The organism is Streptomyces sp. TN58 (assembly GCF_001941845.1).
Taxonomy (GTDB): Bacteria; Actinomycetota; Actinomycetes; order Streptomycetales; family Streptomycetaceae; genus Streptomyces.
Genome location: NZ_CP018870.1, coordinates 5,599,839 through 5,657,509 on the forward strand (window position 1 = coordinate 5,599,839; position 57,671 = coordinate 5,657,509).

General features: G+C 73.2%; 40 protein-coding genes and 5 pseudogenes (2 of these 45 cut by a window edge). 32 read left to right on the forward strand and 13 right to left on the reverse strand.

Annotation, left to right across the window (positions count from 1 at the left end; translation table 11 throughout):
• The 4 genes from BSL84_RS25550 to rfaE2 form a co-directional block, all read left to right on the forward strand.
• Nucleotides 1-610 carry the 3' portion of a glycosyltransferase gene (locus BSL84_RS25550; protein WP_075971192.1) on the forward strand. It extends 353 nt beyond the left edge of the window, so 610 of the gene's 963 nt are visible here — the last part of the coding sequence; its start codon lies beyond the left edge, outside the window; its stop codon occupies nucleotides 608-610.
• Complete coding sequence (locus BSL84_RS25555) at nucleotides 607-1,875, forward strand: glycosyltransferase (protein WP_075971193.1); 1,269 nt, start codon at nucleotides 607-609, stop codon at nucleotides 1,873-1,875. Before BSL84_RS25550 ends, BSL84_RS25555 begins: the two co-directional genes overlap by 4 nt.
• A 173-nt stretch (nucleotides 1,876-2,048) precedes the next feature.
• Entirely contained in the window at nucleotides 2,049-2,690 is a 642-nt protein-coding gene (locus BSL84_RS25560; protein WP_030030692.1) for a D-sedoheptulose-7-phosphate isomerase, read from the forward strand.
• A complete protein-coding gene (gene rfaE2, locus BSL84_RS25565; RefSeq protein WP_075971194.1) occupies nucleotides 2,687-4,102 on the forward strand; it encodes a D-glycero-beta-D-manno-heptose 1-phosphate adenylyltransferase in 1,416 nt (471 codons plus the stop codon). Before BSL84_RS25560 ends, rfaE2 begins: the two co-directional genes overlap by 4 nt.
• Before the next feature lie 102 nt (nucleotides 4,103-4,204).
• On the opposite strand, the gene BSL84_RS25570 is transcribed toward rfaE2, so the two are convergent.
• Nucleotides 4,205-5,617, reverse strand: a complete 1,413-nt coding sequence (locus BSL84_RS25570) for an MFS transporter (protein WP_234363511.1) — start codon at nucleotides 5,615-5,617, stop codon at nucleotides 4,205-4,207.
• A 440-nt stretch (nucleotides 5,618-6,057) separates the two neighbouring features.
• Here BSL84_RS25570 and BSL84_RS25575 point away from each other — a divergent pair, with 440 nt between their 5' ends.
• Nucleotides 6,058-7,086 (forward strand): glycosyltransferase family 9 protein, encoded by a 1,029-nt coding sequence (locus BSL84_RS25575; RefSeq protein WP_045323716.1) that lies wholly within the window; start codon nucleotides 6,058-6,060, stop codon nucleotides 7,084-7,086.
• A gap of 53 nt (nucleotides 7,087-7,139) precedes the next feature.
• Here BSL84_RS25575 and BSL84_RS25580 read toward each other — a convergent pair whose 3' ends face one another.
• The 3 genes and pseudogenes from BSL84_RS25580 to BSL84_RS25590 all read right to left on the reverse strand — a co-directional run.
• The gene (locus BSL84_RS25580; RefSeq protein WP_030036006.1) at nucleotides 7,140-7,631 is read right to left on the reverse strand and encodes a hypothetical protein; all 492 of its coding nucleotides are present in this window, start codon (nucleotides 7,629-7,631) and stop codon (nucleotides 7,140-7,142) included.
• Entirely contained in the window at nucleotides 7,628-10,129 is a 2,502-nt protein-coding gene (locus tag BSL84_RS25585) for a molybdopterin oxidoreductase family protein (RefSeq protein ID WP_045323715.1), read from the reverse strand. The genes BSL84_RS25580 and BSL84_RS25585 overlap by 4 nt, the downstream gene beginning before the upstream one ends.
• Nucleotides 10,130-10,321: 192 nt before the next feature.
• A pseudogene (locus tag BSL84_RS25590) lies at nucleotides 10,322-12,144 on the reverse strand (helicase-related protein); the annotation flags it as partial.
• A gap of 106 nt (nucleotides 12,145-12,250) precedes the next feature.
• Between BSL84_RS25590 and BSL84_RS25595 the strand changes: the two are divergent.
• The 8 genes and pseudogenes from BSL84_RS25595 (at nucleotide 12,251) to BSL84_RS25620 (ending at nucleotide 27,469) form a co-directional block, all read left to right on the forward strand.
• The gene (locus BSL84_RS25595) at nucleotides 12,251-14,845 is read left to right on the forward strand and encodes a GmrSD restriction endonuclease domain-containing protein (RefSeq protein ID WP_075971195.1); all 2,595 of its coding nucleotides are present in this window, start codon (nucleotides 12,251-12,253) and stop codon (nucleotides 14,843-14,845) included.
• Nucleotides 14,846-14,942: 97 nt separating this feature from the next.
• Nucleotides 14,943-16,499, forward strand: a complete 1,557-nt coding sequence (locus tag BSL84_RS25600; RefSeq protein ID WP_075972229.1) for a TIGR02677 family protein — start codon at nucleotides 14,943-14,945, stop codon at nucleotides 16,497-16,499.
• Nucleotides 16,496-16,834: pseudogene (locus BSL84_RS37510) on the forward strand (DUF2398 family protein); the annotation flags it as partial. The gene BSL84_RS25600 and the pseudogene BSL84_RS37510, both read left to right, overlap by 4 nt.
• Nucleotides 16,833-17,402 (forward strand): annotated as a pseudogene (locus tag BSL84_RS37515) (TIGR02678 family protein); the annotation flags it as partial. The pseudogenes BSL84_RS37510 and BSL84_RS37515, both read left to right, overlap by 2 nt.
• Nucleotides 17,403-17,404: 2 nt before the next feature.
• Nucleotides 17,405-17,746 carry a DUF2398 family protein gene (locus tag BSL84_RS37520; protein WP_267894066.1) on the forward strand — a complete coding sequence of 114 codons (342 nt, stop codon included), beginning with the start codon at nucleotides 17,405-17,407 and terminating at the stop codon, nucleotides 17,744-17,746.
• A complete protein-coding gene (locus BSL84_RS25610; protein WP_075971196.1) occupies nucleotides 17,743-20,442 on the forward strand; it encodes a TIGR02680 family protein in 2,700 nt (899 codons plus the stop codon). The genes BSL84_RS37520 and BSL84_RS25610 overlap by 4 nt, the downstream gene beginning before the upstream one ends.
• A complete protein-coding gene (locus BSL84_RS35660) occupies nucleotides 20,439-21,713 on the forward strand; it encodes a TIGR02679 family protein (protein ID WP_075972230.1) in 1,275 nt (424 codons plus the stop codon). The genes BSL84_RS25610 and BSL84_RS35660 overlap by 4 nt, the downstream gene beginning before the upstream one ends.
• Before the next feature lie 68 nt (nucleotides 21,714-21,781).
• A complete protein-coding gene (locus BSL84_RS25620) occupies nucleotides 21,782-27,469 on the forward strand; it encodes a DUF4011 domain-containing protein (RefSeq protein WP_159393553.1) in 5,688 nt (1,895 codons plus the stop codon).
• 63 nt (nucleotides 27,470-27,532) lie between these two features.
• Here BSL84_RS25620 and BSL84_RS25625 read toward each other — a convergent pair whose 3' ends face one another.
• Entirely contained in the window at nucleotides 27,533-27,796 is a 264-nt protein-coding gene (locus BSL84_RS25625) for a hypothetical protein (protein ID WP_075971198.1), read from the reverse strand.
• A 212-nt stretch (nucleotides 27,797-28,008) separates the two neighbouring features.
• On the opposite strand from BSL84_RS25625, the gene BSL84_RS25630 reads away from it, so the two are divergent.
• Both BSL84_RS25630 and BSL84_RS25635 read left to right on the forward strand, forming a co-directional pair.
• Nucleotides 28,009-28,518: a hypothetical protein gene (locus BSL84_RS25630; protein WP_030030394.1), complete on the forward strand. Its 510-nt coding sequence runs from the start codon at nucleotides 28,009-28,011 to the stop codon at nucleotides 28,516-28,518.
• A 116-nt stretch (nucleotides 28,519-28,634) separates the two neighbouring features.
• On the forward strand, nucleotides 28,635-30,209 hold the full coding sequence (locus tag BSL84_RS25635) for an SPFH domain-containing protein (RefSeq protein ID WP_075971199.1): 1,575 nt from the start codon (nucleotides 28,635-28,637) through the stop codon (nucleotides 30,207-30,209).
• A gap of 47 nt (nucleotides 30,210-30,256) precedes the next feature.
• Here BSL84_RS25635 and BSL84_RS25640 read toward each other — a convergent pair whose 3' ends face one another.
• Nucleotides 30,257-30,682 carry a hypothetical protein gene (locus tag BSL84_RS25640; protein WP_075971200.1) on the reverse strand — a complete coding sequence of 142 codons (426 nt, stop codon included), beginning with the start codon at nucleotides 30,680-30,682 and terminating at the stop codon, nucleotides 30,257-30,259.
• 14 nt (nucleotides 30,683-30,696) lie between these two features.
• Here BSL84_RS25640 and BSL84_RS36610 point away from each other — a divergent pair.
• The 3 genes and pseudogenes from BSL84_RS36610 to BSL84_RS25655 form a co-directional block, all read left to right on the forward strand.
• A pseudogene (locus BSL84_RS36610) lies at nucleotides 30,697-30,966 on the forward strand (oxidoreductase); the annotation flags it as partial.
• Nucleotides 30,963-31,388, forward strand: a complete 426-nt coding sequence (locus tag BSL84_RS36215) for a nuclear transport factor 2 family protein (protein ID WP_075971201.1) — start codon at nucleotides 30,963-30,965, stop codon at nucleotides 31,386-31,388. The pseudogene BSL84_RS36610 and the gene BSL84_RS36215, both read left to right, overlap by 4 nt.
• A 74-nt stretch (nucleotides 31,389-31,462) precedes the next feature.
• Nucleotides 31,463-31,966 carry a hypothetical protein gene (locus BSL84_RS25655; protein ID WP_045323770.1) on the forward strand — a complete coding sequence of 168 codons (504 nt, stop codon included), beginning with the start codon at nucleotides 31,463-31,465 and terminating at the stop codon, nucleotides 31,964-31,966.
• A gap of 115 nt (nucleotides 31,967-32,081) precedes the next feature.
• Here BSL84_RS25655 and BSL84_RS25660 read toward each other — a convergent pair whose 3' ends face one another.
• Complete coding sequence (locus BSL84_RS25660) at nucleotides 32,082-32,537, reverse strand: Lrp/AsnC family transcriptional regulator (RefSeq protein WP_075971202.1); 456 nt, start codon at nucleotides 32,535-32,537, stop codon at nucleotides 32,082-32,084.
• 140 nt (nucleotides 32,538-32,677) lie between these two features.
• Between BSL84_RS25660 and BSL84_RS25665 the strand changes: the two genes are divergently transcribed.
• Entirely contained in the window at nucleotides 32,678-33,679 is a 1,002-nt protein-coding gene (locus BSL84_RS25665) for an asparaginase (RefSeq protein ID WP_030028233.1), read from the forward strand.
• Nucleotides 33,680-33,749: 70 nt separating this feature from the next.
• Here BSL84_RS25665 and meaB read toward each other — a convergent pair whose 3' ends face one another.
• From meaB to BSL84_RS25690, 5 genes are all read right to left on the reverse strand, one after another.
• Nucleotides 33,750-34,757 (reverse strand): methylmalonyl Co-A mutase-associated GTPase MeaB, encoded by a 1,008-nt coding sequence (meaB, locus tag BSL84_RS25670; RefSeq protein ID WP_030028231.1) that lies wholly within the window; start codon nucleotides 34,755-34,757, stop codon nucleotides 33,750-33,752.
• A 10-nt stretch (nucleotides 34,758-34,767) separates the two neighbouring features.
• The gene (scpA, locus tag BSL84_RS25675) at nucleotides 34,768-36,954 is read right to left on the reverse strand and encodes a methylmalonyl-CoA mutase (protein ID WP_075971203.1); all 2,187 of its coding nucleotides are present in this window, start codon (nucleotides 36,952-36,954) and stop codon (nucleotides 34,768-34,770) included.
• The gene (locus BSL84_RS25680) at nucleotides 36,951-38,816 is read right to left on the reverse strand and encodes a methylmalonyl-CoA mutase family protein (RefSeq protein WP_075971204.1); all 1,866 of its coding nucleotides are present in this window, start codon (nucleotides 38,814-38,816) and stop codon (nucleotides 36,951-36,953) included. The genes scpA and BSL84_RS25680 overlap by 4 nt, the downstream gene beginning before the upstream one ends.
• Nucleotides 38,817-39,461: 645 nt before the next feature.
• Complete coding sequence (locus BSL84_RS25685) at nucleotides 39,462-40,274, reverse strand: MerR family transcriptional regulator (RefSeq protein WP_075971205.1); 813 nt, start codon at nucleotides 40,272-40,274, stop codon at nucleotides 39,462-39,464.
• A 187-nt stretch (nucleotides 40,275-40,461) separates the two neighbouring features.
• On the reverse strand, nucleotides 40,462-41,181 hold the full coding sequence (locus tag BSL84_RS25690; RefSeq protein WP_075971206.1) for a DUF2470 domain-containing protein: 720 nt from the start codon (nucleotides 41,179-41,181) through the stop codon (nucleotides 40,462-40,464).
• Nucleotides 41,182-41,338: 157 nt separating this feature from the next.
• On the opposite strand from BSL84_RS25690, the gene BSL84_RS25695 reads away from it, so the two are divergent.
• The 4 genes from BSL84_RS25695 to BSL84_RS25715 all read left to right on the forward strand — a co-directional run bounded on the left by BSL84_RS25695 (nucleotide 41,339) and on the right by BSL84_RS25715 (nucleotide 44,515).
• Nucleotides 41,339-41,734, forward strand: coding sequence for a cell division protein SepF (locus BSL84_RS25695; RefSeq protein ID WP_030031705.1), 396 nt, complete (start codon nucleotides 41,339-41,341; stop codon nucleotides 41,732-41,734).
• 67 nt (nucleotides 41,735-41,801) lie between these two features.
• On the forward strand, nucleotides 41,802-43,181 hold the full coding sequence (locus BSL84_RS25700) for an ATP-binding protein (RefSeq protein ID WP_234363513.1): 1,380 nt from the start codon (nucleotides 41,802-41,804) through the stop codon (nucleotides 43,179-43,181).
• Between the two features lie 320 nt (nucleotides 43,182-43,501).
• Nucleotides 43,502-43,906, forward strand: a complete 405-nt coding sequence (locus BSL84_RS25710) for a nucleotide pyrophosphohydrolase (RefSeq protein WP_107069724.1) — start codon at nucleotides 43,502-43,504, stop codon at nucleotides 43,904-43,906.
• Between the two features lie 123 nt (nucleotides 43,907-44,029).
• Complete coding sequence (locus BSL84_RS25715; protein ID WP_030031265.1) at nucleotides 44,030-44,515, forward strand: DUF6099 family protein; 486 nt, start codon at nucleotides 44,030-44,032, stop codon at nucleotides 44,513-44,515.
• A 126-nt stretch (nucleotides 44,516-44,641) separates the two neighbouring features.
• Here the strand turns inward: BSL84_RS25715 and BSL84_RS25720 are convergent, their stop codons facing one another.
• The gene (locus BSL84_RS25720) at nucleotides 44,642-44,902 is read right to left on the reverse strand and encodes a hypothetical protein (RefSeq protein ID WP_075971207.1); all 261 of its coding nucleotides are present in this window, start codon (nucleotides 44,900-44,902) and stop codon (nucleotides 44,642-44,644) included.
• Between the two features lie 204 nt (nucleotides 44,903-45,106).
• Between BSL84_RS25720 and BSL84_RS25725 the strand changes: the two genes are divergently transcribed.
• The 9 genes and pseudogenes from BSL84_RS25725 to BSL84_RS25765 all read left to right on the forward strand — a co-directional run.
• The gene (locus tag BSL84_RS25725) at nucleotides 45,107-46,030 is read left to right on the forward strand and encodes an LLM class F420-dependent oxidoreductase (RefSeq protein ID WP_045323777.1); all 924 of its coding nucleotides are present in this window, start codon (nucleotides 45,107-45,109) and stop codon (nucleotides 46,028-46,030) included.
• Between the two features lie 359 nt (nucleotides 46,031-46,389).
• Nucleotides 46,390-47,301 (forward strand): homocysteine S-methyltransferase, encoded by a 912-nt coding sequence (mmuM, locus tag BSL84_RS25730; RefSeq protein ID WP_075971208.1) that lies wholly within the window; start codon nucleotides 46,390-46,392, stop codon nucleotides 47,299-47,301.
• Between the two features lie 77 nt (nucleotides 47,302-47,378).
• On the forward strand, nucleotides 47,379-48,926 hold the full coding sequence (locus tag BSL84_RS25735; protein ID WP_030026975.1) for a 3' terminal RNA ribose 2'-O-methyltransferase Hen1: 1,548 nt from the start codon (nucleotides 47,379-47,381) through the stop codon (nucleotides 48,924-48,926).
• Nucleotides 48,923-51,480 (forward strand): annotated as a pseudogene (locus BSL84_RS25740) (polynucleotide kinase-phosphatase). Before BSL84_RS25735 ends, BSL84_RS25740 begins: the two are co-directional and overlap by 4 nt.
• A gap of 164 nt (nucleotides 51,481-51,644) precedes the next feature.
• The gene (locus BSL84_RS25745) at nucleotides 51,645-52,157 is read left to right on the forward strand and encodes a hypothetical protein (protein WP_030026977.1); all 513 of its coding nucleotides are present in this window, start codon (nucleotides 51,645-51,647) and stop codon (nucleotides 52,155-52,157) included.
• A 46-nt stretch (nucleotides 52,158-52,203) separates the two neighbouring features.
• Nucleotides 52,204-53,430: an arginine deiminase gene (locus BSL84_RS25750; protein WP_030026978.1), complete on the forward strand. Its 1,227-nt coding sequence runs from the start codon at nucleotides 52,204-52,206 to the stop codon at nucleotides 53,428-53,430.
• Between the two features lie 138 nt (nucleotides 53,431-53,568).
• Nucleotides 53,569-54,588 carry an ornithine carbamoyltransferase gene (gene argF / locus BSL84_RS25755; RefSeq protein ID WP_045323968.1) on the forward strand — a complete coding sequence of 340 codons (1,020 nt, stop codon included), beginning with the start codon at nucleotides 53,569-53,571 and terminating at the stop codon, nucleotides 54,586-54,588.
• Nucleotides 54,589-54,696: 108 nt separating this feature from the next.
• Nucleotides 54,697-55,524 carry an enoyl-CoA hydratase family protein gene (locus tag BSL84_RS25760; protein WP_030026980.1) on the forward strand — a complete coding sequence of 276 codons (828 nt, stop codon included), beginning with the start codon at nucleotides 54,697-54,699 and terminating at the stop codon, nucleotides 55,522-55,524.
• 4 nt (nucleotides 55,525-55,528) lie between these two features.
• A protein-coding gene (locus tag BSL84_RS25765; RefSeq protein ID WP_075971209.1) for a bifunctional salicylyl-CoA 5-hydroxylase/oxidoreductase crosses the window boundary here: on the forward strand, nucleotides 55,529-57,671 show its 5' portion. 113 nt of this gene lie beyond the right edge of the window; only the first 2,143 of its 2,256 coding nucleotides appear in the window; its start codon is at nucleotides 55,529-55,531; its stop codon lies off the right edge, out of view.

Here is a 57,671-nt window from a genome sequence, read left to right on the forward strand (position 1 = left end):
CGTCACCCACTTCAACCGGCTCTTCTGGGACAACGGTGCCACCCGCACCGAGGTCATCGAACACGGCATCGTCGACCCCGGGCACCTCTACACCGGAGTGCTCCCCCGCGCGGCCGTGGTGACGAACGAACCGGTCAGGCGGGGCCGGCACACCGGAACGGACCTCCTGCCCGAGCTGGCCCGGGCGGCGCCGCTGGACGTCTTCGGCATGCGCACCCAGGGCATCGCCCGGCACCTGGGACTGCCCGAGGAGCGGTGCCGCGCCTTCGAGCTGCCCCAGCGCCGGCTGCACCCGGCCATGGCCGAGCGCCGCGTGTACCTGCACCCCGTGCGCTGGACCTCGCTGGGACTGTCGCTGCTGGAAGCCATGCACCTGGGCATGCCCGTCGTGGCGCTGGCCGCCACGGAGGCCGCGGAGGCCGTCCTGCCCGGCACCGGGGTGCTGTCCACCCGGCCCGAGGTGCTGGCCCGGGCCGTCGCCCACTACCTCGCCGAACCCCAGGCGGCTGCCGAGGACGGAGCGCGCGCCCGGCAGGCCGCGCTCGAACGGTACGGCCTCAAACGCTTCCTGGCCGACTGGGAGCGCCTGATGACGGAGGTACGGTCATGACCCCCACCACCGCCCGTCCGATACGGTCGCGCCACCGGATCCGGCCCATGTCCCTGGCCCTCGTCTCCGAGCACGCGAGCCCCCTCGCGACGCTCGGCGGTGTCGACGCCGGCGGCCAGAACGTGCACGTGGCCTGCCTCGCCGGGGCCCTGGCCGACCGCGGTCACCGCGTCACGGTGTACACGAGGCGCGACTCCCGGGACCTGCCGGCCGTCGGCCGACTGCGCCCGGGGGTGGTGGTCCACCATGTGCCCGCCGGACCGCCCGAACAGCTGCCGAAGGACGAACTGCTGCCGCACATGCGGGAGTTCTCGTACCACCTGATGTACCACTGGCAGGCGACCGGCCCGCCCGACCTGGTCCACTCCCACTTCTGGATGTCCGGGCTCGCCTCGCTGGCGGCCGCGCGGGAGTGCGGCCTGCCGATGCTGCACACCTACCACGCGCTGGGAACCGTCAAGCGGCGCCACCAGGGCGCCGCCGACACCAGTCCGCCCGCCCGCATCGGCTGCGAGCGGGAGGTCGGATTCGGCTGCGACCGGATCGTGGCCACCTGCCGCGACGAGGTCACCGAACTCGCCCGGATGGGCCTGCCCGAGAACAAGGCCGACGTCGTTCCGTGCGGGGTGGACACCGAACGGTTCCGGCCGGACGGACCGCTCGCCGAGCGCGGCACCGCCCACCGCCACCGGCTGCTGCAGCTGGGCCGGCTCGTGCCCCGCAAGGGGGCGGCCGTGTCCATCGCGGCCCTCGCCCACCTGCCCGAAGCCGAGCTCCTGATCGCGGGCGGACCCCCGTCCGACGTCCTCGACGGCGACCCCGAGGTGCGGCGGTTGCGCGCCATCGCCCGCGAGGCCGGGGTCCTCGACCGCGTGCGCTTCGTCGGCGCGGTGCCCTGCGACCAGGTGCCCGCCCTGCTGCGCAGCGCCGACGTCGTGCTGTGCCCGGCGGACTACGAGCCGTTCGGCATCGTGCCGCTGGAGGCCATGGCCTGCGGCCGGCCGGTCGTGGCGAGCGCGGTCGGCGGTCAGCAGGACACGGTCGCCGACCGCGAGACCGGACGACTCGTGCCCCCGGGCGACGTCCTCGCGCTCGCGTCGGCCACCGCCGAACTGCTGGCCGACGACACGGTGTGCCAGGCGTACGGGACTGCCGGACGGCGGCGCGTCCTGACCCGGTACGCGTGGTCCCAGGTCGCCGCCGCGACGGAACGGTCCTACCGCTCGGTGCTCGCCGGGCGGCTGGTGGCCGCCGGGACGACGTGAGCCCCCGGCCGTCCATCCGCCCCCGTCCACCGTCCTCCGTCCCCGCCTGCCACCGTGCGCGTGCCCGCCGAACGTCTCCGGCCGGACACGACCGGACCGGTTTCCGCGCAGTACCGATTGCCTGAAGGAGGTGGGATGCGGACCGCTCTCGCGAGCGGCCCGCATCCGACGCCATGAGCCGGACTTCCGAAACCACAGCCCAACAGCACTGCCAGGAACTGGAGGCAGCACTGCGACGTCTGCGCGGCCACGGTCTGGACCAGCTCGCGCACTGGGGTCGCCGACTCGCCGCGGTGCTCCCCGCCGGAGGCCGCCTCCTCGCGGCGGGCAACGGCGGCAGCGCTGCCCAGGCACAGCACCTGACGGCGGAGCTGGTCGGCCGCTACCGCGACGAGCGGCCGGCCTACTCCGCCATCGCCCTGCACGCGGAGACGTCCACCGTGACCGCCATCGGCAACGACTACGGATTCGAGCAGGTCTTCGCCCGGCAGGTCGCCGCGCACGGCCGGGACGGCGACGTGCTGGTCCTGCTGTCGACATCGGGGCGCAGCGGCAACCTGCTGTCGGCCGCGATGACGGCCCGCGCCGCGGGCGTGGAGGTCTGGGCCCTGACCGGAGCCGCCCCCAACCCGCTGGCGGAAGCCGTCGACCAGGCCCTGTGCATCGACGCCGCCTCGACGGCGACGGTGCAGGAGGCACACCTGGTGGCCGTGCACCTGCTGTGCGAGTCCTTCGACGCGGCCCTCGCCTCGTCCGGCGCCGCCGTCAGGAGAGCGCCCCGGCGCGTCGCCACCACCCTCCGGATGCCCCGGTGACCGGCCGCGCGCCGCTGGTCGTGGTCGGTGACGTCCTTCTGGACCGCGACATCCGGGGGAGCGCGTCCCGTCTCGCCCCGGACGCGCCGGCGCCCGTCGTCGACGTCACGGACGACCTCGCACGACCCGGCGGCGCGGGACTGGCCGCCGTGCTGGCAGCCCGTTCCGGCCGGGAAGTCGTCCTGGTCACGGCCCTGGGCGAGGACCGTGCCAGCCATCGCGTGCGGGAGGCACTGGACGACCGTGTCCGGCTGGTCGAGCTGCCGCTGGACGGCTCCCTGCCGGTCAAGACGCGGGTACTGGCCGACGGCCGCCCCCTGGTCCGGATCGACCGGGGCGGCGGCGAGGTCGGCGCCCCCGGCCCTGCCGCGGCCCGGGCGCTGGCCGACGCGCACGCCGTCCTCGTGGCGGACTACGGCCGGGGCACGGCGCAGGCGCTGCGGCCCCTGCTGACCGACTGCGCGCGCCGCGTACCCCTGGTGTGGGACCCGCACCCGCGGGGTGGACCCCCGGCGGCGGGAGCCCGCCTGGTGACACCGAACGCGGCGGAGGCGAACGCGCTGTGCCCCGACGAGGGGGACTCCCCGCATCCCCTGGACTCCCTGGCGGCGCACGCCCGCCGCGGCGCGGAACTGGCGGAGCGCTGGGGCGCCGCCGCGGTGGCCGTCACCCTCGGCGAGCGGGGGGTCCTGCTGACCCGGCCCCTGTCCGCGGCGCCCATGCTCGTCCCGTCCCCGTACCGGGCCGTGGGTGATCCGTGCGGGGCGGGCGACTGCTTCGCCGCCGTGGCGGCCTGCGCACTCGCGGACGGGAGCCTGCCGGAGGAGGCGGTCCAGCTGGCGGTGGCCGCGGCCGCGGCCTTCGTGGGGTCGGGCGGCGCCTGCGACCCCGCCCTGTGGCGGCCGTCCTTCGCCGCCGGCCCCGCCCGGCCTGCAGGTGGCGACGCGTTCGCCACGGCCGCGGACGTACGGGCCCGCGGCGGAACGGTGGTCGCCACGGGCGGCTGCTTCGACCTGCTCCACGCAGGGCACGTCGGCCTGCTGGACAGTGCGCGGCGGATCGGTGACTGCCTGATCGTCTGCGTGAACTCGGATGCCTCGCTGCGGCGGCTGAAGGGGCCGGGACGCCCACTGAACCCGTTGGAGGACCGTGTCCGGGTCCTGGCGGCGCTCGGCAGTGTCGACGCCGTCGTGGCCTTCGAGGAGGACACGCCCGAGACCCTGCTGGGCCGGCTGCGGCCGGACGTGTGGGTCAAGGGCGGCGACTACTCGGCCGACGATCTCCCGGAGGCGGGGGTGCTGCGCGCCTGGGGCGGCCAGGCCGTCGTCCTGCCCTACCTCGACGGCCGTTCCACGACCGGCATCGCCGACCGCGCCGCGCGCACCGCCTCGAATGCCCGGCCCGGGCCCTGAGCGGACCGGACCGGTACGCGAGGAGCCGCACGGCAGTGCCGTGACCGGGCCGGGTGCGCGCCGTACCCGCCCCGGTCAGGCGGCGGTGCCCAGGGGGTGTCGTCAAAGTCCCGTCTGGGTGGCGGGGCCGGCCGCGCACGCTCGCCGCGTTGTCGTCGGTCGCCGACGCCCGCGTCGACTTCCTCCTCCGCCTTGCGAGCGCACGCACCGGACCCCGCCACCCCCGCCCTCACGGGCGGCCGACGCCACTTCGACGACACCCCCCAGCCCGGCCCGCGCCGGCAGGGCCGCCTCGGGCACCGGGACGAGAGCCCCGGCGCGGGGCCCGCGGCCCTTCAGCAGGTACCCCGTGGCCACGAACGCCGCGATGGCCAGCCCGCCCACGATCAGCGTCACCCGTACCCCGGCCAGCTCCATGAACAGGCCCAGTGTCAGCGGTGCCGCCAGGCCCCACACGGTGCGGATGCTGGACCAGGCACCGAGCACCCGGCCCCTCATGTGGGCGGGAGGGTCGGTCTGGAGCACCGTGGACTGCGCGGTGTCCCCGACGGACTCCGCCACGGCCATCGGCAGGACGAGGACCAGGAGCACCAGGAGGGAGGGGGCCAGGCCGGCGAGGACCTGCAAGAGGGCCCCGGCCAGGGTCAGGACGGCCACCGTGCGCACGCTCGGCCTGCGCAGCCGGGCGCCCAGGACCGCGCCGGCGATCCCGCCGGCGGCCAGGACGGTGGAGACCTTGCTGAAGGAACCGGCGTCACCGGCGAGGGGCCCGGTGACCAGGACCACCAGGGTGAGGGAGTAGTTGCGGCCGAACATCGCGCTGATCCCGTTCAGGGCGGCCAGCGCGACCAGCCGGGGGCGCCGCATGAAGAACGCGAGTCCCTCCCGGGCGGTCATGCTCTTCGCCGCGGCCGGTTCGGGCGCCGACGGCGCAGCGGCAGCGGATGCCGGACGGGCTTCCCGGGAGGGCTGCGCCGCCTTCAGGAACGGGATCACACCCGCCACGAAGAGGAACGACAGCCCGTTGGCCGCGTAGGCCGCCGCCGTACCCAGGAAGCCGACGGCCACGCCGGCGAGTGCGGCGCCCGTGAGCCGCCCGGCGCTGTGGACGAGCGAGCCCACCCCGATGGCGGAGGGCACGTCCGGGGCCCGGACGAGATCGTTGCCGAGCAGCGCGCACGCGGGCCCGTCGACGGTGGCGATCAGGCCGGTCACCGCGGCCAGTGCCAGCAGCACCGGCAGGTTGAGGCCGTCCAGCGCGACGAGCAGGGCCGTCACCAGCGCCACGGCACCCAGCAGGCCCTGCGCGGCGGCGGCGGTCAGCTTGCGGGGCAGGCGGTCGACGGCCGCACCGCCCGCGAGACCGAGGAGCAGGCCGGGCGCCATCTGGATGGACACGGACAGGCCGGTGGCGGCGGCCGATCCGGTGATCTGCAGGACCATGAGGTTCTGCACCGTCAGCTGCATCCACGTACCCGCGTTGGACACGAAGTTCGCGAAGGCCCACCAGCGCATGCTGCGGTAGCGGAGGCACCGCCACGGAGAGCGGTCGGCGGAGCGGTCGGGAGTCGGGGCGGGGGCGGGCGCGGAAGGCAGCGCCGAAGAGGGCGCGGAGACAGTGGCAGACACAGGAAGGACCCAGGACGGAGCGCGGAGCGAGCAGGGGGGCGGGGCGGCGGGCGGGGGCGGGAGCGGGCGCTCCGCACCGCCGGCGCGCACGGGGCACCCGGCGGCGGAGAAGGGGGGGGAACGACCCCGACCATGGTGGCAGAACCCTCCACCCGGATCGGTGCCCCGAGGCGCCCGGCGGCCCGCCCGCAGGGCCCTCGGGCCCGGCCTGCCTGGGCCGACGGGGCAGCCGGTGTGTTTGCTCACAGCGGCCGGCGGGGACAGGCCGCAACCGTGCGGCCCAACCCGGCGTGCCCACCGGGACCGTCCTCGGGACAGTGGGGTGCATGAGTGTCCACGAGCGGCCCGGCCACGCTCCGGCCGACCGGGTACGGGCGGCCGGCCGCCCCCGGGTCCTGGTCCTGCGGGCCCTGGGCCTCGGCGACCTGCTGACGGTGGTGCCCTGCCTGCGGGCGCTGCGCCGCAGCATGCCGGAGTGCGACGTCGTCCTGGCCGCACCCGGCCGGCTGGCCACCGTCGCCGCCGCCACCGGCCTCGTCGACCGGGTCCTGCCCACGACCGCCCGAGGGCGTGCAGTGCCCTGCGAACTGGGCTGGCGGGGACCGCCGCCGGAGCTGGCCGTGGACCTGCACGGGAACGGGCCACCCAGCCACCTGCTCCTCCAGCGGCTACGGCCGCGCCGGCTCCTGGCCTACCGGCACGTGGAGACCCCGGACATCCCCGGACCCGAGTGGTGCGAGGACGAGCACGAGCGGGAGCGCTGGTGCCGCCTGCTGCGCTGGTACGGCATGCGGGCCGACCCCGCGGACCTCTCGATCGCCGCCCCTGCCTGCGCCTCGCCCGCCCCGGGCGCCGTCGTCGTCCACCCCGGCGCCGACGCCGGCTCGCGCCGCTGGCCGCCGGAACGGTTCGCGGCCGTCGTACGCGCCCTGCGCCGGGCGGGCGAGGACGTGGTCGTCACAGCGGGCGCGGGCGAGGGTGCGCTGGCACGGCGGGTGGCGGAGGACGCCGGACTGCCGCAGGGGGCGGTGATCGGCGGTTCCGGTGACGTGCCCTTCCAGAAGCTCTGCGCGCTGGTGGCCGGCGCGCGCTGTGTCGTGGTGGGCGACACAGGCCTCGCGCACCTCGCGACGGCTCTCGGCACCCCGTCCGTCGTCCTCTTCGGCCCCGTGGCCCCCCGCCTGTGGGGCCCGCCCCCGTACGGGAAACACCGCGTGCTGTGGTGTCCCCGCCCCGGTGAGGACCCTTTGCGGCCGGGCGACGCACACGCGTCGCTGCCGGACGCCCGGCTCCTGCGCATCACCGTCGGCCAGGTCGTCGAGGCGGCGACCGCCGTCCTCGCCCGCCGCCCCTGACCGACGGCCTGCAACGGCGGTTCCGGCGGCGGGGGGTGGGGCCCGGGCTGTGGTCACACGCTCGTCAGGATCTGCGGTGACAGGGTTTTGATCAAGGTGTTGGTCCAGCGCATCTGCCGCAGCGTACGCGGGTGGCAGAAGGAGGCCAGTTCGACCAGGCGGTCGTCCTTCGCCGCCTGTCCGGCCTGAGCCAGCATCTCCCAGTACAGGGAGTTCCCGGTTGCGGCCAGGTGCAGCTCGCGTAGGTCGTGCAGCAGGAGCAGACCCGGTTCCGGGCGGCGGCCGACGGCCTCGGCGGACTTCTCGCGGAGGACCGACACCAGGCCGGGGGCGGACTTCTCGGGCGGACCGCCGAGGTCCAGGCCGTAGTGGCGGCCCGTCTCGGCGACGCGCCGGCAGTGGTCGTTCGACCACACGGCGAGGTCCCGCGCGACGTGGTGGACCTCGTGGTCCGTGTGGTGGCGTTCCGCCGCGGCGGACAGGTGCTTCGCCAGGCTGCGCTCGCCGTGGTGGAGGGCGCGGAGCGTGAGGTTGACGCCGTTCACCGGGCGCCTCCCGAGGAGTTGTGGGAGTCCGGTTCCGGGACTTCGTGGACATGGGCGGCGGGGCCGCCCTCCGTGGCAGGGATCGCGGGCGAGGAGGCGGGCGAGGAAGCGGGCGCGGACGCGGTGGTGGTGGGTGCCGCAGAAGGCCGGCCGTCGGCCTTCTCCACGAGGGTGACGGCTGCGGTGGCGGTCTTGAACAGGGGTTGTTTCGACACCGGGTCCCAGTCGGTGACGGTGGTCTCGTTGGCCGCCCGGCCCGGTGTGGCGGCGTCCGGGCCGGAGCCGGCGGGGGTGTCCCAGTAGCCGTAGTGGAAGGGGACGAACAGCAGCCCGGGCCGGATCCCGGTGACGCGCAGGCGTCCTCGCAGGGAGCCGCGCGGACTGGTGACGTCGACCAGGTCGCCTTCGCCGAGCCCCTGGGCGGCCGCGTCGGCGGCGGAGATCTCCACCCACACGTCGGGTGCCGCGGCGTCGAGCTGCGGTGCGCGGCCGGTCTTGGTGCGGGTGTGGAAGTGGTAGAGGGTGCGGCCGGTCGTGAGCTGGAACGGGTGGTCGCCGCCGGGCTCCTCGTGCGGCGGCAGGTACTCGGCGGCCTTGATCACGGCCTTGCCGTCCGGGTTGAGCGACCGGTACTCGACCACGGAGACGGAGGCGCCGGTGACGAGGTCCTTGCCGTACGTCTCGCAGGCGTCGGGGTGCGCCCAGGTGACGCCGTCGCCGTACAGCCGGTCGGTGCCCTCCGGGGCCTGCGCGTTGCACGGCCACTGGATTCCGCTCGCCCCGCGCAGCTTTCCGTAGGACAGGCCGGTGTAGTCGCAGGGCCGGCCGGCGCTGCAGCGTTTCCACGCCTCGAAGGCCGACTCCGGGTCGTGCCAGGTGACCAGCGGGCCGCCGTCCTTGTCGCGGAAGTCCATGCGCCGGGTGTAGTCGAGGAAGATGTCGAGGTCCGGTTTCGCCTCGCCGGGCGGCTCCACGGCCTTGTCGGACAGATGGACGGTGCGGTCGGCGTTGGTGAAGGTGCCGGTCTTCTCTCCCCAGGTCGCCGCCGGCAGGACGACGTCGGCGAGCTGCGCGGTCTCCGTCAGGAACAGGTCCTGGACGACGGTGAAGAGACGTTCCCGGGTCAGGACGGAGCGGATGCGGGACAGCTCGGGGAGGGATACGGCGGGGTTGGTGCCGCTGATCCACAGCATCCGCAGGGAGCCCTGTTCGGCGTAGCGGAACATCTGCATGGCGTGGGTGGGCGGCGCGTAGTGCGGGATCGTCGCCGGGTCGACGTTCCAGACCTTCGCGAGGTCGGCGACATGGGCGTCGTTCTCCCAGTTGCGGAAGCCGGGCAGGTCGCCGTCGGCGCCGCATTCACGGGTGTTCTGGGCGGTGGGCTGCCCGTTCATCTGGAGCACGCCGGCTCCCGGCCGGCCCAGCATGCCCCGGAGGAGGTGCAGGTTGTTGATCTGTACGGCGGCGGCGGTGGCCTGGTGGGACTGGTAGACGCCCTGGAGGACCGTGGACAGGAGCCTGTCGGCCGTGCCGAGCAGTTCGGCCGCCTCCCTGATCTTCGCCGCGGGCACGTCGCAGATGCCGGCCGCCCACTCGGGAGTGCAGGGCGCGACCGTCTTCGCCAGCTCGTCGAAACCCACGGTGTGGGCCTCGACGTAGTCGCGGTCCACGCGGCCGGTGCGGACGATCTCGTGCAGGAGCGCGTTGAACAGGGCCACGTTCGTGCCGCCGCGCGGGGCGAGGTGGACCGCGGCCCGGCGGGCCACCCGGGTCGGGCGGGGGTCCACGCAGATCAGGCGGGGCGGATCGGCGCCGTCGAGCCGGTCGAGGATGCGCATCCACTGCACGGGCTGGGTCTCGGCGATGTTGTGGCCGAACAGGGCGATGACGTCGGCGTGGTCGATGTCGTCGTAGCTGCCGGGCTGTCCGTCGCAGCCGAAGGACTCCTTGAGGGCTTCCGCCGCCGTGGAGGTGCACAGCCGCGTGTTGCCGTCCAGGTGGTTGGTGCCGATGCCGGCCCGGGCCAGAACGGCCAGCGTGTAGTACTCCTCCAGGAACAGCTGGCCGCTGGTGTAGAAGCCGATCGAGCCGGGACCGCGTTCCCGCAGCAGTGCGCGGGAGCGGGAGGCGACCAGGTCCATCGCGGTGTCCCAGTCCGTCTCGACCAGCCGCCCGCCCTCGCGGACCAGCGGCCTGGTGAGCCGGTCGGGGGAGGCGTTGGCCTGCCAGCCGAACGCGTCCTTCGGGCCGAGCCGGCCGCGGTTGACCCGGTCCACGACCCGGCCGCGTACGCCGACCATGGCACCGCCCCGCACCGCGATGTCGATGGCGTCACCGTCCGAGTGCAGGATCGACGCGGTCTGCACCCATCGTTCGACGTCGTCCGGACGCACACCCTCGGCCAGGTGCATGTCCTGGCGTGCCGGCCACGGCTGGTGCCGCCCGTACGGCGTACGGGTGCCCCAGGGCTCCGCGATCCGGTCCACCCACTCGCCCATGCTGCCTCCCGCGACCACCGGGGCGGCGCCCGTCGCGCCGGCCGCTCGTCCGCGCCTGTAGACCTTCTTCTCGCGGGCTCCGCTTTCATTCGGGTCCTGGCCGTTGTCACCCGTGGGGCGAACCGAAGTCCCCCGAACGCCGCGCGCCCGGCCGGGGGACACGGCCGACCGCCACCCCGGCCGGCCGGACCATCACCGCTGGTCCGATACGAACCGTACGGGCTCGCCCAGGGTCCGGCTCGCGCCGTCGAAGTCGGCGAGCCTGGCGGCCAGTGTTGCCGTGGCCAGCCGGGTGGCAACGCCGCGGAAAACTTGAGTCCGTGTACGGCGCGCCGGTCGACATCCGGCAGGACCAGGGCGGTGGCGCCGGGCAGGCTCTCCCTGGCGGCGCGCCATGCGTCCGGCGTCAGGTCCCCCCGTAGGCGTACGTAGTAGTCGGTCGGTTGCTGGACCGGGTCGGTCGCGGTGGACAAGGTGGCGGCGAGCGTCGCGTTGGCCCGGTAGCCGGCCCAGGTCCACCAGCGGACGTCCCCTCCGCGCCGGTTGATCTGAGTCCCGCCGGGGTGGACCGTACGGGGCGCTTCCTCCTCACGCCACTCCTGCAGAACCACGGCAGCCCTGCGGGTCACGGAGACGGGTGGGTCGGCTCCGAGCAGCACGTCCCGCATGGCACGGGTGAGCGGGTACGAGAGGCCGGTGGGCGTGCCGCTCGACCACTTGGCGATGCCTCCGCTTTCCACGGGTTCGACGAACACCCGCTTGCGTCCCCAGTCGATGTACGTCACCTGCCAGCTGCGGCCCGCCAGGAGGAGTCGGCGGGGCCCCGGCCGTTCCTCGGTGAGTACGGCCGGATCTACCTGCCCGATCTCGGTGCGCCCGGACAGCACGGTGAACTGCGGGGGTGCCGTGAACGAGGCGGTGAGCTCGATGAAATGGCGTCGTCCGAAGCGGTGTTCCGCTTCCGGACCGATGAACAGCAGGCCCCCGTCGGAGTCGAGGAATCCCTCACCCACCAGATGGCGCAGGATCGGCGCCGCGGATGCGTCGAAGGGTGCCAGGCCGTTCCATTCGTCCGCCCAGAGCCGGTCCCCCAACTTGTGCTTCTGGAGGGTGACGGCAAGCAGCTGCTGCGCGACCAGGTGCCGGGGTTCTGGTGGGGGGACGACCGGTTCGACCCATCCCCGGCCCCACAGCGACAGCAGGCCGGCGGCCTGGAGCAGGGAGTCCTTGCGGGTGGTGAGGAAGAGGCAGTTGCGGCTCGATCCGGCCCGGCGCCCGGTGCGTCCGATGCGTTGCAGGAACGAGGCGACGGTGGCCGGGGAGTCGATCTGGATGCCCCGGTCCAGATCGCCCACGTCGATGCCCAGTTCGAGGGTGGAGGTGGCCACGATCACGCAGTCACGGGCTTCGGCGAACGCCTGTTCCGATCGGGCCCGTTCTTCGACGGACAGGGAGGCGTGCGAAAGGAACACGGAGACCTCGCGCGCGCGGAGTGCGGCGCCCAGCTCTTCCACCTGGCGTCTCGAATCGCAGAACACCAGCCGTTTCTCACCCCGGTGGAGCGAGGCGATGATCTTGGCGGCGTTGTCGAGGGAGCCGACGTAGTCCAGTTCGACGTCCCCGGGCGGCGGGGGCGGGGTCACTCCCTTCGCGACAGGGGCGATGCTCGGGGCAACCACGCTTCCCGACCGGCCCTCGGCGCCCGAGCCCTGGAGCCAGGTGAGCAGCTGCTCCGGGTTGCCGACGGTCGCCGACAGTCCGATCCGCTGAATCGGGCGGCCCACCACCCGCTCCAGGCGTTCCAGTACGGCCAGCAGGTGCCAGCCGCGGTCGTCCCCGGCGAAGGCGTGCACCTCGTCCACGACGACCGCCCGTACTCCGCCGAGCAGGTGGTCATGGTCGGTCTTCACACCGATGAGCATGGCCTCCAGCGACTCGGGCGTGGTCAGGAGGATGTCCGGACGGCCGGTGCGGATGCGGTTGCGTTGCGACTCCTTGGTGTCCCCGTGCCAGATCAGCCAGAGGCCCGGGTCCTGTGCGTGTGTCGGCGGCCCGACTGATCACCGTACGGTATGGATCGACAACGCCGGGTCGACGTACAGGGATGGGGAGAGGACGGGCGTGCACGCTCAGGAGACCACGTTCAGCAAGCTGGTCCAGGGGGAGCAGCAGTTCCAGGTACCGCTCTACCAGCGCACCTACAGCTGGCAGCGCGACGAGCTGCGGCAGCTGTGGGACGACGTCCAGGAACTGGTCGAGGACCGGCAGGACGGGCGGTCCGGGTCGGGGCACTTCCTCGGCTCGGTCGTGCTGGCGCCCGAGCGGGTCGCCGCGGGCGGGATGCAGAGCTGGCTCGTCGTCGACGGCCAGCAGCGCATGACCACCCTGATGCTCGCCTTCACGGCCTTACGGGACCACCACCGGGCCCGGGGCTCGGTGAAGAAGGCCGCCCGCATCAACGACCTCATCCTGGTCAACACCTATCAGGACGGGCACGACAGCTATCGGCTGCTGCCCACGCAGGCGGACCGGGAGGCGTACACGGCATGCCTGGACAGCCTCCCCAAGGCCGGCGGGGCCGGCAACGTGGGAGCCGCCTACCGCTTCTTCGTGGCTGCGCTGGCCGACGGGACGGAGAACGGCGGCGAAGCCTGGGTGGACGCGGTCGAGACCGTGCTCGGCGACTGCCTCTCGATCGTCGCGATCACCGCAGCCGAGGGCGACAACGTCTACCGCATCTTCGAATCCATCAACAACACCGGCGTGGGGCTCAGCCAGAGCGACCTGCTGCGCAACTACCTCTTCATGTGCCTGCCCACGAGGGGCGAGGACGTCTACCGCAAGCGGTGGCTCCCCATGCAGGAACTGCTGGGCCCCGCCCACCTGGAACTGCTGGTCTGGCTCGACCTCGTCGTCGGAGGCAACAGCCGGGCCCGCCAGAGCGAGATCTACCGCGACCAGAAGAAGCGCCTGGAGCCGCTGACCGGGGACGAGGCGGCGCTGGAAGCCGAGATCGCCCGGTTCTCCCTGCGCGCCGACCGGCTCATGCGGATCCTGGAGCCCGACAGGGAAGGCGATCCCGTACTGCGGGCGGTACTGGAGCGCCTGTCGCGTTGGGGCGGCCAGACCCACTACCCCCTGGCCTTGCACCTCCTGGACCTGGTCGACGAGGGCCGAACCACGGCCTCCGAGGCGGCCGAAGCGCTCGGGTTCGCGGAGAGCTACATGGTGCGCCGCCTCTTCGCGGGCCTGTCCACGACGGGCAGCAACCGGGTGTTCATGGAACTCCCCAAGGAGCTGGACAAGGACGGCTCCCCGGCCGAGGCGGTACGCCGCTTCCTCTCGCGCCCCCGTACGGGCGCCCGCGTGTGGCCGGGCGACGACGCGGTCCGTGAAGCGGCCCGCACCCGACCGTTCTACAAGACCGGCCGCAGCAACCAGCGCTTCCAGATCCTGCGCCGACTGGAGGAGAGCTACGGATCGAGCGAGCCCGTCGACTACGACAAGGCGCCGCTCACCGTCGAACACGTCCTGCCCCAGACCCCGGCCCAGCAGTGGCTCGACCTGCTGGCCGAGGAGGCCGCGGACGGCGAGAGCCCGCAGGAGATCCACGATCTGCTGGTGCACACCCTCGGAAACCTCACCCTTTCAGGTGAGAACGCGCGGCTCTCCAACCACCCCTTCCGCCGAAAGCAGGAACTGCTCGACTCGAGCGCACTGCGGATGAACCAGGCAATCGCCGCACAGGAGCGCTGGGGCCGCAGGGAGATCCTTGCCAGGGCCGACGACCTGGCCGACCGGGCCGTGAACCTGTGGCCGGGCCCTCTGGACGAGGCCGTGCAGTCGGACGACGAGTGGGCGGGATGGAGGGAGCTGCGGGAGATCCTGCTCGCCGTCCCGGCCGGGACGTGGACGTCGTACGGGGAGCTCGCCGCCCTCATCGGCACCAGCGCCATCGCCGTCGGCAACCACATGGGAGCCCGGACGGGTCCGGGCCTGCACTGCGCGTACCGCGTGCTGACCGCAGACGGCCGGATCGCCGACGGCTTCCGGTGGACCGACGGCCGGCAGTCGGGGGACCCCAGGGCCGTCCTGGAGGCCGAGGGCGTGCCCTTCGACGCCAACGGCCGGGCCTCCAAGGCCCACCGGCTGAGCAGCACCGACCTGGCCGTCCTGGTCGGCAGGGAGCTGCCGGAGGAGACCCCGGCGGCGTCGGCCGCGTCAGGGGCCGGCGGCGACGAGGCCGGCGTCCGCTTCGAGACGCTGCTGCGCGCGAACCAGGCCCCGGAGGTCGCCGACGGCGTACTGGCGGTACTCCGCTCCTGGGAGGAACAGGGCGGCCGCCGGGTCTACGGGAAGGCGAACGAGACCAGCTGCTTCCCGACCGTGGACGCGGGCGGGCCGGGCGCGCCGCGCGCCCTCTGGCCGATCGGCATCTACCCGGTGTCGGGGACGGTGGAGGTCGTCTTCCAGTACCTCAAGCGGCGCCCGCCCTTCGACGACGAGCCGATGCGCCGCGCCCTGATGCAGCGGCTCAACGCCGTCGACGGGATCGACCTCGCCGAGGCCAAGCTGGATCTGCGCCCGTCCTTCCCACTGGAGGTCTTCGCCGCGCACACCGAGGAGATCCGTTCCGTACTGGAGTGGTTCGTCCACGAGGTCGCCTCCGCGCGAGTCCGCCACCCGGTCGGCCACGGCGATCCGGCGGTCTGCTGACTCGGACCGCGTCGAGCCGGGACCGATGCGAATCAGCCAAGTACCGGAGTCCCTGCCGATCATGGACGGGGCTCCAGGAGGATGGCGGGCAATGGACATGACTTCTCCGCCGGCGGACGGGACGCCCGACGGGTACGGGCCCTTCGCGCATCTCACCGCTCCGAACGTGCTGCTCTACCGGGCGGTGATGCGGGCCTTCCTCGTCGCCAAGGAGCGGTTCGCCGTACATCTGCGGCCCGAGGACGTGTACGCGGCGCTCGACCCGGCGGTGCGGCCGGCGGAACCCGACGCCGTGGCCAAGGCGCTCGACAGCCTCGTGGGCTGGGGGAACCTGCGGGCCGACCCGGACACCGGGCGGGTCACCGCCGTCGAGGACTTCTACCGCAAGCGGTTCATCTACCAGCTCACCCGTGAGGGCGAGGCCGCGGAGGAGGCCCTTTCCGCGTACGACGAGACCCTCGGGCGGCGCGGCGCGCTGCAGGCCGTCGCCCTGCACGACATCGTGACGCAGCTGCGGGCGCTGCTCGTGCTGGCCGCAGAGGAGGAGCCGGATCCGGCCAAGACGCATCTGGCGCTGGACGGGCTCGCGAGCCGCTTCGGCGCACTCGCCGACAACGCCCGCGCCTTCATGGGATCCCTCCAGCGGACCATCGACCTCCACGACGTGGGGGAGGAGGTCTTCCTCGCCTACAAGGACCAGCTCATCCAGTACCTGGAGCGCTTCATCCAGGACCTGATCACCCTGGGCGGACGCATCGCCCGGCTGATTCTGGAGCTGGAGGAGGACGGGCGCATCGAGCTCCTGCTGCGGGCCGCGGCCGCCCGTGAGGCGGCGGACGCCACCCCGCAGGAGGCGGCGTACGCGGCGCAGGTGGCGTACGAGCGGTGGGCCGGCCGGTGGGCGGGACTCGCGGCCTGGTTCCTCAGCCGGGACGGCCGGGAGTCACAGGCGAGGCTGCTGCGCGGTCGGGCGCTCGGCGCGATCCCGCAGCTGCTGGCCGTCGTACGGTCGCTGAACGAGCGGCGGGCCGGGCGTTCCGACCGCTCCGCCGACTTCCGCACCCTCGCCCGCTGGTTCGCCGAGGCACCCGACGACGACGCCCGGCACCGACTGTGGCGTACCGCCTTCGGCCTGTACCCGGCCCGGCACCTCGCCGTGGACGCCGAGACACTGGCCGCCCGCCACGCCCGGCCCGAGCCCGCCGGCACCGCGTGGGCCGACGCCGCGCCGCTGCGGATCAGCCCGCAGCTGCGCCGCACGGGCAGCTACGAGCGGCGCGGCAAACCCCGCAAGGTCGAGGACCGGCAGGCAGCCCGCCGCCTGCTCGCCGACACGGCCGCCAAACAGGCCGCCGAGACGGCCGCCGCCCGGGCCCGGCTCGTCACCCACGGCATCACGAGGCTGTCCGGGCTCGGGGAGCTCGACCCCCACAGCTTCCGCCTCTTCCTACAACTCCTCGGCGACGCACTGGCCACGTGGCGGCCCGGGACGACACACACCGTCGCCACCAGCGGCGACGGTTCCATGGAGATCCGGCTCACGGCGCCTGCCGACGGGGCCACGGCCGAGGTCCGCACACCCCACGGCACCTTCCACGGCCCCGACCACACCATCGAGATCGTCGACCTCACCGAAGGGAGGGGCGGAGCGTGAACACGGCACCGCTCGCCGAAGTACTCGACGGGCAGCACGCCGCCGAGCGGCGCAAGGCCGCCCGCGCCCTCCTGAAGCAGCCCCTGCTGCTCGCCCGCGGCCCGCACGCCGACGAGTTCCGCCTGGTCCGGCGCCACGCGCCCGAGCTGCGCGAATGGTTCGACCGCAACACCGGCTGGTCCCTCCAGGTCGACGCCGAGAGCGCCCGCCTGGGCAAGATCCCCGGCACGCCGGCCGACGCCACCCACCCCGCCCGCGAAGTCACCCGCAGCGCCGCCCCCTTCTGCCGCCGCCGGTACGTCCTGCTCTGCCTCGCCCTCGCCGCCCTCGAACGTGGCGAGGCGCAGATCGCGGCTGGGCCGCCTCGCCGACCAGATCGTCCTCGACGCCAACGACCCCCAACTCATCGCAGCAGGGATCAAGTTCACCCTGGACCGGCGCGACGAGCGGCTCGACCTGGCCGCCGTCGTACGGCTCCTGCTCCACCTCGGAGTCATGCGACGCGTCGCCGGGGACGAGGACGCGTACGTCAGCGGTGCGGGCGACGTCCTGTACGACGTCGAACGCCGGGTGCTCGCGGGGCTGCTCGCCACCCGGCGCGGCCCCTCCACCGCACGGGCCGACACGCTGGAATCCCGGCTCGCCGAACTCGCCGCGGAGACCGCCCTCGACAGCGACGAACTGCGCTTCCGCGCCATGCGCCGCTCGCTGACCCGGCGACTCCTCGACGACCTCGTCCTCTACTACGACGAACTGACCGATGCCGAACTCGGCTACCTCACACGCCAGCGCGGCTTCCTCACCGCCCGCATCAACGAACTGACCGGACTGGTCGCCGAGGTCCGGGCCGAAGGCATCGCGATGGTCGATCCCGAGGACGACCTCACCGACGTACGCATGCCGGAATCAGGGACCCGCGGCCACATCACCCTCCTGCTCGCCGAGTACCTCACGGCCGTCCCGGGCGTGGCAGTCCCCCCGCCGACCTCGAACGCCGCGTGGTCGAACTGGCAGCCGAACACGGCGGATTCTGGTCCAAATCGGCCCGAGAGCCCGGAGCCGAGAGCGAACTGGCCGAGCAGGCCGTCGCCCGGCTCGCAGCCCTCGGCCTCGTCTCACGCACCGCCGACGGCGTCGTACCGCGCCCGGCTCTCGCCCGGTACGCGGTCGGCGAGACCGTCGTACTCGAACCCCGTACAGCCGCCGCCACGCAGGTGCCGGCGCAGCGAAAGGCGTCCGCGTCGTGACCCCCCGACCCGCACTCCCCGCCCCCGAGCGACCCCGCTGGCAACCCCTGCGCATCGGCCTCGTCGACCTCTTCCACTACGACGTGGAGGAATTCCACTTCCGCGACGGCAGACTGCTGCTCCGGGGGAACAACGGCACCGGCAAGTCCAAGGTGCTGGCGCTGACCCTGCCCTTCCTCCTCGACGGAGACCTCAGCGCCCGCCGAGTGGAGCCGGACGGCGACGCCGGCAAGCGGATGGAGTGGAACCTCCTGCTCGGCGGCGAACACCCGCACCCCGAACGCCTCGGCTACACCTGGGTGGAGTTCGGCCGCCGAGACGAGGTGAGCGGCGAGGAGCAGTTCCGCACGCTCCTGTGCGGACTCAAGGCGGTCAGCGGGCGCGGCATCGCCCGCCACTGGTGGGCGGTGACCGCGCAGCGGATCGACCACCGGCCGCCCGGCGCACGCACGGAAACGTCGCTGAGCCTGCTCGACGCCACCGGCACCGTCCTGTCCCGGGACCGGCTCGTCGAGGCGGTCGCCGGACACGGGATGGTCCACGACCAGGCCAAGGCCTACCGCCGGGCCGTCGACGAGGCGCTGTTCGGCCTCGGGGAGCAGCGCTACGCCGCCCTCGTGGACCTGCTCATCCAGCTGCGCCAGCCCCAGCTGTCCAAGCGCCCCAACGAAGCCGCACTCTCCCGCGCCCTCACCGAGGCCCTTCCCCCCATGGACCAGGCCGTCATCGCGGACGTGGCCGAGGCCTTCCGGTCCCTGGACGAGGAGAAGGAGGAGCTGCGGGCGGCCGCGGCAGCCGAACGGGCGGCCTCCACGTTCCTCGACCACTACCGTCGCTACGCCCGCACGGCCGCCCGCCGCCGCGCCCGCCTCCCGCGCAGCGAACACTCCAAGTACGAGCAGCTGCAGCGCGACCTCGCCGAGGCACAGGCCGGGAAGGCCGCTGCGGAGCGGGACCGGGCGGCCGCGGAGGAGGACGTCGCCGCGCTCACCGAGACCCGGGCGAGGCTGGAGGCGGCCGACGCGGCCCTGCGCGAGGGCCCCGAGATGCGCAGCGCCCACGAACTGGAGCGGGCGGCGCAGACGTCGGAGCGGGCGACGGGCGACAGTGCCCGCGCACGCGACGACCGGGAGAGGGCGTCGCTGCAGCACACCAGGGCTCTGGGCCGGCTCGGCGCCGCCGAGAACCGGCTCAGGGCCGCCACGCAGCTGGTGCAGGACACCCGCCTACGGGCTCGGGAGGCGGCCGCCGCAGCTCGGCTGGCCCTCCCGGAGGACGACGGAGAGGGACTGGCGGTCGCCGGCCTGCGGACCGCGGTGGCCGAGGCGACCGACCGCAGGCACCGCACCCTCGCCCACGTGGAGGCGCTCGCCGACCAGGCGGAGGCGGCGGCGGCCGCGCGCCGGGACGCCGTACTGCGCCTCGACGAGTCGGAGACCGAGCTGACGCAGGCCGCCGGGGCACTGGACAGGGCACAGGACACCGCGCGGGCCGCCGGACGGGCACTGGTCGACGCCGTACGCGAGCACGCGGCCCGGTGCGGGGAACTGGAGTACGCCGACCCGTCCGGACTGCTGGACGAGCTCCAGGAGTGGACCCGGCACCAGGACGGCCCGTACCCGGCGCGCCGCCGCGCCGCGGAGGCCCACAGCGCCACCGCGGCCGTCCTCGCCGACCTGGCGGCGCAGTCGGCACAGCACCGGGCCGGGCTGGCCGCCCGGTCCGGCGGCCGGTGCGGGCCGCAGGCCCCGCACACGCGGACCCCCGGCCTGCGGGACCGGGCGCCCGGTGCCCCCCTGTGGCGGCTGGTCGACTTCCGCGACGAGGTACCGGACCACGACCGCGCCGGGCTGGAGGCGGCCCTGGAGGCGTCCGGGCTGCTGGACGCGTGGGTGCGGCCCGACGGAGCGGCCTTCGCCGCGGACGGCCATGACGTACTCATCGCCCCCGACACCGGACCGGTCGAAGGGGCGTCGCTCGCCGGCGTACTGCGCCCGGCCGTGGACCACGGCGACGCGCAGGCCGCACAGGTCGGTGTGGAGACGGTGGCCCGGGTGCTGGAGGCGATCGGTCTCGGCGGACCCTCCGGCGGCTCGGCCACGCCGACCGGCGACGCACCGGACGCAGCGCCGGCCGGCACCGGGCTTACGGGCTGTCGGCCGGCCGGCGCCTGGGCCGCGCCGGACGGACGCCTCGCCCGCCAGCAGACCGAGGACGCGGCGGGCAGCTGGCTGGAGCACCTGTCCGCCGCCCTCGACTACCGGTCCTGGCACGAGTTCGCCGTGGAGCGCCGACAACACGGGCGGTGGGTGCCCGCCACCGGGCCCGCGTCCGGAGGGGAACGCGTCCTGGCGGTGTCGGTCCCCCTGTTCGCCGCCGCCTCCTCGCACTACGCGAGCGCGGGCAGCCCCTACGCGCCACGCCTGGTCACCCTGGACGAGGCCTTCGCGGGCGTCGACGACGACTCGCGCGCCAAGTGCCTCGGACTCCTGCACGCATTCGACCTGGACGTGGTCATGACCAGCGAGCGGGAGTGGGCCTGCTACCCGCAGGTGCCGGGCATCGCCATCGCCCAACTCGCCCGTGTCGACGAGGTGGCCGCCGTCCTGGTCACCCGCTGGGAGTGGGACGGCTCCGCCCGCGAGCGCCGTGAGGACCCGGTCCGCCCGCCCCAGCCGGAGCCGCTGTGGGCGTGAGCGGTCCGCCGGTGGACGAGGCGCGCCTGCGCCGCCTGCTCGGCGGCGCCGACCTGGCCTGGCTGCTGGAGCGGATACGCCGACGGCTGGAACGCGGGCAGCCGCTCACCGGCGCCGTCTCGCTGGCAGCGCCGACCCCGGCCGAGGGGGCAGCGGCCGAGCGGCTGCTGGGGCGGACACCGGGGGCCGGCAGGGCGCTGACGGTCCGGCTCGACACCGTGGACGCCGTGGTGGTCAGATCGGGCATCAGCCCCGGCGGCCTGGCGGCGGCCGTCACCGCGCTCACCGGGCCGGTCGTTCCCCTCGACGAGGTCCGCCGCAGCGAGGACCAGGCCTGGGAGGAGGCGTACGCGCCCCTCACCCTGCTGGCCGCGGAGCACCCGGAGTACGCCGCCTGGGCCGGTCGCGTCCGCGGCGACGGCCTCGTGCGCCGCCTCGCCCGTACCCCCGCCGCCGCCTGCGCACTGGTGGAGCAGACCGCCCGCGTCCTGCGGGCGCTGCCGGCCGAACCCTCCCGGTCGGTCGCGGTGTTCGCCGCGGACGTACTGGGAAGCGCCCACGCGCTCGACGACGGCACCCAGGTCGCCACCCTCGCCCTCTCAGGCGCCCGCACCCTCACCGGTCACCCCGACGGAGCGGGAGCGGCCTGGCGGCGGGCCGCCTGGGCCTCCGTCGGCCTGCTCCGGGACGACGTCTCCTCGACGGTGCTCACCCTGAACCTCCGCGGGACGCCGGCCCAGGACTGGATGGCCGACGCGGGCGAGCCGTGCGTACTCACCCTCCGGCAGCTCGCGCACCGCCCGCCGCGGTCGGCACCGCCCGTGGTCCACGTCTGCGAGAACCCCGCGGTCCTGTCGGCCGCGGCCGACACCCACGGCCCCCGGGCCCGGCCGCTGGTCTGCATCCAGGGCCAGCCGTCGGCGGCCGCGCTGACCCTCCTGGCCCGTCTGCACGGACTCGGTGCCGCCCTGCGCTACCACGGCGACTTCGACTGGGGTGGTCTGCGCATCGCCACGACGCTGTCGGCGCACGTGCCGTGGCAGCCCTGGCGCTACACCGCCGGCGACTACCGCGCGGCGGTCGCGGCCGCGGGCCCCGGCCCGCGCCCGCTGGACGGGAAACCGGCGCCGTCGCCCTGGGACCCGGACCTGGCAGCCGCCCTCGCCGAGCACGCCCTGCGCGTCGAGGAGGAGGCAGTCCTGGATGCGCTGCTGGCGGACCTCCACCGGGAAGCGGAGCCCAAGCTTCGACACCCCGGTACGACGCTATAAGGGGTCTGTATGCTCCAGCTATTTCTCAGCGTTCCATGCCTTGTCATGAGCGAACGGAGTTGCACTGCATGACCCTCCACAGTCCCATGGCGCGGGCCGACCGGGCGCGACTCGAGAAGCTGCTGGGGTCCTGGCGCGACTCCCTCATCGACCTGAGTTTCCGCAACCGCCTCCTCAACTATCAGCGTCGGTCCACGTCCGTCGGGATGGACCTGTTGGAGCCGGGTCTGCTCAGCATCCTGGAGGGACTCACCCGCGGCTGTGGCTTCGCCCGTGTCGAGGAGCCCGGCACCAAGGGCGTGCCCGGTACGCGCGGCGCGGCCGGCGTGTCGATGGCCAAGCCCGCCGACGCAGCGACTGCCACGGGCGCCCGGCCCATCGACACTCCTGCGTCCCGGGCGGGCATCGGCACCGGCCGTCCACTCGTCAGCCTCACAACCTCCAAGCTCACCCAGGCTGACCAGGACCGGCACCTGCGCCGCCTGGCGACGGTCGCACGTGAGAAGTACAACGACTACGGCCTGTGGGTCCTCCATCTGGGTGTCGGGTTCCTCGACTGGAAGCCGGCCCCTTCCGCGGAGAAGGCATTCAGTTCACCCCTGGTCATGGTGCCCGTGACACTCGAACGGCGTCGTGGCGACTCCTACGTGCTCAAGAGCAACGCGGACGAGGACCCTGTTCTCAATCCCGCACTCGGCATCAAACTCGGTGAACTGGGGGTGGACTGGCCCCGGCCGGACCAGCTGGAGCAGGGTGACATTCCCGAGCTGATAGCTGCTGTTCGACGTGCGGTGAAAGGCATTCAAGGCTGGCAGGTGACCAACCGGATCGTGCTGGACACCTTCAACTCCAGCAAGGAGGTCATGTACCGCGACCTTCTGGACAATGCGGACCGGGTTCTTGGTAGCCCCTTGGTGCGGGCCGTCGGCCTCGGCGCCGACTCCGGGATTCCCCCGCAGAGCTTTGCGTTCGAGCCTGCGGACATCGACCGAATCGACGCGATACAACCGCCCGAGCAAGCCCCCTTGGTACTCGACGCCGACTCCTCCCAGAGACAGTGCGTCGCCGCAGCGGTCGAAGGCCGCAGCTTCGTGATGGACGGGCCGCCCGGAACGGGCAAGAGCCAGACCATCACCAACATGATCGCGGGCCTCTTGGAGAAGGGCCGCACGGTGCTGTTCGTCAGCGAGAAGGCGGCGGCCCTGGACGTGGTCCGCAACCGCCTCGGCGATGTCGGCCTCGACGACTACGTGCTCGCGCTGCACAGCAACAGCGCGGGACGAAAGCAGGTGGCCCAAGAACTCGGCAGGGCCCTCGGAGCCCCGCGCCGCACCCTGCCGGACGGCAGCCGGGGAGACCTCGCGCAGGCCCGTGAGCTGCGTGAGGAACTCTCCGGATACGCCGCGGCGATGAACGACCCCCGGTCAGGGCTCGGCATGTCCCTTCACGACGCCCTGGGGCGGATCACCCTGCTGGACGGGGCTCACCCGCTGCCCGCGGACGGATCCTTCGATGCGGCCGCCCTCACCGCGGAGGACCTGGAGCGGGCGATCGCCGGAGCACGACGCGTCAGCCGGTCCTGGCGTCCGGCACTGGAGGGCCCCGGCTTCTCCTGGTACGGCCTGAAGGGCGGCGGCAATCCGCTGAGCGCGCTGGACCTCGCATCCGAAGCCCTCACCAGGCTCGGTACGACCTTGCGCCCGCACGCCGAGCTTCTCGCGGAACTGGGGTGGGAGGGGGTCGGCGACGCCGCCCGCCTGACCCCGCTGCTGCGCACGGCCGGAACCAGGCCTGGGATGCCGCAGCACTGGCTCACAGCGGATCAGGTGCGTCTCGGCGTGGCGGTCAGGAACTTCCTGGACCGCCTCGCAGCGGCCGATGCGGCCGAGTTGCCGGCACGGCAGGCTTTTGGCCATGCCTGGAATCGGCTCCCCGCGAACCTGGATGCAGAACCAGGCAGCGCGGAGACAGCGCTCGGCTCTCTGGTCCCGCCAGCCGTGGACATCGAAGCACTCACCGCCGAGGACGCCGCTGCCCTCGCCGCCCGGCTCGACACGGATGCTGCTGTACTGGACCGCGCGGCGCTGTCGCTGGCTGCTGTGGCCCAGGTGTACGGCCTGCCCGCTCCCACGTCCTGTGAGGACGGCCTTCGCCTGGGGAGGATCGCCGCCCTTTCCGGACTGCCGACGGAGTCCAAGCCGCTGCCCGGGTGGCTCACTGCTGACGGCGTGGCTCGGGCCCGCTCAGCCGCCCAGGCACTGCATGAGGCGGTGCAGGGGGTGCGAGCCGCCCGAGGGAAGGCCGAAAACGTCTTCACCGACCGGGTGTTGGCCGAGGCCGACCTGGAGGAGATGGCCCTGCGGTTCGCGACGGTACACCGCTCCTTCACCGGACGGCTGTCCGCGGCCTGCCGAGCGGACCGCCGTGTCGTTCGGACACTCCTTCCCGCAGGCGCCAAGTGCACCCGATCGGTCATCACCGCGCTCCCCGCCGCCGTGGCGTGGCAGAAGGCCGAACGGAAGCTTGCCGACGAAGCCCGCGTCCATGCGGGCGTGCTCGGCCGGCACTGGCAGGGCGAAACCACGGACTTCACGGTCGTGGACTCCCTCGTCGGCCGGGCCGGGGAGATCACCGGGCTGGCTCCCCGGGTGCTCAATCCCGAGGCTTTGGCTCGCGCCGTGGCATCGGGAGACGACCTGCTCGCCACGGACCGCCTCAACGCCACCAGGCGCACTGCGGAGGAAGCAGCCGGGAGGCTGGCCGAATGGAGGGACTCACTGATCCTCCCGCCGGCTGCCGGACCCTCCTACGAGCTGGAAGCAGGAAGTATCCGGGAGGCGGCCCTGTGGAGCCGCGCACACGTGGCTCCGCTGCGGGATGCCGAGAGGCTGATCCGTGCTGTGGAGGAAACTGCTGCCGCAGACGCCGGAGCGAGCGCGGCACGGGGGACGTGGACCCTTGCCGCCGCGCGTGCGGCGGTGCACGCCGTTCGTGCGGCGCTCGCGACCGCGGCAGAATTCGAGTCCGCAGAGCAGGATGACCGGACGCTTTTGGGCGACCTCTACCGAGGTCGGGACACCAGTGACTCTGCTCTGGCCGCCGCACTCGCCTGGAACGGCGAGCTGCGCGAAGCATGCGGTCTCGACATGGAGGCGGCACTCGGGACGTCCGCCGCCGGCATCCTCTACGCCGCAGGGCCCGATGCCGAGCTGGAAGCTGCCCAGGAGATGTGGACCCGGGCTGCCGAGGGACTCGCGGCTCTGTTCCGCCCCGAGCGGGCGACCGCACTGCGTGCGGCTTTCGGTGGCACCGAGGACTCAGCCGGTGCGGCACTCGGTGCCCTCGCTGCCGACCGGGGAGGCCCGGACGAGTGGTACGCGTACGACAAGGGGCGCCGCGTACTCGACGAGATGCACCTGGGCGACCTGGTCGACCGGGCAGTCCGCCAGGGGATTGCCCCTGACGACTTCCCGCCGCTCGTCGAACGAGCTGCGCTGCGCGCCTGGGCCGACCTGGAACTGGCCACGGACCCGCGGCTGGGAACCACACGGTCCGCCGACCGGGATGATCTGGTCACGCGCTTCCGGGAACTGGATTCGGCACTGTCCGACCACGCTCGGGCGACCGTCGTACGAGCCTGTGACGGACGCCGCCCGCGGACCACAGCCGATTCGGGAGCCGCTCTGCTGAAGAGGGAGGGCGAGAAGAAGAGTCGGCACAAGCCTGTACGGGAACTTCTGGACACTGCACGGGACACCGTCCGGCTGATCAAGCCGTGCTTCATGATGAGCCCGCTGACGGTGAGCCGGTTCCTGCCGCCGGACCTCGCCTTCGACGTGGTGATCTTCGATGAAGCGTCCCAGGTCCTGCCCCAGGACGCCATGAACTGCATCTACCGCGGCCGGGCGCTGATCGTCGCCGGAGACCAGAAGCAGTTGCCTCCCACCGCCTTCTTCTCGTCCAGCGGTGACGAGGACGAGGACGCGTCGGGAGAAGAGGAGCAACCCGACCGCTTCGAATCGGTACTGGACCTTTGCAAGGCGAGCGGACTGCTGCCCAGCCTGTCGCTGCGCTGGCACTACCGAAGCCGCCACGAGGACCTGATCGCTTTCAGCAACCGGGAGTTCTACGACGAGTCGATGACCACCTTCCCGGGCGCGCATGCCGAGGGGGACGATGTCGGTGTCGCCTTCTTCCGGGCACAGGAGGGTTCCTATCGGCCGGGAGCGGCAGCCCGCAACAATCCGGGCGAGGCCGCAGAGGTGGCGCGCCGGGTGATCCACCATTTCACCACGCGCAAGGGCCGGTCGCTGGGCGTCGTCGCGCTCTCGCAGTCGCAGGCCGTGGCCATTCAGGATGCCGTGGACGCAGCACGGCGCAGCCGCCCCGACCTCGACGACTGCTTTTCCGAGGACCGGCTGGACGGCTTCTTCGTCAAGAACCTGGAGACCGTGCAGGGCGACGAGCGCGACGTGATGATCATGTCGGTCGGCTACGGGCCTGATGCCAACCAGAAGTTCTCCAAGAACTTCGGGCCGATGAACAAGGCGGACGGCTGGCGTCGCCTGAACGTCGCCGTCACCCGGGCTCGCTACCGCGTCGAGGTCGTCGCCTCGTTCGAGCCCGACCAGCTCGGGGAGACCGGCAGTAAGAGCTTCCGGCACTTCCACCGCTACCTGCAGTACGCCAAGAGCGGGCCGGCTGTCCTGTCCCATGGGCCGTTGGACGTAGACGCCCAGCCGGAGAGCCCGTTCGAGGAATCGGTTCTCGCGGTCCTGCGCGGTTGGGGATACGACGTCCAGCCGCAGGTGGGTGTCGCCGGCTACCGCATCGACCTGGGGGTCCGCCACCCCGACTTCCCGGGACGCTACGCGCTGGGAGTGGAGTGCGACGGCGCCATGTACCACTCCTCCAAAGCGGCCAGGGACCGGGACCGGCTGCGTGAAGGAGTGCTGCGCGGCCTTCGCTGGGAGCTGCACCGGATCTGGGGCACGGACTGGTACCGGGACCGGGCCGGGGCCGAGGCGCGACTGCGCGCCGCCGTGGAGAGCGGCGTGGCCGCCACGTCCCGCACAGCGGGACCCTCCCGGCCTGCGTCACCGGCCGGCCGCGACGGGTCCGGCGAGACGGTCCGGGCGGCGGCGACGGAAGCCATCGTGGCTGCCGCGCTGTCGAGCGCCGGGCGCCCCGCGCCTTCTGGTCGGCGCAACGGCGCAGGGCAGCCAGGGGCAGTCCGGCGCATCACGGGCGCGGAGGGGGCCCCCTTCCCACGCCAGGCCACAACCGGAGCAGCCGCTTTCCGTGTGACTGCGCTGGCCCGGGCTTCGTGGCAGCGGGCTGAACGTGAGCTGACCCAGTTGCAGAGGAGACTGACCGAACCAGAAGCTGCCGACCCCTCCGCGGACCCCCGAGTGCGCCGCAACAACCGGCTCCTGCAGGAGAAGCGCAACGAGCAACTCAGGGAAAGGGCTTCTCTTCTGGAGGCATACCTGAAGGCGGCCCCGGCCGCGTCACACACCGTCGGTGGGCCGGTCGTCGCGCCCGGCCGCCTGGTGAGCCTGATCTTCGAGGGATCGGCGGAGGCAGAGGAGTACGAGATCACCTCACAGTCCGCGGCTTCGGACGAAGTGGAGTCACTGAGCCCGTTCACGGAACTCGGAGCTGCCTTGCTCTGGCGGGAGGCGGGGCTCTCGGTCGACTACACCGACCGAGAGGGAAGGCACCACACCGTCCGCATCAAAGGTGTTCGAGACTGACCCTGATCGGTAGAAGGGGCGCCGCCGAGCGAATCATCGAGACGTCGGTCGGCGGCCGGCCCTTTAGCCGTCCCGGCCCTGTGAGTTCGTGGCGTACGCCGCCAGGACGGCGGCCAGGCAGGCCCAGACCACGCCCTGGCCGCCGGCGAGCAGCCAGCCCAGGGTGCCCAGCGCGACCAGGACGACGCCGCCGGCCGTGAGGGCCCGCCGGTCCGTGAGGAAGGCCCACCGGGCCCGGCCCCGGCCGGGTTCCCGCAGTTCCTCGACCGCGGTCCGGATCACCAGGGCCGCCAGCACGATGGCGGCGAGGAGCAGTGTCCCTTCCACCGGGTCCTCCTGTCCGTGTCGGGCGGAACGAGCAGTGGCCGCTGCACCGGCTGCACCGGCTGCACCGGCCGTACCAGCTGTACTCGCTGTACGAGCAGTCTGCGTCAAAGGAGCGTAAAGATTGCCGACGGCAGGCAATGTGCGCCGGGGGCCCGCGCTGGCAATCTGTCGGTGTCCGGCGGAAGACGGCGGCCAGACGGGGGAGGTGTGCGATGGGCTGGTTTCTGGGGCTCGGCATCGGGGGGATCGCGGTGCTGGCCGCCGCGCTGGTGTTCGACGGGGTGCTGGAGGGGGTGTTCGACGGCGCTCTGGGCGGACTGTTCGACGGGTGGCTGTCGCTTCCGGTGGTCGCGGGCTTCGTCTCGATGCTCGGTTTCACGGGGGCGATCGTGCTCGGGTCCACGGGACTCGGGCCGGGAGCGGCGGCCGCCGCCGGGGTCGTGGCCGGAGCGGCGGCGGGCTGGGCGACGTACCGCCTGAGCCGGGCCCTGCTCCGGGACGGCAGCGGACGAGCCCCGCGGCGGGCGGACATCGTCGGCGTCGCCGGACGCGTGGTCACCGCCATACCGCACGGCGGCTACGGCGAGGTGCTGCTGTCGCTGGCCGGACAGCCGGTGAAGTACGCCGCGACCGCCGATGCCCCGCTGGAGCGCGGGGCCGAGATCTGGGTGACGGCGACCCCGTCGGACACCTCGGTCGCCGTCCGCGCCATCGACCGCTGACGACGCACCGCTCCACCGCTCCACCGCTCCACCGCTCCACCGCTCCTGCGCTCCTGCGCTTGCGCTTCGTGTCCATCACCGATCTGCCCCTTCAGGGAGTGCAGAGGGGAACCATCATGAGTCCAGTCGCCGCCGCAGCCATCGGGGTCGTCGTACTCCTGGTCCTGCTGGCCCTCGTCGTCGTCACCCGGTACAAGGTGGCCGGCCCCAGCGAGGCGTTCATCATCACGGGCCGCCGGGGCAAGCAGTCCACCGATCCGGCCACCGGGGAGGTCTTCACCGACAACAGCGGCCAGAAGGTCGTGGTCGGCGGCGGCGTGTTCGTCGTCCCGTTCGTCCAGCAGCGCTACAGCCTGGACCTGTCCAGCCGGCACATCCCCGTCGCCGTGCGGGGCGCGGTCACCCTGCGCGGTATCAAGGCCAACCTCGAAGGCGTGGCCATCGTCAAGGTCGGCGGGACCGAGGACGCCATCAGGGCCGCCGCCCAGCGGTTCCTGCAGCAGCAGGACGGGATCGTCGGCTTCACCCAGGAGGTGCTGTCCGGCGCGCTGCGCGCGATCGTCGGCCGGATGTCGGTGGAGGACGTCATCCGCGACCGGGCCGCCTTCGCCGGGCAGGTCGCGGAGGAGGCGGAGGCCAGCCTCTCCGGGCAGGGCCTGGTGCTGGACGCCTTCCAGATCCAGGACATCACCACGGAGGGCTCGTACCTGGAGGACCTGGGCCGCCCCGAGGCCGCCCGCGCCCGGCAGGAGGCCGACATCGCGGAGGCCAACGCCCGCCGCGCCGCCGAGCAGGCACGGCTGAAGGCGGAGGAGGAGATCGCGCTCGCGCAGCGCACGCTCTACCTGCGCCAGGCGGAGATCAAGGCCGAGACCGACGCGGCGGCCGCCCGGGCGAGCGCGGCCGGTCCGCTCGCCGACGCCGACCGGCAGCAGCAGATCCTCACCGAGCAGGAGAAGGTGGCCGAACGGCAGGCGGCGCTGACGGACCGCCAGCTCGACACGCAGGTACGCAAGCCCGCCGACGCCAGGCGGTACGAGGCCGAGCAGCAGGCGGAGGCCCAGCGCGTCGCCCGGGTCAAGCAGGCGGAGGGCGAGCGCCAGGCCGCGATCGCGGCCGCCGAGGCGGAGGCCGAGCGCGCCCGCCTGACCGGTGAGGGCGAGAAGCAGCGCCGCCAGGCGCTGGCGGAGGCGGAGGCCATCGAGGGCGCCAAGCGCGGTGAGGCCGAGCGGGCACGACGCGCCGCCATCGCCGAGGCCGTCCGCCTGGAAGGCGACGCCGAGGCCGCCGCCATCGCCGCCAAGGGCGCGGCGGAGGCCGAAGCCATGCGAAAGCGGGCCGACGCCTTCGAGAGGTACGGGGACGCCGCCATGATCCAGATGATGGTGGAGGCCCTGCCGCAGGTCGTGGCCAAGGCGGCCGAACCGCTGGGTGCAATCGACCGGATGACCGTCATCTCCACCGACGGCGCCTCCAAGCTCTCCCGCACGGTCACCGACAACGTGGCCCAGGGGATGGAACTGCTGGGCTCCGCCACCGGGATCGACCTCGGCGCGATGCTCCGCGGCCTGACCGGGGACGGGGACGGGGCCGGTAACGGGGTCGGAAAGTCGGGCGGCGAGACGGGCGACGCGGGCGCGGCCCCCGTCTCCGCTGCCCCCGTGAACGGCTCGATTGCCATCACGGACTGACCGCCGGCTCCGTACACCGACAGGTACGGTCCGGGGTTGCACGACCCCTACGGCCCGGCGCGGGAAGGATCCGCACCGGGCCGAACGCCGTGGCTCCCGGAGGAGTCCTCGGGAGGAGTGCGGGAACCGCGGAGGGCGAGGGCCGCGGCCGTCGCGGTGCCCGGGGCGGCCTGGTAGACGACGAGCTGCCGGCCCGGGGCGGCGCGGACGTCGAAGGACTGGTAGGTCAGGGTCAGGCGGCCGGCCACCGGGTGGTGGAGGTGCTTGGCGTCCTGCGTCTTGGCCAGGACGTCGTGGGTGGTCCACAGCCGGGCGAAGTCGGGGCTGCGGGCGGTGAGGGTACGGACGACTTCGCGCAGTCGGGCGTGGTCCGGGGCGATGCCGGAGGCCTCGCGGAGATGGCCCGCCGTGGCCCGGGACGCGGCGGCCCGGTCCAGGTAGAAGTGGCGGGCCGCCGGGTCGAGGAAGACCATGCGCGCCAGGTGGCGCCACCAAGTTCGCCGTACGGGCGATCACCGAAGGGTTGCGGCAGGAGTCGGACGGCCGGATCCGCGTCACCCTCGTCTCCCCGGGCGTGACCTAGTCCGAACTCGCCGACCACATCGCGGATCCCGCCGCGCGGGAGGCCATGAAGTCCTACCGCGCCGTGGCGCTGCCGGCCTCCGCCGTCGCGGCCGCCATCGCGTACGCGGTGTCCCAGCCGCCGGGGACGGACGTCAACGAGATCACCGTCCGCCCCGCCGCGAGCGCACAGTGACCGCCCCGTCCGGCCAGGACGGCCCGCTCCGCCGGCTGCGGCTGCTGGAGGACGAGGAGGCGCTGCGCGGCCTGCTGGTCCGGGGGTCGCGGGCTCTGGACCGCAAGGACTGGCAGACCTGCATCGGGTGCTGGGCAGAGGACGCGGTGCTGGAGTTCGGGCCGTGGGGGGAGGCGCGCGGCAGGGGGCGATCCTGGCGGAGGTCGCGGAGGCGGAGGAGCCCTTCCCGTCGTCGCCGTCACGCACGAGGCGGCGGTCTCGGCCCCGTACGCGATGGGAGGACCGTACGACTGGGAGTTCCGCAGGGCCGCGGACGGCGGCCGGCGCCTGGCCCGCCGGCGGCTCGGAGTCCGGTGGACCACGGGCGGGGACACCGCGCCGGATGCCTTCCGGTAGGGCCGGCGTGCCGGACCGCCGTGTAGGACAGGTGCGTCGATCTTGTGACTCGGGTGCCCCGACAATGGTCTTCCCAGCACAGGAGGGCAAGGAAGCACCGATGGAGTCGTACGAGCACCCGACCGCGGAGGATCCGCACTTCGGGACGGTCACCGTCGAGCTCGACCACGAGGCGGGGACCCTCGTCGTGGACGGTGACGGGGTGCCGCGGGTCGAAGTGCGGCGGACCGGCGGGGCGGAGCCGGACAGCCAGGTGCCGATCGGGACCAGGGCTCCCGAACACCTGGCGATGCGGGTCGGGGGCGTGGAGGTGGAGTTGCGGCCCGGCAAGGGGCTCCTCACCCGTAGGTCCTACCGGGTCGAGGTCGCAGGCCACCGCCTCGTGCCCGTCTCGCTCGACGGCAGCCGGCTGTCACGCGACGGCGTGGAACTGGGGACCTTCTTGTCGACCGGGGACGGGCGGGTCACCGCCGAGTGGAAGGGCGGGCGGCGGCCGGAGCCGTACGACGCGGCCGTCGGATACGCGCTCGCCGCGGCGTTCGGGACGGGAGCCGAGCCGATGTGGAAGCTCACCCTGGACGCCGTGCTGGAAGCCCTGCCCTGACAGCCCCGGATGCGCGTGCGCCCGGCCGGCGGTTCCGGCCGAGGCCGCGGGGCTGCTCGCCGTGCCGGTCGGCGCCGGTCGGTCGGCCGTGCCGGTCGGCCGGTCGCCGTACGCGTCAGCGGTCCACTGGCAGGCCCGTCGGCTCCTTGATGCGCTTCATGATGATCTGCGAGTTGACCTCGGTGATACCGGTGAGGGCGGTCAGCTTCTCGATCCACAGCCGCTCGTAGGCGCGCAGGTCCGCGACCGCGATCCGCAGCAGGCAGCCGGGACTGCCGAAGAGGCGGTATGCCTCGATCACGTCGGGGATGTCCTGCAGGGCCGCCTCGAAGGCCTCGACCGCCTCGCGGTCGCGGCGCACCTCGACCGAGACGAGCACCTCGAACCCCCGCTCGACCGCCTCGGGGTCGATGACCGCCCGGTATCCCTGGATCACCCCGTCCTGCTCCAGCTGGCGCACGCGGCGCATGCACGGCGACGGGGTCAGCCCCACGCGCTGGGCCAGCTCCTGGTTGCTCAGCCGCCCGTCGGCCTGGAGCTGGCGCAAGATATCGCGGTCGATGGCGTCCATGGCGCAATTATCACCCACGACTTCTCGGACACCCCGGCGGAAGACGCAAGCATATTGCGCACAGATCGCTCTATCATTGCTGCTTTCAGTACAAACGTACGAGTGGGCACGAGCGAGTACGAGAAGGGCGGCCACGCAGCATGGGACGGATCGTCGTCATCAGCACCGGCGGCACGATAGCCAGCCGCTGGCAGGGTTCCGGCTTCGCCGCGGACGCCGACGGGAGCGAGGTCATCGCCACGGCGCCGCTGCCCGAGGGCATGACCGTCGAGGTCGTCGACCTGTTCAGCGTGAACAGCCCCCGCCTCACCACCGCCCACCAGCTCACCCTCCTGCGCACCGTGCACGAGGTGCTGGCCGACCCCGACGTCGACGGCATCGTCGTCACCCACGGAACCGACACCCTGGAGGAGTCGGCGTTCCTCGTCGACCTCCACCACCACGACCCGCGCCCCGTGGTCTTCACCGGCTCGCAGCGGCCCATGGGCACCGCCGACGGCGACGGCCCCGGCAACCTCTACGACGCGCTGCTCACCGCCGCCACCACCCGCGGCCTCGGCGTACTGATCGCCTTCGCCGGCCGCGTGCACGCAGCGCGCGGCACCGTGAAGACGCAGGCCGTGGACCTGGACGCGTTCGCGGACCCCTCGAAGGAGCTCTTCGGGAAGGTCGGCTTCGGCAAGGTCACCATCCTGCGTACCCCGGCCCGCCCGGCCGCGCTCCCGCTGCCCGCGATGCCCGAACTCCCGCCGCGCGTCGATGTCGTGACGCACCACGCCGACGCCGACCCGGTCCTCCTGAACGCCGCCGTCGAGGCCGGCGCCCGCGGCATCGTCCTCATCGGGACCGGCGCGGGCAACGCCACCCCCGAGATCGTCGAAGCGGTCCGCGCGGCCGTCGCGCGCGGGGTGCTGGTCGCCCTGACCACCCGCGTCATGGCCGGACCGGTCACCGAGATCTACACCCACGGCGGCGCGGTCGACCTGGTCGCAGCCGGAGCCGTCCCGACCGGCACCCTCCGCGCCGGCCAGGCCCGCATCGCGGTCCTCTCCGCGCTCCTCGCCACCGACGACACCGACGAGCAGGTCCGCATCCTCCGCGAGTCCCTGACCCCGGCCGCCCCGGTACTGGTCGGGGCGTAACCGCCACGGCGCCCGCGCCCGGGCGGCACCCGCGGAGGTCGCGGGTGCGCTGCCGCCCGGGCACACGCCGTCAGCTCCCCTGGTTTTCCTGGTTCCCCTGGTTCCCGAAAGCCGCCAGGATGCGGTCCGCCGCCGACGTCGGGGTCGCCGAGCCCGCCCGGACGGCGGCCTCCAGCTCCGGCGCGAGGTCGCGTACCGCCGGGTCCGCCCGCAGGCGCTCCAGCAGTTCGTCGCGGACCATCGACCACGTCCACTCCACCTGCTGGGCCGCCCGCTTCGCCGCCAGCCGGCCCCCCGCCTCCAGCAGGGTCCGGTGCTGCTCCAGGCGGTTCCACACCTCGTCCAGCCCCGTCGACTCCCGCGCGCTGCACGTCAGCACCGGCGGTGTCCACGCCGCGTCCACCGGGTGCATCAGCCGCAGCGCGCCCGACAGCTCACGGGCCGCGGCCTTCGCGTCGCGCTCGTGCGGGCCGTCCGCCTTGTTCACCGCCAGCACGTCGGCCAGCTCCAGCACACCCTTCTTGATGCCCTGCAGCTGGTCGCCCGTACGGGCCAGGGAGAGCAGCAGGAAGGAGTCGACCATCCCGGCCACCGTGGTCTCCGACTGGCCCACGCCGACCGTCTCGACGAGGACCACGTCGTAGCCCGCCGCCTCCATCACGATCATCGACTCGCGCGTGGCCTTGGCGACCCCGCCCAGCGTGCCCGCCGACGGCGACGGCCGCACGAACGCCGCCGGATCCACCGACAGCCGCTCCATCCGGGTCTTGTCACCCAGGATGGAGCCGCCCGTACGCGTCGACGACGGGTCCACCGCGAGCACCGCCACCCGGTGGCCGAGCCCCGTCAGCATGGTGCCGAACGCGTCGATGAAGGTGGACTTGCCCACCCCCGGCACCCCGCTGATGCCGATCCGCCGGGCCCGGCCCGAGTGCGGCAGCAGCTCCGTCAACAGGCCCTGCGCCAGCGCCCGGTGAGCGGGCAGGGTGGACTCGACGAGCGTGATCGCGCGCGCGATGAACGCGCGCTTCCCGTCGAGCACCCCCTTCGCGTAGGCCTCGATGTCGATCTTCGGCACCGGCGCCCGCCTACAGCTCGTGGCCCAGGTCCGCGGCCAGCCGCGTCACCAGGTCGTGTGCCGCGTCCGGGATGACCGTTCCGGGCGGGAACACCGCCGTCGCACCCATCTCCAGGAGCGTCGGGACGTCGGCCGGGGGGATCACCCCACCCACGACGATCATGATGTCCTCGCGGCCCTCCTCCGCCAGCTGCTCGCGCAGTGCCGGTACGAGGGTCAGGTGGCCGGCCGCCAGTGACGACACGCCCACCACGTGGACGTCCGCCTCGACGGCCTGGCGGGCCACCTCCGCCGGGGTCTGGAACAGCGGGCCGACGTCCACGTCGAAGCCCAGGTCGGCGAACGCGGTCGCGATCACCTTCTGGCCGCGGTCGTGACCGTCCTGGCCCATCTTGGCGACCAGGATGCGCGGACGGCGGCCCTCCGCCTCCTCGAACCGGTCCACCAGCGCGCGGGTGCGCTCCACCGACGGGGACTCGCCCGCCTCGTTTCGGTACACGCCCGCGATCGTACGGATCTGGCTCGCGTGCCGCCCGTACACCTTCTCCAGTGCGTCCGAGATCTCACCCACGGTCGCCTTGGCGCGCGCCGCGTCCACCGCCAGGGCCAGCAGATTGCCGTCACCGCGCTCGGCGGCGTTCGTCAGCGCCCGCAGCGTGTCCTGCGTGACCGCCTCGTCGCGCTCCTCCCGCAGCCGCCGCAGCTTGGCGATCTGCTGGGCGCGCACCGAGGAGTTGTCGACCTTCAGGACCTCGATCGCCTCGTCGTTCTCCACGCGGTACTTGTTCACGCCGATCACCGGCTGCCGGCCCGAGTCGATCCGCGCCTGCGTACGCGCCGCGGCCTCCTCCACGCGCAGCTTCGGGATGCCGGCGTCGATGGCCTGCGCCATGCCGCCGGCCGCCTCGACCTCCTCGATGTGCTGCCAGGCCCGCCGGGCCAGGTCGTACGTCAGCTTCTCGACGTACGCGCTGCCGCCCCACGGGTCGATCGACCGGCAGGTACCCGACTCCTGCTGGAGCAGCAGCTGGGTGTTGCGGGCGATGCGCGCCGAGAAGTCCGTCGGCAGCGCGAGCGCCTCGTCGAGGGCGTTGGTGTGCAGCGACTGGGTGTGGCCCTGCGTCGCCGCCATCGCCTCGATGCAGGTGCGCGTCACGTTGTTGAAGACGTCCTGCGCGGTCAGCGACCAGCCCGAGGTCTGCGAATGCGTGCGCAGCGACAGCGACTTGGTGTTCTTCGGGTCGAACTGCTTCACCAGGCGCGCCCACAGCAGGCGGGCCGCGCGCAGCTTCGCGACCTCCATGAAGAAGTTCATGCCGATCGCCCAGAAGAACGACAGGCGCGGTGCGAACGCGTCCACGTCCAGGCCGACCGCCTGCCCCGCCCGCAGGTACTCCACACCGTCCGCGAGGGTGTACGCCAGCTCCAGGTCGGCCGTGGCCCCGGCCTCCTGGATGTGGTAGCCGGAGATGGAGATCGAGTTGTACCGCGGCATCTTCTGCGAGGTGAACGCGAAGATGTCGGAGATGATCCGCATCGAGGGCTTGGGCGGGTAGATGTAGGTGTTGCGGACCATGAACTCCTTGAGGATGTCGTTCTGGATGGTCCCGGCGAGCTTGTCGGGGGAGACGCCCTGCTCCTCCGCCGCCACGATGTACAGCGCGAGGACCGGCAGCACCGCGCCGTTCATCGTCATCGACACCGACATCCTGTCCAGCGGGATCCCGTCGAACAGCTGCCGCATGTCGTAGATCGAGTCGATCGCCACGCCTGCCATGCCGACGTCACCGGTCACGCGCGGGTGGTCGCTGTCGTAGCCGCGGTGCGTGGGCAGGTCGAAGGCCACCGACAGGCCCTTCTGACCGGACGCCAGGTTGCGCCGGTAGAAGGCGTTCGACTCCTCGGCCGTGGAGAAGCCGGCGTACTGCCGGATCGTCCAGGGCTGGTTGACGTACATCGTCGGGTAGGGGCCGCGCAGGTACGGGGCCACGCCCGGGTAGGTCTTCAGGAAGTCCAGGCTCTCCACGTCCCGCCCCGTGTAGAGCGGCTTGACGCCGATGCCCTCGGGCGTCTCCCACAGCAGGTCGGCGGCCGCGGTGCCGGTGGACTCCTTCACCGACGAGCGCCACTGCTCCTCCGAGACCCCGGCGGCGGCGGTGGGACCGAGCTCCAGCTCGGTGAAATCGGGGATGCTCACGCGGGCACTCCCATCCGGTCGAGTACGGAGGACAGCACGGCGACGGCGTCACAGCCGGCGAAGACGTACTCGTCCACGGAAGCCTCTGCGGTGCCCGGCCGCCCGGCGAGGAAGACGGTCGTGGCACCCGCGGCGCGCAGCGCCCCGGCCACCGCCGCGGCCTGCTCCTCGTACAGCGCGTCGCTGGAGCAGAGCACGGCCATGCCGTCGGCGCCGCTCGCGGCGTAGGCCGCGGCGGCCGTCCGCGGGTCCACCGACACCGGGTCGTGCACGGGCTCGACACCGCCCGCCTGGAACAGGTTCGAGGCGAAGGTGGCGCGCGCGGTGTGAGCGGCCGCCGGACCCAGCGCGGCGAGGAAGATCCTCGGCCGGGCGCCCGTCGCCGCCAGGTGCGCGTCACTGCGGGCACGCAGGGCCTCGTACGCCTCGTCACGCCGTACGCGCGGCAGCCCGCCGGAGGGCGCGGCCGGCGCGGCCTCGCGCACGACCGGCTTCTCCGACAGCAGCGGGAACTCGCTGACCCCGGTGATCGGTTCGCGGCGCTTGGCCAGCTTCTCGGAACGCTCCGCCCAGGTGGCGGCGAGGCGTTCGGCGACCATGCCGGAGCGCAGGGCGGCGGCCAGGCCGCCGGCCTTCTCCACGGTCTGGAAGAACTCCCAGGCGGCGTGGGCGAGTTCGTCGGTGAGCCGCTCGACGTAGTACGAGCCGCCGGCCGGGTCGATCACCCGGGCCAGGTGCGACTCCTCCAGCAGGATGGTGGAGGTGTTGCGGGCGATACGGCGCGCGAAGGCGTCGGGCAGGCCCAGCTCGTTGTCGAAGGGGAGCACGGTGACCGAGTCGGCGCCGCCGACGCCCGCGGCCATACAGGCCACGGTGGTGCGCAGCATGTTCACCCACGGGTCGCGGCGGGTCATCATCACCGGCGAGGTCACGGCGTGCTGGAGCTGGGCACCGGCCTCCGGGGCCCCCGAGGCCTCGGCGATCCGCGCCCACAGCCGGCGCGCGGCCCGGAACTTGGCGATGGTGAGGAACTGGTCAGCGGTCGCGGCATAGCGGAACTCCAGCTGCCCGAGCGCGGCTTCGACGCCGAGCCCACCTGCGGAGAGGGCGCGCAGGTAGGCGACGCCGGTGGCCAGCGACAGCCCCAGCTCCTCGGCGGCGCTGCCGCCGGCCTCGTGGTACGGCAGGGCGTCCACCGTCAGGGCCCGCACCCCCGGCAGGCCGGCGGCGGCCTCCCGGGCCAGCTCCACGGCCGCGGCCGGGTCCAGGGCCTCGCCGGTGCGGGCCTCGTGGCCCAGCGGGTCGGCACCGAGGGAGGCCCGCACGGCCTCCGGAGCCACCGAACGCGCGGCGTACAGGTCCAGCAGGGCGCGGGCGGCCTCGGCGTACCCGGCGCCGGCGTCCAGGGCGATCGGCGCGAGGTCCAGGTAGACCCCGTCCAGGGCGCGGGCGAGACCGTCGGCCGGGATGCCGCCGCGGCCCACGGTGAGCCAGAGGGAGGTGACCCCGTTCTCCAGGTCGGCGAGGGCCGCCTCGTTCAGGCGCTGCGGATCGGTGCCGGCGAGACGCTGGCGCACGTCCCAGCCGTTCGCGGTGGTGCCTTCCGGCCTACCTCCGCGGATAAAGGGGGCGAAGCCGGGGAAACCGGTGTCGGGCACCGTCCCGTCGGGCGGCGCGGTGTACAGCGGGCGGGTGGTGAGCCCGTCTTCGAGTCGGGTGGACAGCGCATCTTCTGCGGCCTCGCCGGATGCTTCCTTGCCCGACTTGCGCAGTACGCCTTCTACAAGGCGCTGCCACTGCTCATGCGTCGCGTCAGGGAACTCGGCGGCCAGGGAGAGCCCGTCGTCAGGCAGGACCGTCATGGCTCGAATGTAGGGGAGCGCGCTCAGGTGGCACCATACCGACGGGTGTGATCTCCCCCTCTCGGAGCGTGCCGGACGGGTCTCGGAGGACCCGGCTGAGCAGCATGGTTGCGGCCGTCCACCAGGAGCCCGGCCGGACCGGCGCACGGAGCCGCGACCCGGCGGAGCGGTCCCGGCCGTCGCGGACGCCCGGCACCGCCGGCGCGGGCATCCCGCGGCGCGGGACGCCCGACGGGCCGGCCCACGCCACGGCCCACGGTTTGCAGACATCCGACAGAAGGGACACCCCCGGCGCCCCGCCGCACCCTTCCGCCGCCGCGACGACGGGCCGCGGCACCGCCCAGGCGTCTCGGCGGCCGCGGTGGGCTGCGGCACGGCCTCCGCCGGCGGCGGCTCCGGCTCCCGGTCCGGCGGCCAGGTCACCACCCGGCAACACCATCAGCGGCCTGCGGGGCATCCGGTCGGCCGCAACCGGCCGGATCCACTTCGGCGGCACCTTCTACGGCGCCGTCGTCAAACTGGCGAGCAGTACACCGGCCGCACCCTGCGCGAGAACCACGGCCTGCCCCGCCCGGCCAACCGGACCGCACTCACCGCGGACGGATTGCCGGGGCCGGCCGGGAGAACCTGGCCGGCCCCCTCGCATCAGGCCCTGTGCACCGGTTCCTGGAGCTCGGTCACCCACTCGTCGTGGTTGTCGGGGCATTCCAGGTTGATCTCCCGGGGGTAGCCGGCCGAGCGGTAGCCGTTGGCGTCGATCCAGCGGCCGAGGGTCTGGACGGTGGGCAGCACGGTCTCCATGGAGCCGCGGTGGATGACGGTCGCCGCCTGCTCGACGGCCGGCAGGTCAACGATCCGCAGCCCGGCCTCCTCACCGAGGGGCGCGGAGACCTCGACACCCGCGTGGATGAGGACCCCGCCGTCCGACGCGTCCTCGTAGTAGGCGACCCCGGGCCCGCAGGGAGCGATGCCCGCCGCCTCCAGGCGCCGGAACAGCTCCTCGTACAGCGGCTGGATGATCGGGCCGATGGTGTTGAAGTCCGGTGCCACTGCGGTCAGTTCGGCCAGCCGTACGCTCGGCAGGCTCTTCAGTACGACATCGTCGGCGGGCATCTGCCCCTCGCTCTCGATCGACCGGAGCCTCGCCTCGACCTGGGTCAGCCGGGCCGCTGCCGCCGCCATCGCCGCCTCCAGTTCCGCCTGCCGCAGCCGGAGCATGGCGCGCAGTTCCTCGGCGGTCACCTTCCCGTCCAGGATCTCCTGGACCTGCTGGAGGGTGAAGCCGAGTTCCTTGAGCGCGATGACGCGGTTGAGGCGGGCCAGCTGGGCGGCGGTGTAGTGCCGGTAGCCGGTGGCCGGGTCGACGTGGGCCGGGCGCAGCAGACCGGTCGCGTCGTAATGACGCAGCATCCGGACCGAGACGCGGCCGTGCCGGGCGAAGTCTCCGATGGTGAACATGATGTCTCCGAGTTGACCGCCTGACACGGTGTGAGGGTCAAGAACACCGCTCGGAAGACCATGCGCAGGCCCGGTCGCGGCTCTCCCCCCGATGCCGCCGCCCACTCTCGCAGACGACGGTGCAGGACCGCCCTCGGGGCCCCGGCCTTTGCCCATCGGCAGGCAGGCAGGGCGCGGCGCGGAGTGCTCAGGCCGGCAGTGTGTTGCGGTGCGATCGGCGGCGTGCAGCCGCGAACAGCGCCTGGATCTGCGCACCCGACTGCTCGACGTCGTCGAGGGGCGAGGGGAAGGCCAGCCGTACGTCGCGGTGGCCGCGCCGCTCCTCCAGCCGCAGGGTGATCCCGTAGCGGTCCATGGCGAGCGGCAGGGCGCGCACCACCCCGGCCGCGGGCTGCGGGTGGACCAGGCGCAGCAGCAGTGTGACGAGGTCGTGGTGGTCGTCGAGGAGGTGGGTCAGCATGCCCGCCTCGTAGGGGGCGAGCGGGTCGGGCTGCGCCGCGTCGAGCTCGTCCAGGCCGACGTGGGCGACGCCCTCCGCGGTCTCCAGCTCGGCCCGTTCGAACTCCATGCAGGTGGAGTCGGCGCCGGACCCGGCGGACAGGTCGGAGTAGGGGGTGAGCAGCCGCCCCAGCACGGTGACGCGGGCGCGCACCCGGTCGCGTACGGGGGTGGGCGCGACATCGGTGAACTCCAGCCGGATCGCGGGCCGGTACTCGGACTCGCCGCCCGGCTCGGCGGGGTGCAGGTGCAGCCGGCCCATGGGGTCGCCGCCGTCGAGGTGGCGGACCTCGCTGCGCAGGCCGTCGGTGACCACCGTCATGGAGTGGGCGGCGGCCAGGACCGACCGGATCCGCTCGGCGGCGGTGGGCAGGGCGGCCGATGCTGCGGGGTCACCGAACAGGCGCATGCGGATCTCTCCATCGTCCGTGTGGGTTAGGTATGCCTAACCTAACTCATCTTGGTCTCCGAGAGTACCCGGCGGGGTTCGTGTCGTTGTTGGGCTGAACGGGTGAAACGCGAGAGGATGGGGGGATGCACATGAAGCGCGCGGCCGAGGCGGCCCGGTGAGCAGGTACGACGTCACCGACGAACAGTGGGAGGGGCTCGCGCAGGTGGTACCCCTGCGCAGTCGCAACGAATGGCCCTCCCGGGTGGACCACCGCACGATTCCCAAGTCGCCCGGCGCGGCGGCGGCTGAGCAGCGGCGCTTCGTGGTGATCAGAGTCCAGATCTTCGCGGACGCGCGGGAGGTGGCCGAGTACCTGATCGCGCAGATCCCGGTACTGCTGGACCTCACCGGCGCGGACAGCGAAGTCGCCAAGCGCATCCTCGACTTCAGCAGCGGGGTGGTCTTCGGGCTGGGCAGCGGGATGCACCGGGTGGACCGGAACGTCTTCCTGCTGGCCCCCGTGGGGACCGAGGTCGAGGGGATCGCGGCCGCGGCCGTCCCCCGATCGTAGGAAGGTCCGTACGAAGGAACGGTTCGCCGGGGCTGCGGGGGGCCCGGCGGCCCGTACCGTCCGGCGCATGGACGCCACCGCCGTCGCGTTAGGCGACGCCACCCGCACCCGTACCGATCCCGCTGTGGCCGGGGCGGCCGACGAGCCCGCAGCCGCGGAAGCGCCCGGCCCTCCGGCGGCCCCGGCCTCCGCCTCCGCCCCGGCTCCGGCTTCCGCTCCGGCTCCGGCCTCCGCTCCGGCCTCCGTCGGGGCGGCCGGCGAGCCCGTCGTGCCCGCCCAGGCGGCCCCCCGCGGCGCCGTCCGGTCCGCCGAGCCGGCCCAGCGGCACGCGCGGCCCGTGATCACCGAGTTGCGGCTGTCCGCCTTCGGGCGGCACCGGTCGGCGGCCTTCCCGCTCGGGCCCGTCACCCTCTTCGCCGGGCCGAGCGGCAGCGGCAAGTCCCAGGCCCTGGCCGCCTACGGGGCATTGGCCGCACTGGGCGCCGGCGCCACCCTCGACGAGGCCTTCCCCGACGCGGGCACCCGCATCCCCGACCGGGCGCTCCCCGACGCCCAGCGGCGACGCGGCTTCCGGCTCGGCTGCACGGTCGACGGCCCCGCCGGACCGGTCCGGCTCGACCTCGCCGTCCAGGCCGAGCCCACCCTGCGGATCGTCGGCGAACGGCTCTCGCAGAACGGGCAGATCCTCTTCGCCACCGCCCTGCGCGACCCCGGCCGGCGCTCGGTGCAGGCCGCCTGGCTGACCGGCGGCGCCGTCGGCGTCACCCGGGCCCCGCTGCCCGACGACCGGCTCGGCACCGCGCTGCTCCCGTTGCGGGTCGCAGGGTCCACGGCCGGCCAGCGGCAGGTGCTGGCCGCCGCCGAGCAGGTGGTCGTGGCCCTGCGCTCGGTGTTCGCCTGCGACCCCCGGCCGGACCGGATGCGCGCGCCCGTCCCGCGGGGCGAGGGCCGGCTGCTGGCCGACTGCGCCAACCTGGCGGACGTACTGCGCCGGACCCGCCACGAGTGCGGAACGCGCCACACCCTGCTGGCCGAGGCCGCCCGCACCGGCTGCGCGGGGCCCGTCGCCGGGCTGGACGTACGCGAGCCGGAGGGCGGGCACGTCAGCGCGGTCCTCGACCGCGGACCCGGCCGGCCCGCCACGGACCTGGCCCGACTCGGCTCCGGCGAACTCCGCTTCCTCGCGCTCGCACTGGTCCTGCTCACCGGGCCGGGAGTGCTGGACATGGATCCCGCCGCCGAACTGCTGTCCGCCCGGCAGGCGCTGACCGTCCTCGCCGACGGCTTCGACCACGGCCTGGACGGGAGTCAGAGCGCCGAACTGCTGCGGCTGGCGCTGCTGTCCTGCGGCCGCGGGCACGTCCGGCTGGTGGCGGCCGTGGGGGAGGGGACCGCGGCCGCCGCCCGCCGCCTGCCGGGCGTGTCGGTGGTAGACCTGTCGGTTTGACTTCCTCCCCCTCTACGGCTCGCGCCGCGGGGTTTCCTGTTTCGTCGCCGGCTGCCCGCCCGGAGTGCTCCGTTGAGGCCTTACACCAGCTCCACGGGCTGTCACTGCCAGTCCGGCAGCCGGCAGCTTCTTCGCTGCCTTCACGTCCCGGTCGTGGGCCGTCCCGCAGGCGCAGGTCCACTCCCGGACGTTGAGCGGCATCTTGTCCTGGAGGGTGCCACTTTTCGCCCGAGGGGCGAAAAGACCGCTCCCTATCCTGCTCCGCAGGGGCTTCGTTTCCTCCCCCGCCTGAAGGCGGGGGTATCCACGAAAGGACTCAGATGAACGAGACGGAGACGCAGGGGCCGGGGGCCCGGCAGCCCGGGGGGCGGCCCGAGGAGCGGCTGGCACTGTTGCAGCGCAGGCTCGCCAGTTTCGCGGCGGCGCGCGGCTGGGAGCCGTACCACACGCCCAAGAACCTCGCGGTGGCGCTGAGTGTGGAGGCGGCCGAGCTGGTCGAGATCTTCCAGTGGCTGACGCCGGAACAGTCGGCGAAGGTCATGGAGAAGCCGGAGTCCGCCCACCGCGTGGCCGATGAGGTGGCCGACGTACTCGCGTATCTGCTGCAGTTCTGTGAGGTTCTCGGGGTCGATGTGCTGGATGCGCTCGCCGCGAAGATCGAGAGGAATGAACTCCGCTTCCCCGTAACGGATGGCCCGACCCCGAATCGTCACTCTTCGGAGTGATGGACTCCTCCACAATCACGTTTCTGTCCACATTTTCCGAATACCCCTGGCTTTACTGGCCTGTTGCCCTCACTCTGGGTAGTGGTGAGGATGGCGGGATGTCGTGCGGACGGGGGACGGCATATGGATGCGGTACGACTCATCGCGGTCGGCCGGCACACGCTGGCGCAGAGCGGGACCGCGTGGGACATAGTGGGCGAGGCCTGGCAGGCCCAGGCACTCGCGCAGGGAATCGGGAGCTGGCTGGCGGTCACCGGGCCGCGGGAGCTGAGATCGGAGGCACAGGGACTGGGGGAAGCAGGAGGCAGAGGATGCGGGATCGTGGACCGGGCCGCCCTGCGCGGCGAGGGCAGCGCGCCCCACTATCCGCCGCGGGCCGCACAGCTGGGCGGCGTGTCGGACATCCGGCAGGCACTGCTCGGACTCCAGGCGCTGCTGGGCGAGGTGGGGATAGCCCTGGTCGGGGTGGCCTGCGCCACGGACGACGAGGCCCTGTACTGGCAGTGCATAGAGTCGATCGACGCGGCTGACGAATCGAGCGACCGCGTCCGGGCGATCCTGCGCCGCATGGTGGTGCGTGAGCGGGGGTCGGCCTCGGGCGTGGCCTGAGCCGGGCACGACCCGCAGGGACGGCACGGGTCTGACGGGCGGTACGGCGCCGAGGGCACGGGCCCGGCGGGCGGTGCGGCCGGCGGCACGGGCAGGGTCCCGCCGTGCGCGACGGGACCCGCACGGTCAGGAGGACCGGTGGGCCCCGTGGGACCGGTGGGACGGGTGCTCGCTGTCGGCGGTGCGGTCCGCGGAGGACTGAAGATCGGCGTCGAGCTGCGACAGGTCGGCGTTCAGCGCCGCCATCAGCTCCTCCATCTGCTGCAGCAGGCCCTTCTGCGCGCCGTCCGTCCGGGCGGGCGCGACGGACTCCGGCGCTGCCTCGTGCGCTGCCTGTCCGGTCCAGCCGGTCTGTCGGGGGGTCTCCGGCACGGCCTCGTGGGACATGGCGGCCTCCTCGGCCCTGGCCCTTCCGTAGGGGGAAGGGGGCGGTGGACGCACCGGCGGGAAGCCGCCGGCACGCGGGCCGGGCGGTCCGGCTCCGACCGGGCAAACGATCCCCGTCCGGGCCGGTCACTGGCGGCGCGTGGCCCCGACACGTCAGGTTGACGAAGATTCACCCTGGCGGGGCGCGACGGGCAGGATGGGGCCATGGATCTTCGCATTTTCACCGAGCCCCAGCAGGGTGCGAGCTACGACACCCTCCTGAACGTCGCCAAGGCCACCGAGGACCTCGGCTTCGATGCGTTCTTCCGCTCCGACCACTATCTGCGCATGGGCACCGCCGACGGCCTGCCCGGCCCGACCGACGCCTGGATCACCCTCGCCGGCCTGGCCCGCGAGACCAGCCGGATCCGCCTCGGCACCCTCATGACGGCCGGCACCTTCCGGCTGCCCGGCGTCCTCGCCATCCAGGTGGCGCAGGTCGACCAGATGTCCGGCGGCCGCATCGAACTGGGCCTGGGCGCCGGCTGGTTCGAGGACGAGCACAAGGCCTACGGGATCCCCTTCCCGCCGGACCGGATGTCCCGGCTGGAGGAGCAGCTGGCCATCGTCACCGGCCTGTGGGCCACCGCGCCCGGAGCCACCTTCGACTACACCGGGCAGCACTACCGGGTGGAGAAGTCCCCCGCGCTCCCCAAGCCCGCCCAGGCCAAGGTCCCCGTCCTCGTCGGCGGCCACGGCGCACAGCGCACACCGCGGCTCGCCGCACGGTACGCGGACGAGTTCAACATGCCCTTCGCGTCGATCGCGGACAGCGAGCGGCAGTTCGCCAGGGTCCGGGAGGCCGCCGAACAGGCCGGCCGGGGCCCGAACGACCTCGTCTACTCCAACGCCCTCGTGGTGTGCGTCGGCAAGGACGACGCCGAGGTCGCCCGCCGCGCCGCGGCCATCGGCCGGGACGTCGACGAGCTCAAGGCCAACGGCCTGGCCGGATCCCCGGCCGAGGTCGTGGAGAAGATCGGCGCCTACGGCGCCGTCGGCTCCTCCCGCGTCTACCTCCAGCTCCTCGACCTCGACGACCTCGACCACCTGGAGCTCATCTCCGCCCAGGTGCTCTCGCAGCTCAGCTAGGGCGTGCTGCGAAAGTGGCGTCGTCCGCCCGCAGGGCGGGGGCTCGCGGTGTCTGGTGCGGTGCCTCGCAAGGCGGAGGGTCGTCCGCGTACCCGTCGTACGCGGGCGACCCCGACAACGCCGCGAGGTGCCGTGCCAGGCGCCGCGAGCCAGACGGGACCTTCGCAACACGCCCCAGTGCTGCGACCGTAAAGGTTCACCGGGTCACGGCGCCCGGTACGGCACCTCGCGGCGTTGTCGGACCACGCACGTACGTCCGGTACGAGCCGTGGCCCTCCGCCTTGCGATGCACCGCACCGAACACCGCGCCCCGGCAAACCTTTCCTGCCACCGCACCAGCGCCGCCCCCGGGAGCACCGATGCCACGCGCGACCACCCCACTCGCCGAAGCCCTGGCCCACCGGAGCGTCGTCCTGGACGGCGGGCTCAGCAACCAGCTCGCCGCCCAGGGCTGCGACCTCACCGGAGGCCTCTGGACCGCCCGCGTCCTCGACGAGCGGCCGGACCAGGTCGAGGCCGCCCACACGGCGTACGCGCGGGCCGGCGCCCAGGTGCTGATCACCGCCTCCTACCAGGTCGGCTACGAGGCCTTCACCGCCCGCGGCCGCGACCGCGACGCGACCACCGCCCTGCTGCACCGCAGCGTCGCGCTCGCCGCCCGGGCGGCCGGGGCAGCCGACCACGACGTGTGGGTCGCCGCCTCGGTCGGCCCGTACGGGGCGGTGCTCGCGGACGGCTCCGAGTACCACGGCCGGTACGGGCTGACCGTGCGCGAACTCGCCGCCTTCCACCGCCCCCGCATCGAGGCCCTGCTCGCCGCCGGCCCCGACGTCCTGGCCGTGGAAACCCTCCCCGACCCGGACGAGGCCGAGGCCGTCCTCACCGTCCTCGCGGAGACCGACGCCCCGGCCTGGCTCAGCTACACCGTGGCCGACGGCCGCACCCGGTCGGGACACCCACTCCCCGAAGCCTTCGCGCTCGCCGCCCGCGCCCCGCAGGTCATCGCGCTCGGCGTCAACTGCTGCGACCCCGCCGAAGTCCTGCCGGCCCTCGAAGCGGCGGCCGCCGTCACCGCCAAACCCCTGCTGGCCTACCCCAACGACGGCTCCGTCTGGGAGGCCACCACCGGCACCTGGCGGTCCCCCGAAGCCACACCCCCGTGGCCCACGGCCTCCTGGCGCCGCACCGGAGCCCGCCTCCTCGGCGGCTGCTGCCGCATCGGCCCCGACCACATCGCACACCTGGCCCGCGACCTGACCGGCCCCGGCTGAGCCGCCTCCTCGGCCATGGCCGACACCGCGGGGAAATCCGTTGGCCCGAGCGTGATCCGACAGTCATGCTGAACCGCATGTTCCTTACGATCACCACCACCGGGACCGCCGAGAACCCGGCGACTGACCTGGGCTTTCTCCTGCACAAGCACCCGGACCGGGTACGCGTGGAGAGCCAGTCCCACGGCACCGCCCACGTGTTCTACCCCGAGGCCACAGCCGAGCGGTGCACGGCGGCCCTGCTGCTGGAGGTCGACCCGATCGCGCTCGTACGCCGGGGCAGGAGCAAGGGCAAGGGCCGCGGCGGAGCACCCGACGCCGCGCTCGCGCAGTACGTCAACGACCGGCCGTACGCCGCGTCCTCACTGCTCGCCGTCGCCCTCAGCGGGGTGTTCCGCACCGCCCTGAAGGGGACTTGCGTCCTGCGCCCCGAACTCCCCGGCCGGACGCGCCCGCTGCGGATCGAGATCCCCGTGCTCCCCGCACGCGGCGGCGCCGCCATGGTGCACCGGCTGTTCGACCCGCTCGGCTGGGACACCGTCCAGGCCGAGGCCGTACCGCTCGACGAGCAGTTCCCCGAGTGGGGGGACTCCCGCTACGTACACCTCGTACTGGAGGGCGAGCTGCGCCTCGCCGACGCCCTGCGCCAGCTCTACGTGCTCCTGCCGGTCCTCGACGACGCCAAGCACTACTGGATCGCCCCCGACGAGGTCGACAAGCTGCTGCGCGCCGGAGACGGCTGGCTCGCCGCGCACCCCGAGCACGCGCTCATCAGCTCCCGCTACCTGGCCCGCCACAAGCGGCTGACCCAGGAAGCCGTCGACCGGCTGGAGCTGGTGCGGCTCGCCGAGTCCGACGGCAGCGAGGTCGAGGAGATCGACAACGCCGTCGACGAGACCAGCGACACCGAGGAGCGGCCCGTACCGCTCGCGGTGCAGCGGCGCGACGCCATCCTCGCCGCGCTGCGCGCCGCCGGCGCCCAGCGGGTGCTCGATCTCGGCTGCGGGCAGGGCCAGTTGGTGCAGGCGCTGCTCGGGGACCCCGCGTACACCGAGATCGTCGGCATGGACGTGTCCGTGCGCGCCCTGACCGTCGCCGCCCGGCGGCTGCGGCTGGAGCGGATGGGCGAGCGGCAGCGCTCGCGCGTCACGCTGTTCCAGGGCTCGCTCGCCTACACCGACAAGCGGCTGGCCGGCTACGACGCGGCCGTGCTCAGCGAGGTCGTCGAGCACCTGGACCTGGAGCGGCTGCCCGCCCTGGAGTACGCGGTGTTCGGCTCGGCCCGTCCCCGCACGGTCCTCGTCACCACGCCGAACGTCGAGTACAACGTCCGCTGGGAAAGCCTCCCGGCCGGGCACGTCCGGCACGGCGACCACCGCTTCGAGTGGACCCGCGAGGAGTTCCGGGCCTGGGCCGGCCAGGTCGCCGCCCGCTTCGGCTACACGGTCGCGTACGTCCCCGTCGGCGACGACGACCCCGAGGTCGGGCCGCCGACCCAGATGGCCGTCTTCACCCAGGTCACCGGTGCCGCCACCGAGACGGCCAGCGCCACCCCCACCACCGAGACGACCACCACCACCGAGACCACCACCACCGACTCCCCGAAGGAGGGCGAGGCAGCATGACCACCGAGAGGAAGCGCACCCTTCCCGTCACCGACCTGTCCCTCGTCGTCCTGATCGGGGCCACCGGCTCGGGCAAGTCCACCTTCGCCCGCAAGCACTTCAAGCCCACCGAGGTCATCTCCTCCGACTACTGCCGGGGCCTGGTCCGCGACGACGAGAACGACCAGAGCGCCAGCCGGGACGCCTTCGACGTCCTGCACTACATCGCCGGCAAGCGCCTCGCCGCCGGCCGCCTGACCGTCGTCGACGCCACCAGCGTCCAGGCCGACGCCCGCCGACAGCTCATCGCGCTCGCCCGCGAGCACGACGTCCTGCCCATCGCCATCGTCCTGGACATGCCCGAGCAGGTCTGCGCCGAACGCAACGCGGCCCGCCCCGACCGGGCCGGCCTGCCCCGCGCGGTCATCCAGCGGCACCGCCGCGAACTGCGGCGCTCCCTGCGCGGCCTGGAGCGCGAGGGCTTCCGCAAGGTGCACGTCCTGCGCTCCGTGGAGGAGACCGAGACCGCCGAGGTCGTCCTGGAGAAGCGCTTCAACGACCTCACCCACCTCACCGGCCCCTTCGACATCGTCGGTGACATCCACGGCTGCTCCTCCGAGCTGGAGACCCTGCTCGCCAAGCTCGGCTACGAGGACGGCGTCCACCCCGAGGGCCGCACCGCGGTCTTCGTCGGCGACCTCGTCGACCGCGGACCCGACAGCCCGGGCGTCCTGCGCCGCGTGATGGGCATGGTCAAGTCCGGCAACGCCCTGTGCGTGCCCGGGAACCACGAGAACAAGCTCGGCCGTTACCTCAAGGGATCCGAGGTCCGGCAGACACACGGACTCGCCGAGACGATCGAGCAGCTCTCCCACGAGCCGCCGGAGTTCGTCGAGGAGGTCCGGGAGTTCATCCGCGGCCTCGTCAGCCACTACGTCCTCGACGGCGGCAAGCTGGTGGTCTGCCACGCCGGGCTGCCCGAGAAGTACCACGGCCGGACCTCCGGCCGGGTCCGCTCGCACGCCCTGTACGGGGAGACCACCGGCGAGACGGACGAGTTCGGCCTGCCCGTGCGCTACCCGTGGGCCGAGGACTACCGCGGCAAGGCCGTCGTCGTCTACGGCCACACCCCCGTCCCGGCACCGCCTGGATCAACAACACCATCTGCCTCGACACCGGCGCCGTCTTCGGCGGCCGGATGACCGCCCTGCGCTGGCCCGAGCGCGAACTGGTCGACGTACCGGCCGAGAAGGTCTGGTACGAGCCGGTCAAGCCGCTCGTCACCGAGGTGCCGGGCGGACACGACGGCCGGCCGCTGGACCTGTCGGACGTGCACGGCCGCCGGGTCGTCGAAACCCGCCACCTGGGCAACGTCGGCGTCCGCGAGGAGAACGCGGCCGCCGCGCTGGAGGTCATGAGCCGCTTCGCCGTCGACCCGCGGCTGGTCCCGTACCTGCCGCCGACCATGGCGCCCACCGCCACCTCCCGCGAGGACGGCTACCTGGAGCACCCGGCCGAGGCCTTCGCCCAGTACCGCCAGGACGGCGTCGACCGGGTGGTGTGCGAGGAGAAGCACATGGGCTCCCGCGCCACCGTCCTGCTCTGCCGGGACGCCGGCGCCGCCCGGGAGCGGTTCGGCGTCGACGGTCCGACCGGTTCCGTCCACACGCGCACCGGACGGCCCTTCTTCCACGACCCCGAGGTCACCGAGGAGGTACTGGCACGGCTGCGCGCGGCCGTCACCCGGGCCGGACTGTGGGAGGAACTGGCCACCGACTGGCTGCTGTTCGACGGGGAACTCCTGCCCTGGTCGCTGAAGTCGGGTGGTCTGCTGCGCAGCCAGTACGCCGCCGTGGGCGCCGCCTCGCGCGCCGTGTTCCCCGGCGCCCTCGCAGCCCTGGAGGCGGCGGCCGCCCGCGGCGCCGACACCGGCGCCCTGCTGGAGCGCCAGCGCGGCCGGGCCGCCGACGCGGCGGCCTTCACGGAGGCCTACCGCCGCTACTGCTGGACCACCGACGGGCTGGACGGCGTACGGTTCGCGCCGTTCCAGCTGCTGGCGGCGGCCGGACGGTCGCTGGCCGCCGTACCCCACGACCGGCAACTGGCCTGGCTGGACCGGCTGGTCGCGGCCGACGACCCGGCCACCACCCCCGGCGGCACCGGCCTGCTGCGCGGCACCGGCCGGATCCTGGTCGACACCGGTGACGAGGACTCCGTACGGGCCGGCACCGACTGGTGGCTGGAGATGACGGCCGCCGGCGGTGAGGGCATGGTCGTCAAGCCGCTCCAGGCCTACGCCCGGGACGGCAGGGACCGGCTGGTCCAGCCGGGGATCAAGGTGCGCGGACGGGAGTACCTGAGGATCATCTACGGCCCGGAGTACACGCGTCCGGACCAGCTGGAGCGGCTGCGGGAGCGGTTCCTCGGGCACAAGCGCTCGCTCGCCCTGCGGGAGTACGCGCTCGGGCTGGAGGCGCTGGACCGGCTGGCGGCCGGGGAGCCGCTGTGGCGGGTCCACGAGCCGGTCTTCGCGGTGCTGGCGCTGGAGTCCGAGCCGGTCGACCCGCGGCTGTGACGCGCGTCGCGGCGATGTCCGCTGCGTAAAGGCGGAGCCCCCGTACGGCCCGGAATTAGGTCGTATGGGGGAACTTTCGCCGGGAACGCCGGGGAAACCGCCGACGGGATCGTTCATCCAGGGCAGCGGAACGACCGCCACCCCGGAAGGACGGAACACCACCTATGAAGATGACCGCGCGCGGAAGCATTGCGGCGCTCCTGACCTGTATGGCCGCGGCCGGTGTGGCCACCCCGGCCGTCGCCGACGGGGTGCCGGTGGGTGTCCCGCTCGAAGGTGTGGAGACCACGACGGGCCTGGACGTGCCGCGGGTCGCCACCGCGGTGCCGCTGCCGGTCGTCGGAGCGCCGGAGGCTCCCCGCATGCACACGGGGGAGATGCTTCCCACGCCGCTGCTGCCGGCCGTCCCGATCGCCACCGAGCTCGGCCGGACCCTGGTCACCTCGCCGCTGCCGAACCTGGCGGGCCACCCGGAGACGGACGGCGAGGGTTCGCTGGAGGCGCCCGCCACCACCGTCCGCACCCGCACCCCGGGCGCGGTCGTCGGTTCTCCGCTCACGATGCCGGACGGGTCCAACTTCGGGCTGCCGAACCTGACCACGCCCAAGCTGGGACTTCTCGCTCCGGAAGTCACGGGGGCGCCGGAGGCGCTTCTCGGTGTCGCCCTGCCCCGCTGAGCCGACGCCTCCTCAAAAGGCCGCCCGGTCTGCGAACGTGTACGGCATGGGATTCCATGTCGACTCCGAGACCGGGCGGCTTCGCCGCGTCATCCTCCACCGGCCCGACCTGGAGCTGAAGCGGCTCACACCCGGCAACAAGGACGCACTCCTCTTCGACGACGTGCTGTGGGTGCGCAGGGCCCGCCAGGAGCACGACGGCTTCGCGGACGTGCTGCGGGACCGGGGCGTGGACGTCCACCTCTTCGGTGACCTGCTGCGCGAGGTCCTGGACGTCCCGGAAGCCAGGCGCCTCGTACTGGACCGGGTGTTCGACGAGAAGGAGTACGGGCCGCTCGCCACCGACCACCTGCGGTCTGCCTTCGACGGCCTGGCCTCGGCGGACCTTGCGGAGGCGCTGGTCGGCGGGATGACCAAGCGGGAGTTCCTGGAACGGCACGCCGAGCCGGTGTCCGTGCGCTTCCACGCCCTGGACACGGACGACTTCCTGCTGGGGCCGCTGCCCAACCACCTGTTCACCCGCGACACCTCCGCCTGGATCTACGACGGGGTGTCCATCAACGCGATGCGCTGGCCCGCCCGGCAGCGCGAGACCGTCCACTTCGAGGCGATCTACCGCCACCACCCGCTCTTCACCGCCTCCGGCGCCTTCCACTACTGGTCGCAGGGGCAGGCGGACTACCCCTCGACGATCGAGGGCGGGGACGTCCTCGTCATCGGCAACGGCGCGGTGCTCATCGGGATGAGCGAGCGGACCACGCCGCAGGCGGTGGAGATGCTGGCCCGGGGCCTGTTCGCCGCGGGTTCGGCGACGTCCATCGTGGCCCTCGACATGCCCAAGCACCGGGCCTTCATGCACCTGGACACGGTGATGACGATGGTCGACGGAGATACGTTCACCCAGTACGCGGGGCTCGGCATGCTCCCGTCCTACACGATCGAGCCGGGCGACGGGGGCAACGAGCTGAAGGTGACCGACCACCCGGCGGAGCACATGCACCGGGCCATCGCCGCCGCGCTCTCGCTCGACTCGATCCGGGTGCTGACCGCGACCCAGGACGTGCACTCGGCCCAGCGGGAGCAGTGGGACGACGGGTGCAACGTGCTCGCCGTCGAGCCGGGCGTGGTGGTCGCGTACGAGCGGAACGTGACCACCAACACGCACCTGCGCAAGCAGGGCATCGAGGTGATCGAGATTCCGGGCAGCGAGCTGGGGCGCGGACGGGGCGGGCCGCGCTGCATGAGCTGCCCGGTACAGCGGGACCCCGTCTGAGCAGGCACGTACGAGAAGCGGACGGGGGAAGGAAGGGGGGAAGGTCACACGCGTAGGAGGCCCGCTGGCCTGTATATGAATACAAGGTGTCGTATAGACTTCCAGCATCCCCTGTCACCGTGACGCTGGAGCGACCCCATGGCCCCCGACCTCAAAGGCCGCAGTTTTCTCAAGGAGCTCGACTTCTCGGCCGCCGAGTTCCGCGGCCTGGTCGAGCTCGCCGCCGACCTCAAGGCGGCCAAGAGGGCCGGGGCCGAGCAGCAGCACCTCAGGGGCCGCAACATCGCGCTGATCTTCGAGAAGACCTCCACGCGCACCCGCTGCGCCTTCGAGGTCGCCGCCGCGGACCAGGGCGCCCACACCGTCTACCTGGACCCGGCCGGCTCCCAGATGGGGCACAAGGAGTCGGTCCGGGACACCGCCCGGGTGCTGGGCCGGATGTTCGACGGGATCGAGTACCGGGGCGACAGCCAGGAGTCCGTCGAGGCGCTCGCCGCACACTCCGGCGTCCCCGTCTTCAACGGCCTGACCGACGACTGGCACCCCACCCAGATGCTGGCCGACGTCCTCACCATGACCGAGCACAGCACGAAGCCGCTGCACCGGATCTCCTTCGCGTACCTCGGCGACGCCCGCTTCAACATGGGCAACTCCTACCTCGTGACCGGCGCGCTGCTGGGCATGGACGTACGGATCGTCGCGCCCCGCAGCTACTGGCCCGCCGAGCACGTGGTGGCCGAGGCGCGCCGGCTCGCGGCGGACAGCGGCGCGAGGATCACCCTGACCGAGGACGTCGCCGAGGGAGTGGCCCAGGCCGACTTCGTGGTGACCGACGTGTGGGTGTCCATGGGGGAGCCCAAGGAGGTCTGGGACGAGCGGATCGCGGCCCTGGCGCCCTACGCCGTCACCATGGACGTGCTGCGCGCCACGGGGAACCCGGACGTGAAGTTCATGCACTGCCTGCCGGCCTTCCACGACCTGGGCACCAAGGTGGCCCGGGAGATCCACGAGCGGCACGGGCTCGACTCGCTGGAGGTGACGGACGAGGTGTTCGAGTCGGAGCACTCCGTCGTCTTCGACGAGGCCGAGAACCGGCTGCACACCATCAAGGCCGTACTCGTCGCCACTCTCGGCCGCCCCGGCCCGGGCGACGCGTAGCCGCGCCGTAAGGGGGCCCCGGCCGGCGGTGCGGGCCGAGGCCGGGCCCATCCCCCGTCTGTCGCGTTTCTCTGACGGTAGTCACGATCCGGTGATAGCGTGGGTCGGGTGAGCCCCTTCACCGGTTCCACACCAGCGACCGAACGGTGGCACCACCTCCGCCTCACCCGGCAGGACGGCGTCGCCACCGTCACCTTCGACCGCCCCGAGAAGATCAACGCACTCACCTTCGGCGCCTACGCCGACCTGCGCGATCTGCTCGCCGAACTGTCCCGCGAACGCTCCGTGCGCGCCCTCGTACTGGGCGGCGAGGGCCGCGGCTTCTGCTCCGGCGGAGACGTCGACGAGATCATCGGCGCCACCCTCGCCATGGACACCGCCCAGCTCCTCGACTTCAACCGGATGACCGGCCAGGTCGTCCGCGCGATCCGCGAATGCCCCTTCCCGGTGATCGCCGCCGTGCACGGCGTGGCCGCCGGCGCCGGCGCCGTCCTCGCGCTCGCCGCCGACTTCCGGATCGCCGACCCCACCGCCCGCTTCGCCTTCCTCTTCACCCGCGTCGGCCTCTCCGGCGGCGACATGGGCGCCGCCTACCTGCTGCCCCGCGTCGTCGGCCTCGGCCACGCCACCCGCCTGCTGATGCTCGGCGAGCCCGTCCACGCGGCCGAGGCCGAGCGGATCGGCCTGCTCAGCGAACTCACCGACGAGGGCAAGGCCCACGTACGGGCCGCCGAACTCGCCGCCCGCCTGGCCGCCGGCCCCTCCCTCGCCCACGCACAGACCAAGGCCCTGCTCACCGCCGAGCTCGACATGCCGCTCGCCGCCTCCGTCGAGCTCGACGCGGCCACCCAGGCCCTGCTCATGAACGGCCAGGACTACGCGGAGTTCCACGCGGCCTTCACCGGGAAACGGCCGCCGGAGTGGAAGGGCAGGTAACGCCATGCCGCACGGCAGCGCGTTGCGGGTCGCCGTCGTCGGCGGCGGACCCGGAGGACTGTACGCCGCCGCGCTGCTGGCCCGCCGCGGCCACACCGTGGAGGTCTGGGAACGCAACGCCCCCGACGACACCTTCGGCTTCGGCGTGGTCCTCTCCGACGAGACCCTCGGCGGGATCGAACGCGCCGACAGCGTCGTCCACGCCGCCCTGAGCCGGGAGTTCGTCCGCTGGGACGACGTCGACGTCGTCCACCGCGGACGCCTGCTGACCTCCGGCGGCCACGGCTTCGCCGCCATCGGCCGGCGCCGGCTGCTGGAGATCCTGCACGAGCGCTGCGCCGGACTCGGCGTCCGGCTCCGCTTCCGCACCGAAGCCCCGGACCTCACCGGGCTGCGCGCCTCCCACGACCTGGTCGTCGCCGCCGACGGCGTGCACAGCGCCATCCGCGACGCGGACGCCGCCCACTACCGGCCCACGCTGACCCCCGGCCGCTGCCGCTACATCTGGCTCGCCGCCGACTTCGCCCTCGAAGCCTTCCGCTTCGAGATCGCGGAGACCGAGCACGGGGTCATGCAGCTGCACGCCTACCCGTACGCCGCGGACGCCTCCACCGTCATCGTCGAGATGCGCGAAGAGGTCTGGCGGGCGGCGGGACTCGACCTCTGCGACGAGGAGGAGTCCGCGGCCCGCTGCGCCAAGACCTTCGGCGAGGCCCTGCGCGGCCGCCCGCTGCACGGCAACCGCTCCGCCTGGACGCGCTTCCACACCGTCGTCAACGAGCACTGGTCCCACGGCAACGTGGCGCTCGTCGGCGACGCCGCGCACACCGCCCACTTCTCCATCGGCTCCGGTACCAAACTCGCCGTCGAGGACGTCCTCGCCCTCGCCGAAGCCGTCGACGCGGCCGACGGGGACGTACCCGCCGCCCTCGCCGCGTACGAGGCGGCCCGCCGCCCGGCCGTCGCCAGCACCCAGCGGGCCGCCGCCGCCAGCAGCCGCTGGTTCGAGGAGATCGCCGGATACGTCGACCAGCCCGCCCGGCAGTTCGCCTTCAACCTCCTCACCCGCAGCCGCCGCGTCACCCACGACAACCTGCGGCTGCGCGACGAGCGCTTCACCCGCGCCGTCGAACGCGACTTCGGCTGCCCCGACGACGCCACCCCGCCCATGTTCACCCCGCTCACCCTGCGCGGCCTGACCCTGCGCAACCGGGTCGTCGTCTCCCCGATGGACATGTACTCGGCCGAGGAGGGCGTACCCGGCGACTTCCACCTCGTCCACCTCGGCGCGCGGGCCCTCGGCGGCGCCGGCCTGGTCATGACCGAGATGGTCTGCGTCAGCGAGGACGGCCGCATCACCCCCGGCTGCGCGGGCCTGTACACCCCGGAACAGGCCGCCGCCTGGCAGCGGATCACCGACTTCGTCCACACCTCGGCACCCGGCACCGCCCTCGGCGTCCAGCTCGGCCACGCCGGCCGCAAGGGCTCCACCAAGGTGATGTGGGAGGGCATGGACGACCCCCTCCCGGACGGCAACTGGCCGCTGGTCGCCGCCTCGGCCCTGCCCTACCGGCCCGGCGTCTCCGCGCTCCCGCGCGCCCTGGAACCGGCCGACCTGGACGCACTGCGCTCCGACTTCGCGGCGGCCGCCGTCCGCGCCGCGGACTGCGGCTTCGACCTCCTCGAACTGCACTGCGCCCACGGCTACCTGCTCTCCGGCTTCCTCTCACCGCTGACCAACCACCGCACCGACGCCTACGGCGGCCCGCTGCGGAACCGGCTGCGCTTCCCGCTGGAGGTCTTCGACGCCGTCCGCGCCGTCTGGCCCGAGGACCGGCCCATGACCGTACGCCTGTCGGCCACCGACTGGGCCCCGGGCGGCACCTCGCCCGAGGAGGCCGTGGAGATCGCCGCCGCGTTCGCCGCCCACGGCGCGGACGCCATCGACGTCTCCACCGGCCAGGTCGTCGCGGACGAGGCCCCCGAATACGGGCGCTCGTACCAGACCCCGTACGCCGACCGGATCCGCAACACCCTCGGCGTCCCCGTCATCGCCGTCGGAGCCATCTCCTCCTGGGACGACGTCAACTCCCTGCTGCTGGCCGGCCGCGCCGACCTGTGCGCCCTCGGCCGCCCCCACCTCCACG

Bases quoted from the DNA above. Each gene is read 5' to 3' on its own strand.
- BSL84_RS25555 (WP_075971193.1), top strand. From the start codon at position 607: ATGACCCCCACCACCGCCCGTCCGATACGGTCGCGCCACCGGATCCGG.
- BSL84_RS25560 (WP_030030692.1), top strand. From the start codon at position 2,049: ATGAGCCGGACTTCCGAAACCACAGCCCAACAGCACTGCCAGGAACTG.
- BSL84_RS25570 (WP_234363511.1), bottom strand. From the start codon at position 5,617: ATGCGCTGGTGGGCCTTCGCGAACTTCGTGTCCAACGCGGGTACGTGG.
- BSL84_RS25575 (WP_045323716.1), top strand. From the start codon at position 6,058: ATGAGTGTCCACGAGCGGCCCGGCCACGCTCCGGCCGACCGGGTACGG.
- BSL84_RS25585 (WP_045323715.1), bottom strand. From the start codon at position 10,129: ATGGGCGAGTGGGTGGACCGGATCGCGGAGCCCTGGGGCACCCGTACG.
- BSL84_RS25600 (WP_075972229.1), top strand. From the start codon at position 14,943: ATGACTTCTCCGCCGGCGGACGGGACGCCCGACGGGTACGGGCCCTTC.
- BSL84_RS25620 (WP_159393553.1), top strand. From the start codon at position 21,782: ATGACCCTCCACAGTCCCATGGCGCGGGCCGACCGGGCGCGACTCGAG.
- BSL84_RS25630 (WP_030030394.1), top strand. From the start codon at position 28,009: ATGGGCTGGTTTCTGGGGCTCGGCATCGGGGGGATCGCGGTGCTGGCC.
- BSL84_RS25635 (WP_075971199.1), top strand. From the start codon at position 28,635: ATGAGTCCAGTCGCCGCCGCAGCCATCGGGGTCGTCGTACTCCTGGTC.
- BSL84_RS25640 (WP_075971200.1), bottom strand. From the start codon at position 30,682: ATGGTCTTCCTCGACCCGGCGGCCCGCCACTTCTACCTGGACCGGGCC.
- BSL84_RS25655 (WP_045323770.1), top strand. From the start codon at position 31,463: ATGGAGTCGTACGAGCACCCGACCGCGGAGGATCCGCACTTCGGGACG.
- BSL84_RS25660 (WP_075971202.1), bottom strand. From the start codon at position 32,537: ATGGACGCCATCGACCGCGATATCTTGCGCCAGCTCCAGGCCGACGGG.
- BSL84_RS25665 (WP_030028233.1), top strand. From the start codon at position 32,678: ATGGGACGGATCGTCGTCATCAGCACCGGCGGCACGATAGCCAGCCGC.
- BSL84_RS25680 (WP_075971204.1), bottom strand. From the start codon at position 38,816: ATGACGGTCCTGCCTGACGACGGGCTCTCCCTGGCCGCCGAGTTCCCT.
- BSL84_RS25685 (WP_075971205.1), bottom strand. From the start codon at position 40,274: ATGTTCACCATCGGAGACTTCGCCCGGCACGGCCGCGTCTCGGTCCGG.
- BSL84_RS25690 (WP_075971206.1), bottom strand. From the start codon at position 41,181: ATGCGCCTGTTCGGTGACCCCGCAGCATCGGCCGCCCTGCCCACCGCC.
- BSL84_RS25700 (WP_234363513.1), top strand. From the start codon at position 41,802: ATGGACGCCACCGCCGTCGCGTTAGGCGACGCCACCCGCACCCGTACC.
- BSL84_RS25710 (WP_107069724.1), top strand. From the start codon at position 43,502: ATGAACGAGACGGAGACGCAGGGGCCGGGGGCCCGGCAGCCCGGGGGG.
- BSL84_RS25715 (WP_030031265.1), top strand. From the start codon at position 44,030: ATGGATGCGGTACGACTCATCGCGGTCGGCCGGCACACGCTGGCGCAG.
- BSL84_RS25720 (WP_075971207.1), bottom strand. From the start codon at position 44,902: ATGTCCCACGAGGCCGTGCCGGAGACCCCCCGACAGACCGGCTGGACC.
- BSL84_RS25725 (WP_045323777.1), top strand. From the start codon at position 45,107: ATGGATCTTCGCATTTTCACCGAGCCCCAGCAGGGTGCGAGCTACGAC.
- mmuM (WP_075971208.1), top strand. From the start codon at position 46,390: ATGCCACGCGCGACCACCCCACTCGCCGAAGCCCTGGCCCACCGGAGC.
- BSL84_RS25735 (WP_030026975.1), top strand. From the start codon at position 47,379: ATGTTCCTTACGATCACCACCACCGGGACCGCCGAGAACCCGGCGACT.
- BSL84_RS25745 (WP_030026977.1), top strand. From the start codon at position 51,645: ATGAAGATGACCGCGCGCGGAAGCATTGCGGCGCTCCTGACCTGTATG.
- BSL84_RS25750 (WP_030026978.1), top strand. From the start codon at position 52,204: ATGGGATTCCATGTCGACTCCGAGACCGGGCGGCTTCGCCGCGTCATC.
- argF (WP_045323968.1), top strand. From the start codon at position 53,569: ATGGCCCCCGACCTCAAAGGCCGCAGTTTTCTCAAGGAGCTCGACTTC.